The sequence below is a fragment of the Micromonospora solifontis genome (assembly GCF_003725545.1).
In the GTDB taxonomy this organism is placed as follows: Bacteria; Actinomycetota; Actinomycetes; order Mycobacteriales; family Micromonosporaceae; genus Micromonospora; species Micromonospora solifontis.
In genome coordinates, this window is the sequence record NZ_RJLN01000037.1 from 1 (window position 1) to 52572 (window position 52572).

Genomic DNA, 52572 nt, shown 5'->3' on the forward strand with positions numbered 1-52572 from the left:
AACACCCGGCGCCGGCTCCCGGGTCTGGCGGCCCCGCCGCCCGGGCCCTCCGGCCCTGTGCGCCGCCGCGCCCGGCGGGCAGGGTCGGAAGGGGACGAGCAACGAGGAGGCGGCACCATGACCCAGCCATCAACCCGGACGGAGCAGACCGCCACGGTACGGGTGCTGGAGGCGGCGGCCCGGCAGTCGCTGCACGCGCCGTCGGTGTTCAACACCCAGCCCTGGCGCTGGCGGGTCACCACCGACGCGCTGGAGCTGCGCGTCGACCCGCAGCGGCGGCTCGCCACCACCGACCCGGACGGGCGGCTGCTGACCCTGAGCTGCGGGGCGGCCCTGCACCACGCCCGGCTGTCGCTGGTGGCCGCCGGCTGGGGCGTGACCGTCGACCGGTTCCCCGACCCGGACGACCCCGAGTTGCTGGCCCGGCTGCGTACCACCGGCCCGGCCGACCTGGATGTCGCCGCCGGCCGGCTGGTCGACGCCATCCCCCGCCGCCGCACCGACCGGCGTGCGTACGGCGACCGGCCGGTACCGGCGTCGCTGCTGAGCCGGCTGCGCACCGCCGTCGAGGCGGAGGGGGCGTACCTGCACGTGGTCCGGATCGACCAGATGCCGATGCTGGCCGTCTCCACCGCCCGCGCCGCCGACGCCGAGCTGGCCGACCCGGCGTACCGCGAAGAGCTGCGCCGGTGGACCAACCGGCCGGCGGACAGCGGCGACGGCGTGCCCACCGCCACCACCGTGCGGCCCGCGCCGCGCCGGGTGCCGGTGCGCGACCACGCGCTGGGTGGCGCGGCCGGGCTCAGCGCCGGGACGAACTTCGACCGGGGCGCCGCGTACGTGATCCTCTTCGGTGAGCGGGACGACCCGGCGGCCTGGCTGCGCGGCGGCGAGGCGCTGTCCGCGCTGCTGCTCACCGCGACGGCCGAGGGGCTGGCCACCGCGCCGCTGAGCGACGCCATCGAGCTGGCCTGGCCGCGCCGGATGATGCGCGAGCTGCTCGCCGGGGTGGGCGAGCCCTACCTGGTGATCCGGGTGGGCTGGGGGCCGGACGAGGAGCTGCCACCCGCGCCGCGCCGGGCGCCGGCCGACGTGATCGAGGTCGATGCCTGACCGCCGGGGCGGGGCGGCGCCGGTTCGCGTCCGGCGGTTACCCCGGCCGGGTGACCGTCACGCGGTGACCGCCCCGCGCCCGCCCCTCCCGTCTACCGTCCGATCGAGGGCAGGTGACGTGGGGAGGCTGGCGTGGACGGGTACCCCGCCATCGAGGACCACGGGCTCATCGGCGATCTGCAGACCGCGGCCCTGGTGACGTGCGACGGCTCCATCGACTGGTTCTGCGCCCCACGCTTCGACTCACCCAGCGTCTTCGCCGCCCTGCTGGACAGAGAGAAGGGTGGCTTCTTCCGGATCGCCCCGGACGACGTCCGGTACGTCACCAAGCAGCTCTACCAGCCGGACACCCCGATCCTGATCACCCGTTTCATCAGCGCCGACGGGGTCGCGGAGATCATCGACTACATGCCCGTCGCCGGTGAGCGGCCCACCGATCAGCACCGCCTGGTGCGGATGGTCCGTATGATCCGCGGCAGCATGCGCTTCAAGCTGGAGTGCCGGCCCCGGTTCAACTACGGCCGGGACCAGCATGAGCTGGAGGTGCACCCCGAGGGGTACGTCTTCCGCAGCCCGGCACTGAGCCTGACGCTCAATCCGGTCCACCCGGTCCCGAAACTGATCCGCGAGCGGGACGTCGACAACGACGGGCACGACCTGGTCGGCCGGGTCACCCTGCAGGAGGGCGAGACCGGCGGCATCGTCCTGGAGACCGGCTCCCTCCGGCCGCCGCGCTTCATCCCCGGCGAGGAGATCGCCGCGATGTTCGAGCGGAACATCGAGTTCTGGCGCCGCTGGCTCGACCGCTCGACGTACGGGGGGCGCTGGCGGGAGATGGTGGAACGGTCCGCGATCACCCTGAAGTTGATGACGTACGCCCCGACCGGCGCGATGATCGCCGCGCCGACCGCCGCCCTGCCGGAGCAGATCGGCGGCACCCGCAACTGGGACTACCGCTACACCTGGATCCGGGACACGTCCTTCTCGGTGCACGCCCTGCTGGGCCTCGGCTTCACCGACGAGGCCAGCCGGTACGTGAACTGGCTCGACGAGCGGGTCCGCGAGGCCGGCGACAACGCCGCCCCGCTGAAGATCATGTACCGGGTCGACGGCTCGTCCGACCTGCACGAGGAGATCCTCGACCACTTCGAGGGCTACCGCGGCTCCGGGCCGGTGCGGATCGGCAACGGCGCGGCCGACCAGTTGCAACTCGACATCCACGGCGAGGCCCTGTACGCCATGCACCTCGCCGACGAGCAGGGCATCCGGCCGTCGCACCAGGTCTGGCGCAGCACCGTCCGGCTCGTCGACTGGCTCTGCCACAACTGGGACCAACCCGACGCGGGCATCTGGGAGAGCCGCCACCACCCCCGCAACTACACCTACGGCCGGCTGATGTCCTGGGTCGCCTTCGATCGGGCGATCCGCCTGGCCAACCGGCACGGCCGGCCGGGCGACATCAACCGCTGGATCCAGCAACGCGACACGATCTACAACCAGATCATGGAGCGCGGCTACCACCTGGGCCGCCGCTCCTTTGTGCAGAGCTACGGCGAGCCGGTGCTCGACGCCTCGCTGCTCATCATGCCGGCCGTCGGCTTTGTCACGCCCACCGATCCGCTGTGGCGCTCCACCCTGGAGGCCATCGAGGACGACCTGGTCTCCGACAGCCTGGTCCACCGCTACGACCCGGCCGCCGCGCCCGACGGCCTGCCCGGCGACGAGGGCACCTTCAACATGTGCACGTTCTGGTACGTCTCGGCCCTGGCCGGCGCCGGCCGGCTCGACGACGCCCGCCTCACCTTCGAGAAGATGTTCACCTTCAGCAGCAACCTGCGCCTCTACGCCGAGGAGATCGCCCTCACCGGCGAACAGATCGGCAACTTCCCCCAGGCGTTCAGCCACCTGGCCCTGATCACCACCGCCCTGCACCTCAACGAACTCCTGGACGCCCGCAAGCGGTGAACCGTCGCCGCCCGTACCCGGCGGGCAGCGCCGGACGGGGGTGCCGGTTGCGGCACGCTGTCGAGCTGATGTCGCGAACGACTCACCCGACCGGCCACCCTGCCCGCCTGCCGGGACGTGCCGGCCCTACCTCTCCCCCGTCCGAGGCAGCGCCTCCCCGACGCGGGGGATCCCGGCGACCCCCGCCTCGCCGCATCCTGGAGGCGGCTGAGGGGGCGATCGCATGACCATGCCATACCGCGACGCGCTGCCGTTCGTCGACGAACACCGGGTCCTCGTCCCGGCTCCCGCACCCGCCGTGTGGCAGGCGCTCACCGGGCTGGTGCCCGGTGCCGGCACCGGCGGCGCCGCCCTGGCCCACCTGCTCGGCACCGAGCCGCGGCGCGCCCGCGGCACCCTCTTCGAGCCGGGCGCCACCCTGCCCGGCTTCGCGGTCGCCGAGGCGGTGCCCGGACGGCGGCTCCGCCTCACCGGCCGGCACCGGTTCTCCCGCTACTCGCTGATCTTCACCCTGACGCCGCAGGCCGGCGGCACGCTGCTCAGCGCCCGCACGGACGCCGCCTTCCCGGGCCTGCCCGGCCGGCTCTACCGCCTGCTGGTGATCGGCTCCGGCGGCCACCGTGTGCTGGTCGGCCGCATGCTGCGCGCCGTGCGCCGCCGCCCGGCCGTCAGGTCCGGTTAGGACCGGGGTGCGTCGAGACCGAAGACGGCCACGGTACGCACACCGCCGTCCCCGGCCGGCTCGGTGCGGGAGCCGATCCGCCGGAAGCCCGACTTCTCGGCGACCCGGATCGAGGCGAGGTTCTCCTCGTCCGCTTCGAGGAGCACCTGCCGTACCCGCAGCTCGGTCCGCGCCCAGCCGACCAGCAGCCGGACCGCGCGCGGCGCCACGCCCCGGCCGCGCTGCGCCGGGAACACGCCGTAGGCGACGGTGGCCACCGCGTCGTCGCGGAACTGGAGGTTGATCATCCCGACCGGCTCGTCGGTCACCGCGTCCGCGATCACCAGCGGCGCGGCCCGTCCGCTGCGCCACGCCTCCGCGGCCCGGGCCAGGCTGGTGCGGCGGGCCTCGGCGTCCATCGGCTCGTCGTCCAGCCAGCGGCGGGCCTCCGGGTCGTGGCTGGCCGCGCCGATCGCGTCGAGGTCGGACGCCCGGCGCCGACGCAGGCTGACCGCGCCGTCGGTGAGCGGTGCGGCGGGCGGCGGAATCGGACCGGAGCGGGTCATGGCCGGCATGGTACGACCCTTGCGACGCGACGTCCGTCCCGCGCGTCCCGGCCGGGGCCACCACCGGTCGGCGGCCGCGTCGGCGGCGGGTTCCCGGCAGCGCCACGGCCGTCAGCGGGTACCGGCCATCGCCTCGAGGCGGCGGGCGAGCCGGGCGGCGGCCTCCCGCAGCTCCGGCGGCTCCAGCACCTGCGCCTCGAAGCCCAGCCGGGCCACCTGCACGACGAGCCAGTCCAGGTTGTCCCCGCCGACGACGAGCACGCACCACCCGTCGCGGTCGTCCTCGACGCGCCCCACCTGGAGCGGCACCAGCTCCCGCACCCGGTCGGGCCGGGCGTGCACCCGCACCCGGGCGAGATACCGGTACGACGCCTCGGTCACGGACCGCTGCACGTAGGCGACCGGGTCGGGATGCTCCCGCGCCCGGAAGCGCCAGGTCGTCGCCGCCACCGCACGCATCCGGTCCAGCCGGAAGGTGCGCCAGTCGCCGCGGTCGACGTCCCAGGCCATCAGGTACCACCGGCGGCCGGTGGTGACCATCCGCACCGGCTCGACCGTGCGCTCGCCCTGCCCGCCGTCGCGGCCGCCGTACCGGAAGCGCACCCGTACGGCGTCGCGGCACGCCCGCGCGAGAGTCACCAGCAGCTCCGGGTCGATCTCGACCCCGGGGCCGATGAGGGTGTCGGTCGCGCCGTGCACCGCGCGCACCTCGGCGCGCAGCCGGGACGGCATCACCTGGTCGAGCTTCGCCAGCGCCCGCAGCGCCGCCTCGCCCGCCCCCGCGACCGTGCCTCCGGAGGCCAGGCGCAGGGAAATCGCCGTCGCGATCGCCTCCTCGTCGTCGAGGAGCAACGGCGGTAGCCGGGTGCCCGCGCCGAGCTGGTAGCCACCGCCGACCCCCGCCGTCGCGTGCACCGGGTAGCCGAGGGCGCGCAGCCGCTCCACGTCGCGACGCACCGAGCGGTCGGTGACCCTCAGCTCGGCGGCGAGCTCGGCGGCGGTCCAGGACGCCCGCCGCTGCAGCAGGGCCAGCAGGCGCAGCACCCGCTCGGTCGTCGCCTCGACGCTCACGCGCTCATCGTTCCACAGATCACGGAACGATCCTGTCCGCGATTTCCGGGAGACTGGGAGCCATGACCGACCCGACCAACAGGAGGCGCGCTGAGATGGCCCGCGACATCCAGATCACCTTCGACTGCGCCGACCCCGCGGGGCTGGCGACGTTCTGGGCCGAGGCCCTCGGCTACCGGCTGCAGGACCCGCCCGCCGGCTTCGAGTCGTGGGAGCAGGCACTGGCGGCGATGGGCGTGCCGCCCGAGCGCCGCAACGACGCCTCGGCCGTGGTCGACCCGGACGGCGCCGGGCCCCGACTGTTCTTCCAGCGGGTGCCGGAGGGCAAGCAGGCCAAGAACCGGGTGCACCTCGATGTGCGGGCCGCTCCCGGGCTCAGCGGCGACGCGCGGATGGCGGCCCTGGAGGCGGAGGCCGCCCGGCTCGTCGCCCACGGCGCCACCCGCCTCGAGCGCCACGAGCCCGCACCGCCGCTCGGCGCCGGTCACATCGTCCTGGCCGACCCCGAGGGCAACGAGTTCTGCCTCGACTGATCAGCCGTCGCCGGCGGCGTAGGAGTGCCTCCTACCCGCGTTGAGGGGGTGTGCCGTGGCCGCATCCGCCGCCGAGGCCGTCCGCGACGAGTACGACGCGCTCTACCGCGACACCGCCGGCTCGGGCGGGCCGCCCTGGGTCATCGGCGGCCCGCAACCGGCACCGCGACCGGCGGATCGGCCGCCGGCAGCAGCACCGACAGCACCCGGGCGTACGGGCGGAACCCGGCCGCGTCGTACATCCGGCGGGCCGGATTGCCGTCGGCCACCGACAGGCCGACCGCCGGCAGACCGGCGGCGCGGGCGCCGTGCAGCGCGTGGACGAGCAGCGCCCGGCCGAAGCCGCGGCCCTGGGCGGGCGGCGCCACCGCCAGGTTCAGCACCCAGGCGCAGACGTCCTCGGTCCACGGCACCGGCCCGGCGCACAGCACGTGGCCGGCGCTGCGCCCGTCCGGATCGACCAGGCGGGCCGAGGCGGGCAGCAGCGGCGGCACCGGCTCACCGGTGTCGAACATCCCGCGTACCTCCGCGGTGTCGCCGGCCGTCCACGGCCCGTCGGGGTGCCCCGGCCCGTACGCCGCCGCCAGCCCTTCGGCCAGCTCGTCGTCCCAACCGGGGCTGCCCAGCGACCAACCGGAGGGCAGTGCCACCGGCGCCGGCAGCCCGGCCAGATTGTGACGCAGGTCGGTCGCGGCCCGGCGCCGGGTGAGACCGCCGGCCACCAGCGCGCCCACCACCGCGTCGTCGGGCGTCTCCAGCCGGCACCCGGCGAGGTCACGGCGGGCCTGCTCGGCGACGTGGGCCGGGGCCGCTCCGGGCAGCGGCCGCAGGTCGGCCGCCACGCGCGTCCCGGCGTCGTCGCGCAGCCGCAGGCGGGCCAACGCCGTGCCGTCGTCGGCGACGAGCAGCGAGTCGGCGGGGTCCTCAGGATGGGGGCGTACCGGCATTCGGGCGAGGCTAGTGACTCGCTCGGTTGGGTGCCACCGAGAATGCGCGACCCCTCACGGCCTGGCCGCCGCGTCGGGGGCGCCGACCGGAGCCTCCCCCAGGTCGAGGGTCCAGTGCTGGCCGACCAGGTCGTGGCCGAAGCTGTGGTGCGGCTCCTCGTCGACGAGGACGAACCCGAAGGCCTGGTAGATCCGGCGGGCCGACACCAGCACGTCGTTGGTCCACAACGTGACCTGCCGGTAGCCGACGTCGCGGGCGAAGCCGAGGCAGGTCCCGACCAGCCGGGTGCCCACGCCGAGGCCGCGCGCGGCCGGCGTGACCAGCAGGATCCGCAGCTTGGCCAGCCCGGGTACGTCGCCGGCGACGCAGAACACGCAGCCTGCCCGTTCGCCGTCGACCTCAGCGATCCAGGCCGCCTCCGTGGCCGGGTCGTGGTCGGCGGCGTAGTCGGCCACGATCCGGGCCACCAACGCCTCGAGTTCAATATCCCAGCCGAACTGCCGGTCGTAGACCTCACCGTGGGCCATCACCACCCAGCCCAGGTCACCGGGACGGTCGGCCCGGCGCACCACGACCCGCGGCTGGGGATCCTGCTGTGTCATGGGTTGCCCCCTCATGCGACTGACACGACTGTTTCAGTAGCGGTACGCTACCGCCATGTCCCCGGACCGCACCACCCCGTCGGCGCGGCAGGTCGAGCTGCTGGAGGCCGCCTACCAGTACGTGCTCGACCACGGCCTCGCCGACCTGTCACTGCGCCCGCTGGCCACCGCCATCGGCTCCAGTCCCCGGGTGCTGATGTTCCTGTTCGGCAACAAGGACGGCCTGGTACGCGCACTGCTGGCCCGGGCGCGCACCGACGAGCTGGCCATCCTGGACCGCCTCGGTCAGGCCGGCCAGGAGCCCATCGGCCTGGTCCCGGCCGCCGACCGGGTCTGGGCGTGGCTGGCCGTCGACGAGCACCGGCCGCTGCTGCGACTCTGGGTCGAGGCGTACGGCCGGTCCCTGGTCGAGCCCGACGGCGCGTGGGCCGGCTTCGCCCGGGCGACCGTGCACGACTGGCTCGCCGTCCTGGCCGCGTGCCAGCCGCAGCCCGAGCGGGACAGCCAGGAGGGCGCCACCCGCCGTACCCTGGCGCTGGCGGTGCTCCGGGGCGCGCTGCTCGACCTGCTCGCCACCGGCGAGCACCGCCGGATCACCACCGCCGTCCGGCACCAACTCGCCCTGCTGGGACCCTGACCGTCAGCCCACCGAGGGCCCCTCCGCGCGCACCCGGCATGGCATGCTCTCGCGATGGCCACCTATGAAGTCGCACTCGTGCTGCTCGTCGATCCCTCGGGCGCGCTGCTCATGCAGCACCGGGACGGGAACGCGGCCGTCTCGCCGAACCAGTGGAGCCTGCCCGGCGGCCACCTCGAGCCCGGCGAGACGCCCGAGGAGGCCGCCCGCCGCGAGCTGCTGGAGGAGACCGGCCTGACCGCCGGTGAGCTGCATCCGGTGTGGAGTGGCCCGCGCCCGTACGAGGAGGGCTTCCCGCACACCGTGACGGTCCACGTCTTCCGCGGCACCACCACCGCGCGGCAAAAGGACGTGGTGCTGGGCGAGGGACGCGCGATGGTCTTCGTCCCTCGGGACGAGCTCCTCGATCACGACCTGGCGGTCACCACGGCGCTGGTCCTGTCCCACCATTTCGAGGCCGTTTGACCCGATGGGCCACCCCCTCGGACCGCTGCGAGCTGTCGTACCGCCACAGCTGCGGCACCCGGTGGACGATGCCGGCCACGGCGAGAACGGTCAGCACCCCACCCTCACAACGCCGACACCACCAGCGCGACCAGCGACACCGCCGCCGAGACCCCGACGGTCGCGGACGAGCCGGTCAACGAGAACAGCTGCGTAGGGACCGCGACCGCGCTGAACGAACCACCCACCCCGGCGATCACCGACGCCACCCACAGCCGCCGGTACGCGGCGATCGCCAGTGGACGCCGATCCACCAGATACGCGCCCAGCCTGCGTCCCCCGCCGCCGGCGCCGCCAGTTCCGGCCGCCGTCGTCGGCGCTGCCATACCCGTCACCCCCGGTCGGCTGATGCCGGCCGTGGCCGACACCGAGGATGCTCAGCCCTACCCCAGGGGAAAGGTCCAGCACTGATCCCGGCTGGCCCCCGCCGACCTGGCCGTCGACGCGTCCCATGGGCCCGTCCCCGCCTGGCCGTCAGGTCGGTAGGGCGTCGCCGATCGAATCGCGCAGCGAGGTCGGGGAGAGCAACGGCTGGAGTGGGCCGTCGTCGACGCTCCCCGGCAGCCGCCGGGCCACCCCGGCGAGCAGGTCGGCCACCTGGACCCGCGGATCGTCCCGGGAGTCGACCATCACCAGGCCGGCCAGCGGCGACGGCCCGGCGCGGCCGGCCAGCACCCGCTGGAGGCGGCGCAGCCGCCCGGCCGTGAGGGCGCTCTGCTCGTCGTGGGTCACCAGCACCCGCCGGCTCCCGCCGCTCCAGAACAGGACGGTCTCGGCCAACGCCGGCAGCATCGGCTCCAGCGGCGGCGGAATGGACCGGTCGTCGTCGCTCAACCTGGCCAGGAGGCTGCCCACCCGGTCCCGGCTGAGCCCGTGCAGGACGTCCTCGGCCGGCGCGCCCAGCCCGTGGCGTACCAGCGCATCCCTTGCCTGGAAGAACCCTTCCACGGTCCGCTGATCCGGCCGGTGTCGCCGCTTGAGCCGGCACATCTCGACGAAGGCCGCGAGGAAGGCCGTCCAGTCGGCGCCGGCGGAACCCCGAGCCCGATACAGGGCGAGGGCGGCCGGACGGTTCTCCTGGGTCAGCCGGGTGCCGGCCGCGTACGACGGCTCGGCCAGCAGCAGGTCGACGACGCGGGTGACGACGAAGTATTGCTTGTCGACCAGGTGAACGTGCGCCCGGCCGCGCAGCGCCGCCAGGAACCACTCCAGCACCTCGCCCGCTTCGGGCCGGCGGAGGAACTGCCGGGACTTGAACTCGTTCGGCGAGAACCGGAAACCGGACCGCAGCGTCGCGACCAGCGCGGCCGCCTCCTCACCGCGCAGGTCGACACTCGCGTGGGTGATCACCGGCGTGGCGGGGTCAAGCAGATTGGTGCCGGAGAACCCCGATTCGTCACAGGCGATCTCCACGACGGTGCCGGCCACCGTATCCACCGGCGGCAGCCCGCCCTGAAGCGGCAACCTCATGCCCGGTCCCTCGCCATGTCGACCATGGTCGCCGACCCGACCCGATCGGACCACCCAGTTAGGCTCCGCCGGCCGCCGCCCGCACCACCTGATACATGACGTGGTCCTGCCATCGGCCGGCGATGTGGAGATACTCCGGCGCGATGCCGAACGGCACGAACCCGTTGCGTCTGAGGACCCACTGCGATCCGCCGTTGTGCAGCAGGGTCTCGGCCTGCACCCGGTGCAGGCCCAACTCCTCGAACGCCACCCGCACGATCTCGCCAACGGCCCGCGTGGCGAAGCCCCGGCCGTTGTGGCCCGCGCTCACCCAGTAGCCCAGCGCACAGGACTGGAACGGGCCGCGCACGATGCCGCTGAGCGTGATGCGCCCGATCACCCGGCCGACGTCGTCGAGGATGACGTGGGGCAGCTTCGACCCCAGCTCGTACTGCTGGAGATCGCCCCGGATGACGGCGTGTTGGCCGCCCGCCGTGAAGTAGTCCTCGCTCCGGACCGGCTCCCACGGCGCGAGGAACTCACGGTTCACGCGGAGCAGCTCGGCCAGGGCCGGCGCATCCTCGGGGGTGATGAGCCGAGTGATCTTCACTCGCCCATCATGCCCCTCGCCCCGCGGCAACCGGGCACCTGCCCAGGCGCGCCATCAAGGCCGTCATCGCGACCCGCTACGACGAGGCCCGGGAAAGCCCACCTCGCGCGGGGTCAGACAAGGGCGGCGACCAGCAGGGCGAAGGCGGCGATGATGACCGCGACGCGGACGTAGTGGAGGCGGTCCCAGCGGTTCATCTGCTGCTTCCAGTCGGCGGGCCGGTTGTCCGGGGTCCACGTCTTGCCCCGGTTGTTGATCGGGACGAGCAGCAGGATCGACATGATCACGCTGACGATCAGCAGCGCACCGGCGGTGACGGTGAGGCCGTTGCCGTGGTGGCCCCATCGGGCGACGGCCCAGACCGCGACGAGGACGAGCGACGTGATGTACCAGACCGGCATCACCGCGCCGAGCATCCGGCCCCCGTGGGCGCGGCCGAGTTGGCCACTGTCATCGGGAAGTGCGGTGAGGATCGGGTTGATGACGAAGACGACGGAGAACTCCACCCCCACCATCACGCCGACGACCACGATGGTGAACACCTCGAGTGCGTTGAACATGACGCCCCTCCCTGAGGTTTAGCATTGATAGAAGATGTTGCGACACTAACTCTGCCCCCGCTCGGTTGTCTAGCGGTGCTAGGATCACGTCATGTCGGTACAGGAACGCAAGGAGCGCGAACGGGCGCACCGCGAACGCCTCATCCTGGCGACGGCCCGCGAACTCGCCGAGCAGCAGGGCTGGGACGCGGTCACCACCCGCCGCCTCGCCGAGCGCATCGAATACAGCCAGCCCGTCCTCTACAGCCACTTCCGCGGCAAGCGCGAGATCATCGGCGCCGTCGCCCTCGAAGGCGCCGCCGAGATGGCCGCGGCGGTGCGGACCGCGGCCTCCGCCGCGGACGGCCCCCGTGCCCGAGTCACCGCCCTCGCCCGCGCCTACCTCGACTACGCCGCACGCAACCCGGCGGTCTACGACGCCATGTTCCAGCTCGACGGCGGCCTGGCGTTCGCGAAGGCGGACACCCCAGAACCCCTGAAGGACGCCTTCGCCGCCCTGCTCGAAAGCCTCGGAGAGGTCGCCGGCGACGGCGTCCACCCGGCGCTGTTCACCGAGGTGTTCTGGGCCGCCCTGCACGGGCTGGCGACCCTGACCCGGGTGGGACGGCTGCCGCCGGAGGACACCGAAGCAAGGGTGGAACTGCTGGTTGACCGGCTCGCCGTGCTCTGACACACCACCCCCTGGCTGGCCCACAGGTCCGTCCCGATCGGTCGTCCTGGATCGGCCGGTAGGAAACCCACGTAGCCCTCTCGGAGGACTGGTCCGCGGTCGCGGCGGCAGGATAGTTTGGCAACGACGAACAGAGCCGGATCAATTCGGCAATCGCCAATGTCGCATGCCTTTCTTTCCTGAGTGCGGTCGCTGCCGGGCGAAGGAGGTGTTCGGCGCGCGTCATGTCGGCGCCTGACAAGACCGGTGCTCAGCCCTGTCCGTTGGTCGGCGGGTCGTGGCCACGCTGCGGGTGAGCCCGACAGGAATCATCCGTTGCCCTGTCGACGGCAGGGCCGGAACAGACCGAAGTGTGGCGAGGCGAGGTTCATGAGGCGCTCAGGGAGACGCCGCATTCTGGACTCGGCCATGGTCAGCTAGCTGAAAGGGCGGGCGCTGAACCGGCTCGCGCGGGCACTTCGGATCGCCGCCGCAGGGCTGGCCGGCGCCTATCTGGGTGTCGCGCTCGCCGGCTACGAGGAAACTCAGATCGGCCCGGTGCGATTCGAACTGACCGCGGACGTCGGGCTGAGCGGCTCCTCCACGCTCGAATTTCCACCATTCGGCTCGGCCGAGATGGACACCCACAAGGGCCCGTTGAGGCTGCGGGCACGCGTCGTGAGCACCAACGCTCAACAGCTGTACGACCTGATCGAGCAGGGCCGGTTCGAACAGTCGTTCACCGACGGTAAGGCCGAATTCTGGCAGGCTCTGGCCCGGCTGGGGATACGAACCAGTGCTGCCGCTGTCCTCGGCGCGGGGATCGTTACCGTCCTCGTCTTCCGCAGGCCCAACCGGGTCGCCACCGCTCTGGCCCTCACGTTGACATCCGTGCTGCTGGTATCAGGGTCCGTGATGGCAACCTTGCGGCCGCAGGCCCTCCAGGAGCCGCGGCTCACGGGTTTCGCGGCGAACCTTCCGTCGGTCATCGGAGACACGCGGACCCTCACGGAAGAGGGTGCGCTGGACGACGACGACCTGCACACGCTGCTCCGGGCCGTCCTCGAGCTCAACAGTCACGCCGACACGATGCTCCCGTACCAGGACAGCCATCCACTGACCAGGGTCCTGTTCGTCAACGGATCGATGTCGGACCCCTACGCCGACGCCCTCAGCGCCTTGGTGGCCGACATCTACGGCGCAGACTTCGTGGTGGACGCGTCGGGCGCCGTCTTGCAGGGGGACAAACCCGATGCCGCCCAGCTGACCGATTACCGTCCGATCCGTTGGGAATCGGTGAACGGTGTGACGGACGGCGACGGGCCGGCGATTGCCGCCCACAGTGCGGCTCTGACCGTGCACGGCCTTGGCATCGGCCGGTGCGGCACGTCACCGAGACAGGACCCGGCACTGACGGTATCGGCGTACCAGCACCAGTCCGGTCGCGCCGTCGCCATCGCCCTCGTACCCGACGACGCCACCGCCGAACGGCTCGCCGGACACGTGCCGTTGATCCTGCGAGGCGCTGCCGCCACGCAGTCCGCGCGGGAGCTGGGACACGGCAGCACCTACCTGACTCTCGGGTCGACAGGCCTACCCGCCGGAGAATCGGACACCCACCCGGGCCCATTCCAACTCACCGTTCTCTACCTCCGCGGCACGGCCCTCCGGGCGTACGACGCCATCGACCTCACGGGCTCCGGCGCGGAGATCGTGCACCGCGTGGTGCTGTAGATGCCCCGTTCCCCCAGAGCGTGGACACCGACCACTGCGCGGATCGTAACGGCGGCGCTCCTCCTCGCCCTCCTGTCCTTCACCTGGTGGATGCTCGCCACGGGAACACGCGGCGCCGAGATCGCCAATGTGCTCGCTCTTCCGTTGGCGGCAGTCAGCCTCCTCACGGCGGTCGTCGGGTCGGTCGCCAGGCCCGCCGTCGGAGACCCCGCCGTGCTCGCCGCGGCCCAGCGCCGGTTGAGCGCATGGTCCGCCAGGCAGGAGACCGAACTACTGCGGCGCGCGCTGCTGGAAAGCGGCGAGCTGCAGCCGGCGAACCTCCGCTCCGGCCAATGGAAGACCGTGCCGGCCCGCACGGACGGTGGGCAGCGCCGCGGCTCGGTCCGCGACATCGCCTCGTACTACCAGCACCTCGACCGTGGACGCCTGGTGGTGCTCGGAGAACCGGGGTCCGGCAAGAGCGTGGCGCTCGCCGTACTGGTACTTGGACTGTTGAAGGCACGTGCAGCGGGGGGAGACGCGTCGGCGTCGACGTACCAGCGCGTCCCGGTTCGGCTGAGCCTGCCCACCTTCGACCCCGGGCCGGGAGCCGACCAGCAGAGCGACCTGGCGTCACACGACCGCCTGCGGCGATGGCTGGTCAACCAGGTCGCGGCCGCCGCCGACGAGCCCCCAGCCCTGATCGCGGCCATGGTGGAAGCCGGCATGATCCTGCCGGTTCTCGACGGCCTGGACGAGATGGACGCCGACAGGGAGCCGGCCACGCGAGCGGCGCTCGTGGTGCGAGCCCTGAACTGCCAGGTAGACCATGGAATCGAACCGGTCGTGGTCGCCTGCCGACGCGCTCGGTACGAAGAGCTGCGATCGGTGGTCACCCCGCTCGGCGAGCGGGTCACCATGCAGGACGCCTCCGTGGTGCTTCTCGAACCGCTGACGATCGCCGAAGTGGCGGCGTATCTGACGCGACGCTTCCCGGCGCACGGCAACTCGAAGGTATTGGAGAGCCGCTGGGCCGAACTCATCGGCAGCATGCGTGCCGATCCGGACGGACGCCTCGCCACCGCCCTCCGATCGCCGCTTCGCCTCTTCCTCGCTATTCGCGCCTACCAGGACCCCACCTCGCGGCCTGCGGATCTGCGGCAGATCGACGGCTCGCTGGATCACCATCTCTTCGCTCGGCTCATCCCTGCCACGCTGAGCGCTACCAAGCCACCGGCCGCTATGGATGCCTCACACGTTCAACACTGGCTATCCACACTGTCGCGCCGCCTGCGGCAGCAGCGCGTGAGCGGGCAGTCTGGAACGGACCTGCCCCTGCACACGCTGTCCTCTGGCATCGTGCCGGGGTGGCCGATGCTTGCGGTCACCGTTGCGAACATGGCGGTCGTCGCCACCTGCATGCTCGGTGCAGTGCACCTGTACGCCGATGCGGCCCCGCAGAAGTTCGCCGGGGGCACGTTGCGAACGCTGACCGTGTGCGCGGTGATCCTGACCGGCTGGCGCAGTTCGCACCCCGAGACCGCGCTGCGCCGCTTCAGCTTCGGCCGGCTGCGCACGCCGTCGGAACGGCGCGCCCTCATCACCCGCGGTCTACTGGGCCTGCTCGTCGGCACCACTGCATGGGCCGTCAGCGGGCTGCGCGTCCGTCCGGCCTTCGGCGTCCTCGTCGGTTTGACGATCGGCGCCGCGTTCGCGGTCGGACTAGGGTCCGAGCGGGGCAGCCCACGCGGGGCGCCCGAGCGTCCGAGCCAGGTTCTATCGCAGATACGCAACTTCTATCTGGTGACCGGCACGGCGGTAGGGCTCGTTGTCGGAATGGGACTCGGCGCGGTCCTGGTCGTCGGGGTCGGCGGCGGGACGGCCGCCGCGTGCGGCGCCCTCCTGGGGGCAGCCGCAGCCGTTCTCTTCACCGCCGACTCGCCTTGGCCGCCGCAGGTGGCGGGCAGCTGGGCGGCCGCTGCCAAGGGAGACCTACCCCATGGGCTGAACAAGTTCCTGGACTGGGCGCACGAAGCCGGGTTGCTCCGGCTGGTGAACCTCGCCGTACAGTTCCGTCACCACGAGCTACAGACATGGCTCAACGAGCAGGCGTCGCCAACCACGCGGCGGGGTGCGGATCCGACAACTCTCCCTTGATGACCGTTTCAGGCCTGATCCAGCACGGCCGGCTGCGCCTGGTTCAACCCGGGCCGCTGAGACCGTCTAGCATCGCCCGCATGGCAACGCGGCTCGTTCAAATCAACATGAAGGCCCGGGACGACGCCGCGCTGGGCGGTTTCTGGGCGGAGGTGCTCGGCTGGGGAATCTCCAGCGAGGAACCCGGCGTGACCAACCTCGAACCCGAGGGCTTCGTCTACCCCGACCCCGTCGCTGTCTGCATCGATCTCGTCATCTCCCCGGAACCCAAGACGGTGAAGAACCGCGTGCACGTCGACCTCGCCACCACCTCGGCGGCCCATCAGGCGGAGGTGGTCACGCGCCTGAAGGAGCTCGGCGCGACACCCGCCGACGTAGGCCAGGGTGACGTCCCATGGACGGTCATGGCCGACCCGGAGGGCAACGAGTTCTGCGTGCTGGACCCCCGACCGCTCTACCGGGACACCGGACCGATCGCCGCGGTGGTGGTCGACTGCGCGGATCCGCGAGCCATGGCCCGCTTCTGGGGCGAGGCCATGGACTGGACCGTGCACGAGGTGAGCGACGACCAGGCCGTGCTGCGCTCCGCCAAGGGCGCCGGCCCATATCTCCGGTTCGTTCGCACACCCGACGCGAAGACCGTGTGGAACCGCGTCCACCTCGACGTCCGCCCCTACCCGGGTGACGATCCGGAGGCCGAGGCGGCCAGACTGCGGACTCTCGGCGCCACCGCCATTGATCTGGCCGACAGCCATGTCACCTGGAGGGTCCTCGCCGACCCGGAAGGCAACGAGTTCTGCCTCCTCACCCCAGCCTGACCCGAACCCTCGGCGAGGCGCGGGCGTTTCGGCGGCGCGGCTTGCGGAAAGAGTGGCGGGCATGAAGTGGGCCAGCCGCGCCGTACCCGTCATCTCCGCCGCCGTCGCCGCCCTCGCCGCCCGCGACCTGCTGCAGCGCGACCACGCGCTGCTGCGCAACTTCCCGGTCATCGGACGGGCCCGCTACCTGCTCGAGGCGATCGGGCCGGAGCTGCGGCAGTACATCGTGGCCGGCAACAACGAGGAGCGGCCGTTCACCCGGGACCAGCGGCGCTGGATCTACGCCTCGGCCAAGAAGGAGAACAACTACTTCGGCTTCGGCACCGACAACGACATCGAGTACACGCCGGGGTATCCGATCATCAAGCACCGCACGTTCGGACGTGCCGTGCCGCCGTCGTCGCCGACCGCCGGCCACGAGGTGGAACTGCCCTGCGCCAAGGTGCTCGGCGCGGCCCGGGGACGACCGCTGGCGTTCCGGCCCGGCTCCGTGGTCAACATCTCCGGGATGAGCTTCGGCTCGCTCTCCGGCCGGGCGGTGGAGGCGCTCAACCGGGGCGCCGCGCTGGCCGGCTGCCTGCAGAACACCGGCGAGGGTGGGCTGTCGCCGTACCACCGCAACGGCGGGGAGCTGGTGTTCCAGATCGGCACCGCGTACTTCGGGTGCCGCGACGAGCGCGGGCGATTCAGCCTGGCACGGCTGAAGGACCTCATCGCCGGGGCGCCGGTACGGGCGCTGGAGATCAAGCTGAGCCAGGGCGCGAAACCGAGCCTCGGCGGTCTGCTGCCGGCGGCGAAGGTGTCGGCGGAGATCGCGGCGACCCGAGGCATCGCACCCGGTCAGGACTGCGTCAGCCCGTCCCGGCACGCCGAGTTCTCCGACTGCGACAGCCTGCTCGACTGGGTGGAACTGCTCGCCGCCGAGACCGGACTGCCGGTCGGCATCAAGTCCGCCGTCGGCGACCTCGGGTTCTGGGACGAGCTGACCACGCTGATGCGCGACACCGGACGGGGCGTGGACTTCGTGAACATCGACGGTGGCGAGGGCGGCACCGGCGCCGCGCCGCTGATCTTCACCGACTCGGTGTCGCTGCCGTTCCAACAGGGCTTCACCCGGGTCTACCGGACCTTCGCGGAGAAGGACCTGCACGAGCAGACGGTCTTCATCGGCGCCGGCAAGCTCGGCCTGCCGGACAACGCGGTCGTCGCGTTCGCGCTCGGCTGCGACATGGTCAACGTCGGACGGGAGGCGATGCTGTCGATCGGCTGCATCCAGGCGCAGAAGTGCCACACCGACACCTGCCCCACCGGCGTCGCCACCCAGAACCCGTGGCTCACTCGCGGCCTCGACCCGACCCTCAAGGCCGCGCGGGCCGCCAACTACATTCGTACGCTCCGGCGTGACCTGCTCAAGGTCGCCGAGGCGTGCGGGATGGAACACCCCGGGCTGATCGACACCGACACGGTGGAGATCCTCGACGGCCGGACCGCCTCCACCCCATTGCGCGAGGTGTACGGATACCGGCCGGGATGGGGCCTGCCGTCGGCGACGGACCGGACCGAGATCGTCCGGCTGATGACGGCCGAGGCGCCGCAGGGCGGCAGCGCGACACCCTCGCCCACCGCGGCCGGCTGATCCTTCCCCCGATCGCTCGCGGCACACGGCGGCTGCTGGCCAGTCGTCTGAAGGACCGCAACGCGGTGACGACGAACAGCAAGAAGGCCTCGACTCACCGAAGTGAATCAAGGCCCTAGCCTGCTGCTTTGCTGTCGGGACGGCCGGATTTGAACCGACGACCCCTTGACCCCCAGTCAAGTGCGCTACCAAACTGCGCCACGTCCCGATGCCCCCGCGCGGTGTTCCCCGCGGCAGCCGGTACAGCTTAGCGCAGGATCTTCGCGCCGTGCGCACAGGCCCCTCCCGTGCCGCACGCCACTCCCCCTAAAGCGTCCTAGGAAAGTGGGGGCGGCGGAACACGGGGGTCGGGTCAGCCGTGGGCCTTGCCGCGGCCGCCGGGGCCGAGCTTCTTGCGGGCGCGTACCGAAATGTCGATCGGGGTGCCCTCGAAGCCGAACTCCTCGCGGAGCTTGCGCTCGACGAAGCGCTGGTAGCCGGCGTCCAGCGGCCCGGTGGTGAAGAGCACGAAGCGCGGCGGCGCCACCCCGGCCTGGGTGGCGAAGAGGATGCGCGGCGCCCGGCCACCGCGGACCGGGTGCGGGGTGGCCTGGACCAGGGCGGTGAGCCACTGGTTGAGCTGCGCGGTCGGGATCCGGGTTTCCCAGCTGGCCAGGGCCTTGCGCAGCGCCGCGGCGAGCTTGTCGACCGCCCGACCGGTCTTGGCCGAGAGGTTGAGCCGGATCGCCCACGGGATGCGGCGCAGCTCCCGGTCGATCTCCTTGTCCAGGTAGTAGCGGCGGTCGCCGTCGACCAGGTCCCACTTGTTGAAGGCGATGACCAGGGCGCGGCCCGCCTCCACCACCATGCTGAGGATGCGCTGGTCCTGCTCGCTGATCACCTCGCTGGCGTCGAGCAGCACCACGGCCACCTCGGCCGCCTCGATCGCCGACGCGGTCCGCAGGCTGGCGTAGTACTCGGTGCCGCTGGCCTTGCCGACCCGCTTGCGCAGGCCGGCGGTGTCCACCAGCTGCCAGGTCTCGCCGCCGATCTCGACCAGGCTGTCGACCGGGTCGACGGTGGTGCCGGCGACCGAGTCGACCACCGCGCGCTCCTCGCCCGAGAAGCGGTTGAGCAGGCTGGACTTGCCGACGTTGGGCCGGCCGACCAGGGCCACCCGGCGCGGGCCGCGCGGGCGGTTCTCCACGATCTTCGGCGCCTCGGGCAGCGCGTCCATGATGGCGTCGAGCAGGTCGCCGGAGCCGCGGCCGTGCAGCGCCGAGACCGGGAACGGCTCACCGAGGCCCAGCGACCAGAGCGCGGTCGCCTCCATCTCGATGGTGGCGTTGTCGGCCTTGTTCGCCACCAGGATGACCGGCTTGGCGCTGCGCCGCAGCATCTTCACCGCGGCCTCGTCCACATCGGTCGAACCGACCATCGCGTCGACCACGAAGAGCACCACGTCGGCCGTGGCGACGGCCGCCTCGGCCTGCGCGGCGATCGCCGCGGCCCGGTCCTTGGCGTCCGGCTCCCAGCCGCCGGTGTCCACCACGGTGAACGCCCGGCCGTTCCACTGCGCGTCGTACGGGACCCGGTCGCGGGTCACGCCCGGGATGTCCTCGACGACCGCCTGGCGGCGGCCGATGATCCGGTTGACCAGGGTCGACTTGCCCACGTTGGGGCGGCCGACCACGGCCACCACGGGCTGCGGGCCGGCCGGCTCACCGGACTCGGCCTCCGGCTCGCGCAGCTCGACCCAACCACCGATGTCCTCGGTCATGCCACGCCCCGCTCGGTGAGCAGTTCGCGCAGCCGAGCCACGACCTCGTCGATGCCGAGCTCGGTGGTGTCCAGCACCACCGCGTCGGGGGCCTGCTGCAGCGGGTTGACCTTGCGGGTGGAGTCGAGCTTGTCCCGCCGCGCCAGGTCGGCGGCGGTGGCGGCCACGTCGGCCGCGTCCTCGGCGCTGCGCCGTTGGGCGCGGGCGGTCTCGGAGGCGGTCAGGTAGACCTTCAGGTCGGCGTCGGGGGCGACCACCGAGCCGATGTCGCGGCCCTCGACCACGATCCGGCCGGCCGCCTCGATCAGCTGCCGCTGCCGGGCGACGAGCAGCTCGCGCACGGCCGGCACGGCGGCCACCGCGGAGACCGCGCCGGTCACCTCGGGGCCCCGGATCTCCTTCTCCACGTGCACGCCGTCGGCGGTCACCGCGTACCCCTGCGGGTCGGTGCCGATGCGCAGGTCGACCTCGCCGGCGACCTTGGCCACCGACCCGGCGTCGGTCAGGTCGACGCCGGAGCGCAGCACCGCCCAGGTCAGCGCCCGGTACATGGCCCCGGTGTCCAGGTAGCGGGCCCCGAGTCCGGCGGCGAGCCGCCGCGAGACGGTGGACTTACCCGAACCGGACGGCCCGTCCACAGCGACCACGCAGCGCCCGGCCGGCACGTTTTCCTCCACCGTTGTCCTCCTCAGCCCGTACCTCGCGGGTCGCCGGTTTCTCCGGCGCCGTTGAGCGGTTTCCATCGTCGTCAATCATGCCCGCACCGCGCGGGTCGGCCACACGCGACGCCGCCGGGGGCGATGCGCGCCACCCGCCGGCCCGCGGGCCGCGTCGAAGCCTACCGGGAGCCGTACCCCGGACGACTCCGGTCAGTCACCCACCGCCTTGAACAGGGCGGCGACCTCCGCGTTGGTCAGCCGGCGCAGCCGCCCGGTGCGCAGGTCGCCGAGCTTGATCGGGCCGATCGAGGTACGGATCAGCCGGGACACGGGGTGTCCCACCTCGGCCATCAGGCGCCGGACGATGTGCTTGCGCCCTTCGTGCAGGGTCAGCTCCACCTGGGCGGTTTTGCCCAGGGTGCCCACCACCTTGAAGGAGTCGACCTTGACCGGCCCGTCCTCCAGCTCGACGCCGGCCGTGAGCCGCTTGCCCAGGTTGCGCGGGATCGGCCCGGCCACCTCGGCGAGGTAGGTCTTGAGCACCTCGTACGACGGGTGCATGAGCTTGTGGGCGAGGTTGCCGTCGTTGGTGAGCAGGAGCAGGCCCTCGCTGTCGGCGTCGAGCCGCCCGACGTGGTAGACCCGCTGCTCCAGCCGCGCGCCGATGAAGTCGGCCAGCTCGGTGCGGCCCTTCTCGTCGGCCATGGTGGTGACCACCCCGCGCGGCTTGTTCATCGCCACGTAGACCAGGCGGACGTCGGCCGGCAACCGCTCACCGTCGACGTGGATCACGTCGCGGGTCGGGTCGGCCTTGTCGCCGAGCTGCGCGACGCGCCCGTTGACGGTGACCCGGCGCCGGAAGATCAGGTCCTCGCAGGCGCGCCGCGATCCCACCCCGGCGGCGGCGAGCACCTTCTGCAGGCGCTCGGCGCCCTCGTACACGGGGGCGTCGGGCTTCGGGGCACGGTCATCGCGTCGCATCGGCAAGCTCTTCTACGTCGTCGGGCAGGAAGGGGGCCAGGGGCGGCAGGTCGTCCACCGAGTTCAGCCCCAGCTTTTCCAGGAACATCGTGGTGGTCCGGTAGAGGAACGCCCCGCTGTCCGCTTCGGTGCCGCACTCCTCGACCAGGCCGCGACCGACCAGGGTACGGATCACCCCGTCGCAGTTGACACCCCGGATGGCGGAGATCCTCGACCGGGTCACCGGCTGCTTGTAGGCGATCACGGCCAGGGTCTCCAGTGCGGCCTGGGTCAGCCGTACCGACTGCCCGTCCAGCACGAACCGCTCGACGTAGGTGGCGTATTCCGGCCGGGTGTAGAGACGCCAGCCACCCGCGGCCCGGCGCAGCTCGAAACCGTGCCCGGCGGCGGTGTAGCCGGCGGCGATCTCGTCAAGCATCGGGCCGATCCGCTCCGGGGACTGTTCGAGGACCTCGGCCAGGGTCAGCTCGCTGACCGGCTGGTCCACCACCAGCAGGATCGCCTCCAGCGCACCGCGCAGCTCGGCGTCATCCAGCTCGGGCGCGGACTCCGGCGCGGGCGCCGCCCGCCGCCGCCCCCGCTTCCCGGGTACGCCCCCGGCCTCCCCCTCCCCCGCCGGCAGGCCGGTGGGCGGCGCGTCGAGGTCGCTCACCGGCTCCGCCGCGCTCTCCCCCGTCGGATCTTGGACCGTTTCCGTTCCGGCCGCACGGTGACTGTCCACGGTCGCCGTCTGCTCTCCGGTGGCGACGGCGACCTCCGGCACGGCGGCGGCGGGCTCGGCGGCGACCTCCGGCACGGCAGCGACCTCCGGCGCGGCGGGCTCGGAAGCGGCGGCGACGCCGGCCGCGCTGGGTGGCTCGGTGGGGGCGGCGGGCTTCGGCGGGGCGGGACGCTCCCACGGCGGGACCCAGGCGGCGGCCTGGTCGGCCAGGGAGTCGGTGCGCTCCTCGTCGCTCATCGGGTCACTCCTGCGTCGGTGCGGACTCGTCCGCCGCCACGGCGGGCGGAACATCCGCCGGGGCGGGCGGTGGATCAGCCGGGGCAGCCGGGGCGGGCGGGGTGGCCGGCTCCGGGGAGCCGGCGTACTCGTCGATGGTCAGCTCGGTGTCGCCCTCGGCCGGGCCGGTCCACCGGACGGTCAGCTCCTCCAGCGCCTGCTCCTGGACGAAGGCGACCAGCCCTTGCCGGTAGAGCTCCAGCAGGGCGAGGAAGCGGGCCACCACCTCCAGGGTGATCTCGCAGTCGGCGCAGAGCAGCGAGAAGGTGGCGGTGCCGGCGCCGCGCAGCCGCTCGGTGATGATCCCGGCGTGCTCCCGGACGCTGACCCGGACCATGTGCACGTGGGCGATCGACACCTCGGGCACCGGCTTCGGGGTCATCGCCTTCAGGGCGAGCTTGAGCAGGCGCTGCGGGCCGATCCCCAGCACCAGGTCGGGCAGGGCCTCGGCGTACCGGGGCTCCAGGGTGACCGCGCGGGGGTAGCGGCGGCCGCCGACCGACTCCAGCTCGGCCAGGTGCGCCGCCGCCTCCTTGTACGCCTTGTACTGCAGCAGCCGGGCGAAGAGCAGGTCCCGCGCCTCCAGCAGGGCCAGGTCCTCCTCGTCCTCGACCTCGGCCGAGGGCAGCAGCCGGGCCGCCTTGAGGTCGAGCAGGGTGGCGGCGATCAGCAGGAACTCGCTGGTCTCGTCGAGGTCCCACTGGTCGCCCATGGCCCGGATGTACGCGATGAACTCGTCGGTGACCTTGTGCAGGGCCACCTCGGTCACGTCGAGCTTGTGCTTGCTGATCAGCTGGAGCAGCAGGTCGAACGGGCCGGTGAAGTTGTCCAGCCGGACGGTGAAGCCGCTGGCCTCCTCGAGGGTGGCCGGGTCGGCGGGCACCACGGCGTCGACCTCCGCGGCCAGTTCGGCGGCGGCCACGGGGTCGCCGGCGCCGTGCGGCGCGGGCGGGTCGAGGGGCGGTGCGGTCACCGGCAAACCGTAGTCCACGGTCCGGGCCCCCGGCGTCGGGCCTACCGGTCGGCCTGGGCGGCGATGACCTCGCGGGCCAGCTGCCGGTAGTTGCGCGCGCCGGAGGAGGCCGGGTCGAGGGTGGTGATCGGGGAGCCGGCCACGGTCGACTCGGGGAACTTGACGGTCTTGGTGATCACGGTCTGGTAGACCTTGTCGCCGAACGCCTCCACCACCCGCTGCAGCACCTGCCGGCAGTGCGTGGTGCGGGAGTCGTACATGGTGGCGAGGATGCCCTCGAGCTCCAGGTCGAAGTTGAGCCGCTCGCGCACCTTGTCGATGGTGTCCAGCAGCAGCGCGACGCCGCGCAGGCTGAAGAACTCGCACTCCAGCGGGATGAGCACGCCGTGCGCGACGGTGAGCGCGTTGATCGCCAGCAGCCCGAGCGAGGGCTGGCAGTCGATCAGGATGAAGTCGTACTCCTTGCGGATGGTCCGGAGCACCCGGGCCAGGGCCATCTCCCGGGCGACCTCGTTGACCAGCTGTATCTCGGCGGCGGAGAGGTCGATGTTGGCCGGCAGCAGGTGCAGGCCGGCCACGTCGGTCTTGATCAGGACGTCCTCGGCGGTGACGTCGTCCTGCATGAGCAGGTTGTAGACCGACAGGTCGAGGTTGTGCGGGTTGACCCCGAGGCCGACGGAGAGCGCGCCCTGCGGGTCGAAGTCGACGAGCAGCACCTTGCGGCCGTACTCGGCGAGCGCGGCGCCGAGGTTGATGGTGGTCGTGGTCTTGCCCACGCCGCCCTTCTGGTTGGCCATCGCGATGATCCGGGCCGGACCGTGCCGGTCGGTCGGCATGGGCTCGGGGATCGGCTTGCGCATGGTGTAGGCGGCCGGGTCCGCCGGGCCGAGGTCGGCGCCGAGCGAGGCCTGCTGCTCCCGGAGCTCCGACGTCCAGGTCTCGGCACGGTCCTCGTTGCCTGCCATGTCCTCGTTGCCCCCTCCCGACGACCACCCGGCGTCGGAGCCGTCCGACGTCCCTCGCGGCGCCGTTGCGCACCCCCGGTCCGTCGCCCCTGGAGATCCGCGCCGATGCCGACTGTACGCCACCTGCCAGCAGCGCGTTCGGTACCGGGTCGGCGTGTCGGCGGCCCTCCGGTGGCCGCCGGGTCCGACGAGGTCAGTCGCGGGCCCGCGGGTGGGCCGTCGCGTACACCTCACGCAGCCGTTCCACAGTGACCAACGTGTACACCTGGGTGGTGGTGACCGAGGCGTGGCCGAGCAGTTCCTGCACCACCCGGACGTCGGCCCCGCCGTCGAGCAGGTGGGTGGCGTACGAGTGGCGCAGGGTGTGCGGGGAGACCGCGCCGGGGCCGGTCACCGGCAGGCCGGCCCGCTCGGCCGCGCCGCGCAGCACGGCCCACGCGCCCTGCCGGGTCAGCGGGCCACCCCGGGCGTTGACGAAGACCGCCGGGGTGCCCCGGCCGGCGGCGAGCAGCGCCGGGCGGCCGCGGACCAGCCAGGCGCGCACCGCCGCCACGGCGTACCCGCCGATCGGGACCAGGCGGGTGCGGCCGCCCTTGCCGCGCAGCAGCGCCGCGCCCTCGTCGAGGTCCAGGTCGTCCACGGCGGCGCCGACCGCCTCGGAGATGCGCGCGCCGGTGCCGTACAGGAACTCCAGCAGCGCCCGGTCGCGCAGCGCGCGGGGCGCGGTGTCGCCGGTGGCGGTGACCGGGCCGGCGGCCTCCAGCAGCCGGAGCACGTCGTCGACGGGGAGCGCCCGGGGCAGCCGACGCGCCGGGGTGGGCGGGCGGACGTCGCGGGCGGGGTCGCCGCCGGCCAGCCCCTCGCGCACCGCGAACCGGTGCAGGCCGCGCACGGCGCTGGCGGCCCGGGCGGCGGAGGAGACCGCGAGCGGCGGGTGCTCGGCGTCGCCGGCGCGCAGCCGGGCCAGGTGTCCCTCGATCTCCGCGGTGCCGACGGCGGCCAGGTCGGTCACCCCGGCGGCGGCCAGGGTGGCGAGGTAGCGGTCCAGGTCCCGGCGGTACGACGCGAGGGTGTTCGCGGCGAGTCCACGCTCGACGGTGAGGTGGTCCAGATAGCCCCGGACGGCACGGCGCAGGGCCGGCGCGGGCTCCACGCCCGCGCCGGCCCGTTCCGTGGATGTGGTCAGCCCAGCACCTCGGCCAGCGGCAGCACGTCCATGCCGTGCGCCTCGGCGACCGGGCCGTAGACGACCTGGCCGGCGTGGGTGTTCAGGCCCAGGGCGAGGGCGGCGTCGTTGCGCAGCGCCTGCCGCCAGCCCTGGTTGGCCAGCTCCAGGGCGTACGGGAGGGTGACGTTGGTCAGCGCGTGGGTGCTGGTGTTCGGCACCGCGCCGGGCATGTTCGCCACGCAGTAGAAGATCGACTCGTGCACCTTGTAGACCGGGTCGGCGTGCGTGGTGGGGCGCGAGTCCTCGAAGCAGCCGCCCTGGTCGATGGCGATGTCGACGAGCACGCTGCCCGGCTTCATCCGGGAGACCAGCTCGTTGGAGATGAGCTTCGGGGCCTTCGCGCCCGGGACCAGCACCGCGCCGATGACCAGGTCGGCGTCGAGCACGGCCCGCTCGATCTCGTACGCGTTGGAGGCCACGGTCTGCAGGTGGCCGCGGTAGATGGCGTCGGCCTGGCGCAGCCGGGCCACGTTCTTGTCCAGCAGCAGCACCTCGGACTGCAGGCCCAGGGCGATGGCGGCGGCGTTCATGCCGGAGACGCCGGCGCCGATGACCACGGTCTTGGCCGCGTACACGCCGGAGACGCCGCCGGGCAGCACGCCCCGGCCGCCGCCGGTACGCATCATGTAGAAGGCGCCCACCTGCGGGGCGAGCCGGCCGGCCACCTCGGACATCGGGGCGAGCAGCGGCAGCGAACGGTCGGGCAGTTCGACGGTCTCGTACGCGATGCCGGTGACCTTGCGGTCGATCAGCGCGTCGGTGCACTCCTTGGAGGCGGCCAGGTGCAGGTAGGTGAAGAGCACCTGCCCCTCGCGCATGCGATGGTACTCCTCGGCGATCGGCTCCTTGACCTTGAGCACCAGCTCGGCGGCGTCCCAGACCTCGTCGGCGGTGCCGAGGATCTTCGCGCCGGCGGCGGCGAACTCGTCGTCGGTGATGCTGGACCCGACGCCCGCGCCGGACTCGACGAACACCTCGTGGCCGTGGCGGGTGAACTCGTTGACGCCCGCGGGGGTGATCGCCACGCGATACTCGTGGTTCTTGACCTCGCGGGGGATTCCGACCTTCACGATGCAGACACCTTCCTTCGGGGTAGCTCACCCCCGAACGCTCGGCGCCGCGGCGGCCCCTTTGCCGACGCGGTCCACCGGTCCCGCCGGCGGCAGTCTAGGCGCGTGGGAACTGCCCGGAGGCCAGCACAGTGACATCCGGTGCCCGGTCGTCCTGACGATGTGTCAGGCGTGAACCGGGCTGGGCGGTGGAGACCACCTCAGCCGTCAGGACAATGTTCGGTAAATATCGTCCCACCGTCGGAGCGGCGGTGCGGACAGGACGGCAGTGGATCACTAAGGTGTCCGCTCATGACCACTCCTCCTTACCAGCAGTATCCCCAGGGCGTCTCCGACAAGAGCAAGGTCGTCGCGGGCATCCTGCAGATCCTCCTTGGCGGGTTCGGTGTCGGCCGGTTCTACATGGGCGACACCAAGACCGGCGTGATCCAGCTCGTGGTGACCATCGTGACCTGCGGTCTCGGCGGCATCTGGGGCCTGATCGACGGCATCCTGATCCTGGTCAACGGCGGTGTCGACGGCCAGGGCCGCCCGCTGCGCGACTGAGCGCGGGCAGACGGGGAGGGGCCGCGCGGTGCTCAGCACCGCGCGGCCCCTCCGTGGTCCGGTCCCGCTCAGCGGGGCAGCGGCGCCTCCGGGCGGCGCAGCTCCGTGAATCCGGTCTCCCGGGCGCGGGCGGCGGCGAGCAGCCCGGCCACGCAGGAGGCGTTGGTGATCTCGCCGGCCAGCACCATCCGCACCGCCTCGTCCAGGTCGACCCGGACGACCTGGAGGTCGGCCTCCTCGTCGCGGCGGTCGTGCCGCTGGTCGGCGGGGACGTCGGCGAGGTCCCGGGCCAGGAAGACCCGGACCACCTCGTTGGTGAAGCCCGGCGAGCTGTGCAGGTCGACCAGGACGTCCACGGCGCCGGCGGTGAGGTCGGCCTCTTCGGCCAGCTCCCGCCGCGCGGCCTCGGCGAGGTCCTCGCCGCGCACGTCCATCAGCCCGGCGGGCAGCTCCCACAGGTGCCGGCCGACCGGGTGCCGGTACTGCCGGATCAGCACCACCTGACCGGCGTCGTCCAGCGCCACCACGGCCACCGCGCCGACGTGCGTCACGTAGTCCCGGGTGGCGGTGCCGCCGCCCGGCATGGTGACGTCGTCGCTGACCACGGAGAAGATCCGGCCGGACCAGATCTCCCGGTGGCCGGTCACCTCGTAGCGGTGCTCGACACCGCTCACGACGCCGACGCCGCCTTCGCCGCGGCGGCGGTGCCGTTGCGGCTCGCCTTCTTCGCCGCCGGGACCCCGGCCGTGTCAGGCAGGTCGACCGGGAGCTGGTCGGCCTCCGAGTACGCGACGGCGGCCTTGACGAACGCGGCGAACAGCGGGTGCGGCCGGGTCGGCCGGCTCTTCAGCTCCGGGTGCGCCTGGGTGGCCACGAAGAACGGATGCAGGTCGCGGTCCAGCTCGACGAACTCGACCAGCCGGCCGTCCGGCGAGGTGCCGGAGATGTGCAGGCCCGCCTTGGTGAGCTGGTCCCGGTAGGCGTTGTTCACCTCGTACCGGTGCCGGTGCCGCTCGCTGACCTCGGTGCTGCCGTACGCCTCGGCGACCAGCGACCCCTCGGCCAGCTTCGCCGGGTACGCCCCGAGCCGCATGGTGCCGCCCAGGTCGCCCTTGCCGGCGACGATGTCCTCCTGGTCGGCCATGGTCGCGATGACCGGGTGCGTGGCCTCCTCGTCGAACTCCAGCGAGTTCGCCCCGTCCAGGCCGGCCAGGTGGCGGGCCACCTCGATGGTCATGCACTGCAGGCCGAGGCAGAGGCCGAGCAGCGGGATGCCGTTCTCCCGGGCGTACCGGGCGGTGCCGATCTTGCCCTCGATGCCGCGCACGCCGAAGCCGCCGGGGATGACGATGCCGTCCACGCCGGCCAGGGCGGCCGCCGCGCCGGCCGGGGTGACGCAGTCGTCGCTGGGCACCCAACGCAGCTGGACCCGGGCCCGGTGGCCGAAGCCGGCCGCCCGGATCGCCTCGCTCACCGACAGGTACGCGTCGGGCAGGTCGACGTACTTGCCGACCAGCGCCACGGTCACCGTGTGGCGGGGCTGGTGCACCCGGTCCAGCAGGTCGTCCCAGCTGGTCCAGTCCACGTCCCGGAAGGAGACGCCGAGCCGGCGCACCACGTACGCGTCCAGGCCCTCCCGGTGCAGCACCTTCGGGATGTCGTAGATGCTCGGCGCGTCCGGGGCGGCGGTGACCGCCTCCCGGTCCACGTCGCAGTAGAGGGAGAGCTTCTCCTTGACCTTGTCCGGGATCTCCCGGTCGCAGCGCAGCACCAGGGCGTCCGGCTGGATGCCGATGCTGCGCAGCTGCGCCACCGAGTGCTGGGTCGGCTTGGTCTTCAGCTCGCCCGACGGCGCCAGGTACGGCACCAGCGAGACGTGCAGGTAGAAGCAGTTGTCCCGGCCCAGGTCGTGGCGGACCTGGCGGATCGCCTCCAGGAACGGCAGCGACTCGATGTCGCCGACCGTGCCGCCGACCTCGGTGATCACGATGTCGGGCACCTGGCCCTCGGCGTCCGGCTCCCCCATGCCGAGGATCCGGGCCTTGATCTCGTTGGTGATGTGCGGGATGACCTGGACGGTGTCGCCGAGGTACTCGCCGCGCCGCTCCTTGGCGATCACGGCCGAGTAGATCTGCCCGGTGGTGACGTTCGCCTTGCCGGACAGGTCCCGGTCGAGGAAGCGCTCGTAGTGGCCGACGTCCAGGTCGGTTTCGGCGCCGTCCTCGGTGACGAAGACCTCGCCGTGCTGGAACGGGTTCATCGTCCCGGGGTCGACGTTGAGGTACGGGTCGAGCTTCTGCATCACCACGCGCAGCCCGCGCGCGGTCAGCAGATTGCCGAGGCTGGAGGCGGTGAGGCCCTTACCCAGCGAGGAGGCGACGCCCCCGGTGACGAAAATGTGCCTGGTCGTCCGTGCTGAAGGGGCCAAGGCCTGCTCCCGTGTCGTCCGTAGCGGTCGTGCGAACCGCCGTGCCGATCAGCCAAGTGATCACGCGATCCACGGGATTCCACGGTAACACCTCTTCCGGCCCTGGCCGGTGTCGCACCCGCCGTCGCCGCACGTGAATCCGGTTTTGGCTCAGCCGGCACGCATCCGCGTCGATGCCGGGCGGGCCTGGGTGGGCACCTGCGCCCCGGCGGTCCCGCCCGCCGTCCCGGCCTCCCCGTCATCCTCGGCGGCGCGCCCCGGCACCGGATCGGACGGGTCGTCGTCGCCGTCCGGCCGGGCGGCGCCCTCCGGATCGGCGGGGCGCCCGGCGCGGCCGCCGTCCGGGTGGTCCCCGCCGCCGCTGGGTCCGCCGGCCGGGCCCTCCTCCCCCGGCCGCCCGCCGCCCGGCAGGGTGCGGTCGGTGGAGTGGTCCAGCACCCGCAGCGCGGCGAGCGCCGCCATCGGCACCACCAGGGCGCCCGCCGCGCCGGCCACGTCCAGCGCCGAGCCGCCCAGCAGGCCGCCGAGGGCGGCCGCCACGGCGGTGCCGGCCATCGCGGCCCGGATCGCCGGGTAGATGCCGAACAGCCGCATCAGCCCGCCCCAGGGCTGGTAGAGCGCGAGCCAGACCAGCGCCGCCCCGGCCAGGGCCAGCACGGTGAGCGGGCTGTTCACCAGGGTCTCCACGTTCGCGCTGCTGGCCCGGTGGACGGTGAGGCCGCCCGTGCCGTCGCCCACGGCGGCGAGGAACCGGCCGACGCTGCCCCGCTCGGCCGCCGGACGGCGCAGGTCCACCACCGCGAAGCCGATCATCACCGCCAGGCCGGCCATGGTGGCCCAGGCCAGCCGGCTGATCGTCAACCAGCCCCCGGAGCAGATCGCGGCCGCGACACTGACCCCGGCGGTGAGCGCGATCGCGCCGACCGAGTCCGCGCCGAGGTACGGGCTGCCGACGATCACCACGGCGGCCCCGCCGACCAGCACCATCACCATCGGCCGCCAGGGCCGGCGGACCCGCTGGGCGAGCCAGCCGCCGCAGAGCAGCGACCCGGCGATGAACACGCCCAGCCCGATGGTGCCCAGGCCCGAGTAGCGGCCGCCCTCCAGCGCCGAGTAGCCGACCACCCCGTTGAGCTGCAGTCGGGAGCCGGTGAGCACGTCCACGCCGACCACCAGGGTGGCCAGGCCGGCGACCGCGCCGAGCGGGCCGAGGGTGCTGCCGTGCCCGGGACTGAACCGGACCGCGGCCGTGCCGCCGACGATCAGCAGCGCGGTGACCACCCCGAACCACCAGCCGGCCTGCGATCCCCGCCACCAGGGCACCGCGTCGGCGAGCAGGGCCGCCGGCACCGCCAACGCGGCGGCGACCAGCAGCAGCTCGACCACCGCCACCACCCGCCGGGACACCGGCTCGGGGCCGTACGGGCCGGCGTGCCGGCGGGCCCGGCGCAGCAGCGGCAGCACCGCGACGGCGAGGGCCACCTGGGCGGCGGCGAGGAGGGTGAAGAACCAGCCGGCCACCCGACGCTGGGCGCCGGCCTCCCGGTCGGCGTCGGCCGGCTGGTCGATCGCCGTGCGCAGGTCGGCCGGGCGGCCGCCGACGGAGACCGCGGGACGGCCGAGGAAGAGCCGCTCGGGCATCGGCCGGCCCAGCGCCTCCAGGGCGGTGGGGGCCAGGTCGACCAGTTGCAGATAGCCCTCCCGCGCGGTGCTCGGCGAGGTCAGCCAGCCGCGCTCCCAGCCGGGACCGTCGGCGACCGCCACGTGCAGCCGGGACGGCGTCTCGGTGTCGGAGACCCCGGCGACCAGCACCAGCGAGCGGGGCGGCCGGGCGGCGAGCACCCGGGCGAGCTGCGCGTCGGCCTGCCGCGCCTGCGCCGCCCGTACCGTCGGGTCGTCGGCGTCGACGGTGCCCAGGTCGACGATGCTGAGCACGCACGAGCCGAGCAGTGCGGCCGGGTCGGCGGGCAGGACCGGCGCGTACCGGTCGACCCGGCCGAAGGGCCGGGCGGCGGCCACCGCCGCGCCCGGGCCGACCGCGACCGAGCAGCGCACGGATTCCGACAGCGCGCCGGGCGTGGCGCCCCAGGCCAGCTTGTCCTGGTTGTAGGCGACGACGCTCTGCTGGTCGGGCAGGTTCGCGCCGATCCCGTCGGGCTGCTCCACGGTCACCCCGGTGGCCGGGCAGCCACCCACCCGGTTGCTGCCCTGCCAGGCGGCGAAGTTGCCCGCGCCGAGGGTGAGCCAGCCGTCGACCGGGCAGGTGGGCCGGTGCGCCGAACGCACCGAGAGCGAGCCGATCGACCCCTGCTCGGCCATCCGCCACAGCGTCGGGGTGTGCTGCGGGTCCACGTCCTCCCAGCGCAGCCCGGCGACGCCGGCCAGCACCACGAAGTCGGCGCTGCGCTTCGGGCCGCCGTTGTCCGGGCGGGCGGCCAGCGCGGTGACGCCGAGCGCCACCACGACGAGGGTCAGCAGGACCGGCGTGAGTCTGCGCAGCATCAGCGGGTCCTCGATGACGGCTCGGGCGCCAGCTCGGCGTAGACGTCGACCAGGGCGGCCACGGTGTCCGCCTCGGTCGGCCAGGTCGCGGCCCGGGCGGCGCCCCGGCGGGCCAGCTCGGCCCGGCGGGCGTCGTCGTCCAGCAGGTCGCGGACGGCCACGTCGACCGCGTCGACGTCGCCCGGTGGGATCAGCAGCGCATCGTCGCCGATCAGCTCCGGCAGGCCGCCCACGGCGGTCGCCACCAGGGGTACGCCGGCGCGCAGCGCCTCCTGGGCGAAGAGCTGCCGGGCCTCCCAGTCGCTGGTGACCACGGCCAGGTCGGCCCCGGCGAGCAGGTCGGCCACGTCGGTGCGGTGCCCGAGCAGGGTCACCGGGGCCCGGGCCGCCGAGATCCGCGCGGCGAGCTGAAGGTACGCGGGCCCGCTGCCGGCGATCACCACGGCCGGCGCCGGATTCCGGGTACGCCAGCGGGCGGCAGCGTCGACCAGGATGTCGTACCGCTTCTGCGGGTGCAGCCGGCCCACCGAGAGGATCAGCGGCCGGTCCGGGCCGACCCCGAACTCGGCGCGGACGGCGGCCCGGCGGCGGCGCGGTGCGGGCAGCGCCGGCGCGGCGACCGGGGCGAGTCGGGCGTCGGCGGCGCCCAGCGCGGCGGTCCGCTCCACCAGGTCGGCGGAGGCGCCCAGGGCGATCCGGACGTTGCGGGCGACGATCCGTTCGACGAGCCGGGACAGCCCGCCGCGCACCCCTCGGGCGAGGACGGCGTTGTGCCAGGTCACCACGACCGGCGCGGCCGGCCGGGCGAGGACGGCGACCAGGCCGGCCCGCAGCCCGTGCGCGTGCACCACGTCCACCGGGGTGTCGGCCAGGGCCTTGCGCAGCGCGGCGACCGCCCGGGCGTCGGCCGGGGTGGGGCTGGCCGGGATCTCCACCGGGGTGAACCGCGCGCCGGTCGCGGTGAAATCGAACTGGTCCTGGGTGGCGGCCGGGCCGCAGACCAGCACCGACGCGCCGCCCTCGGTGAGCCCCCGGGCCAGCGAGCGGACGTGCTGCCCCACGCCACCGGTGCTGGAGGCGAGTACCAGGGCGACCGAGCCGGGCCAGCGCGGCGTCGACGAGGCGTCCGTCATGAGGACATGCTCTCCTTCCCGTCGCCCCGTCCCGAAGCGTGGTCGGTCGGCGTGTCGTCCGATCCGCCCGTCGGGCGGTGCCGCCGGAGCCGGCGGGCCACGGCGGCGAGCAGCGGCCGGACGTCGCGTGCGTCGGTCAGCCAGGCTACGGCGAGGAACAGGGCGCCGACCACGGCCCCGGACAGCATGCCCTGCACCAGGGCCTGCGCCGTCGTCGGGGTCCCGCTGGCGAGCCAGCGGGAGGTGGCCGCGCCACCGAGCCCGGCGACGGCGGCGGCGAGCAGGCCGCCGGCCCCGGCCCGGCCCACGCCGGCCAGCGCGGCCCGCCCCGCGGAGCGCAGCACGGCGGCCACCAGCAGGGCGCCGAGCACCAGCATGCCGGCGGAGGTGGCGAGGGTCACCGCGAGCAACCGGTCGGCCAGCGGCAGGGCGTGCCCGAGCAGGACCGCCAGGGCCGGCACGGTCAGCCAGCCGACCGCGGTGGCGAAGGTCGCCGCCCGGGTCTCGCCGCGGGCGTAGAGCGCCCGGGTGAGCACCGCGAACAGGCCGTAGCCGAGCAGGCCGGGGGCGAAGCCGGCGATGCCGGCCGCCGCCGTGCGGGCCGCTTCCCCGGTGAAGAAGAAGTGCCCGACCGGGACCGCCGTGCCGACCAGGGCGGCGGCGCCGAGCAGGCTGAACAGCACCACGCCGCGGACCGCCGGGGCGAGAGTGCGCCGGTAGGTGGCCTCGTCGCCGGCCGAGCGCGCCGCCGCCAGGGTCGGGTAGGCGGCCACCGCGAGCGGCACCGCGAGCACCGACCAGGGCAGGAAGTAGATGGTCTGCGCGAGGTTGTAGCTGCCCAGGTTGGCCTTCGCCCCGTAGGAGACCTGGTTGAGGGTCACGATCAGGGCGACCTGCTGGGCGGCGACGGTCACCAGCCCGGCGACGGCCAACCCGCCCACCCGGGCCCGGGCCTCGGCGGGAAACCGGAAACCCGGCCGCAGCGGCAGCCGCAGCCGGCGCAGCGGGATCAGCAGGGAGAGCGAGAGCACCACCACCCCGAGCGTGGTGCCGCCGGAGAGCAGCAGCTCGCCACCCGGGCTCACCTCCCCCACCGTGGCCAGGCGCCCCTCGACGGCGGTGAAGCCGAGGTAGACGGCGATGACGGTGACGCTGGACAGCAGCGGGGCGAGCACCGGCCAGGCGAACCGGCGGTGCGCCTGCAGCACCCCGGTGAGCACGATGCCGACCCCGTAGAGCGGCAGCTGGGGGGCGAACACCCGGAGCATCCGCGCCCCGACCTGCTGCTGGACCTCGCTGAGGCCGGACCCCTGCAGCGCGATCAGCGGGTCGGCGAGGAGCGCGACCAGCACGGCGAGCGGCACCAGCAGGGCGAGCACCCAGGTGAGCAGGGCGCCCGTGGTGGCGGCCACGGCCCGCCGGTCGCCCCGCTCGGCAGCCGCCGCGAGCAGCGGGACGACGAGGCTGGCCAGCGCGCCGCCGGCCACGATCTCGAAGATGAAGTTGGGGACGTTGTTCGCGATCAGGTACGCGCCGCCCAGATCGGTGGGGGCGAGCGTCCAGGTGAAGGCGGCGGTCCGGCCGAAGCCGGCGAGCCGGCTGACCACGGTGAGGACGGCGATGAGGGCGGCTGCTCCGGCCACACGGCCGGTGCCGGCGAGGGGTGCCGGTTTTGTCACGTCAGTCCGCGAGCCGGCCCAGCGCGTCGAGTTCCCGCAGCCCCGGGGTTTGCTGGATCACCTGGGTGAAGCTGACCTTCTCGCTGGCGGCGGTGAGCGCGGCGACCACGGCCAGCACGCCGGCCCGGCCGAGCGGGCCGGTGCGCGCGGCCAGGCTGACGCCGAGCAGCGCGCCGAGGGCGTTGGCGCCGCTGTCGCCGAGCATCACCCGCTCGTCGAGGTCCTCGCCGACCAGCGCCGCGGCGGCCCCGACCGCGCCCGCGGCGATGCCGCCGTACGGGCCGCCGGTCAGCGGCGCGCCGAGCAGCAGGCCGGACTTGAGCGCCCGGCCGGGACGCAGGTCGAGCAGGTTGAGCAGGTTGGCGGTGCCGGCCACCACGCCGGCGCCGAGCAGCACGTCGATCCCGCGGCCGAGCACGCCGGCGCGCTGCCGGCGCGGGTGGGCGGCGACCCGCCGGTCGGCGGCGAGCAGCGCGGCCGCGCCGAGGCCGGCCGCACCCACCCCGGCGATCTTGACGAGGCCGGCGGTGACCCGCCCCTCGCGCAGCGCGGCGAGGTGCCCGGCGAAGCCCTTGGCGGCCTTCTGCTCGGGACGCGCTCCGACGATGTCGTCGTAGAGCCCGACGGTGCCGGCGCCCACCCCGGCGAGCAGCGCGGCGGCGCCGGCCGGGGCGCTACCCGCGCCGAGCGCGCCGGCGGTGGCGGCCCCGACGGCCAGGGCCGGCCCGGCGGCCAGGGTGACCGTGCGGCCCCGGAAGTTGGTCCGCTCCAGGGCCGGCGCGGCCGGGGAGGTCCGCACCTCCCGTAGCACGTAGCGGGCGGCGACCGCCCCGGCGCCGACGGCCAGCAGCCGACCCAGTCTCACGCGAACCCTCCGATCCGGAATCCCAGCGCGACGCGGTACGGACCGGACACCGGCCCCGCGGTCACTGGGGCAGTTTAGGCAGCAGCGACGCGGCGTTGTCACCGACGCCGTACTGGCCGGCCTTCTTCTCGGTCAGCTGCTGCACCAGCGCGAGGCTGGTGACGAGCTGGCCCTGCACGGTGTTGGCGTTGTCGACGGTCGAGATGGTCTGGGAGAGCACCGGGTCGCCGCGGACCACGGAGACGACGTTGCCGCCGGCCGAGCCCATCCCGCCGACCACGATCGCGCCGGTCCGGTCGAACTGCTCGGCGATCTTCACCACCGACTCGTCCTTCTTCGCCGAGTCCTTGTCGACGTACGGCTGGCCGCTGACCAGCACCACCGCCTCGGCGGCCCCGTTGATCTTGTCCTCCGGGGTGAGGTAGCCGGCGGTCGCGTAGGACTGCAGCACCGACCGGCGTTCGGCGTCGGGGGTCGCCGGGCTGCCCTGCGGCCGGTCCAGCAGCACGCTGGCGAGCAGGGCGCTGGAGGTCTCCACGCCGTGCCCGTTGCCGGGCAGGCCGGACACCTGGACGCCGTTGGCCAGCTCCAGCAGGTTGTTGTTGCTGTCCGGGTTGATGAACTTGTCCTGGATGTCGATCCGGCCGGTGATGTTGGCCCCGGCGAGCTGGAGCATCTTCACCACGCCCTCGGTGTGGTCGCGCCCGCTGGGCAGGCTGAGCACCAGCACCCGGTGGCCGGCCAGCTTGCCGGGGAGGACGACCTGCGCCATCTCGGCGGCGAAGTCCTCCTCCATGTCCAGTTCCTTCTGCAGGCTGTTGACCGACTGGCGCATCTGCGAGTTGTCCTTGCGCAGCGCGTTGACGTTCTCCTTCAGCGAGTCGGCGACCGGCCCGTTGAGGGCGGCCGTGCCGACCACCAGGCCGATCGCCAACGCCAGGAAGACCGCGGTCAGGGACACCACGTGGTAGCGGAAGTTGATCACGCTTGCAGCCTCTTGATCGTCGGGGAGCTTAGAAGAGCTGGCCGAGCTGGAACACGAAATTGTCCCACCATTCGGAGACCACGCCCAAATACGCCTTCCCCACGGTGGAGACCGCCACTGCCGAGGCCATCGCGGCCACCGCCGACAGGACCAGCAGCAGCAGCGACGACCCCGAGATGCTCTGCCGGTAGAGCCGGCTCACCCCCTTGGCGTCGACCAGCTTGCCGCCCACCTTCAACCGGGTCAGGAAGGTCGAGGCCATCCCGCCGCGGCCCTTGTCCAGGAACTCCACCAGGGTGGCGTGGGTGCCGACGGCGACGAGCAGCGAGGCGCCCTTCTCGTCGGCCAGCAGCATGGCCAGGTCCTCGCTGGTCGCGGCGGCCGGGAAGGTGACCGCCGGCACGCCCAGCCCGTTGACCCGGGCCAGGCCCGGCGCCCGGCCGTCCGGGTACGCGTGCACGATCACCTCGGCGCCGCAGCGCAGCACGTCGTCGGTGACCGAGTCCATGTCACCGATGATCATGTCAGGCGTGTACCCCGCCTCGACCAGCGCGTCCGCGCCGCCGTCCACCCCGATCAGCACCGGCTTGAACTCCCGGATGTACGGGCGCAGCACGTCCAGGTCGGCCTTGTAGTCGTAGCCCCGGACCACGATCAGGCAGTGCCGGCCCTGGATCTGGGTCTGGATCTCCGGCACGCCGACCCCGTCGAGCAGCAGATCGCGCTCCTGCTTGAGGTAGTCCATGGTGTTGGCGGCGAACGCCTCCAACTGGACCGACAGCCCCTCGCGGGCGTCCGCCATCGACTTGGCCACGGTCTCGGCGTCCTGCAGCGCGCCGTGCGCGACCGGCTCCTCGCCGACGAAGACCGTGTTGCCCTCGATCCGCACCACGTCGCCCTCGCGGATCTGCTCGAAGACGCTCTCGCCCAGGTCGTCCAGGAGCGGGATGCCGGCGGAGATCAGCACCTCGGGGCCGAGGTTCGGGTACCGCCCCGAAACCGAGGGCTTGGCGTTGAGCACGGCGCCGACACCGACGGCGACCAGCGAGTCGGCGGCCACCCGGTCCAGGTCGACGTGGTCGATGACCGCGATGTCGCCGGGCCGGAGCCGGCCGACCAGCCGTTTCGTCCGGCGGTCGAGGCGCGCGGTGCCGAGGATCGAGCCCGGTTCCGCGTTCCGGTTCCGGCGCAACGTGGGTAGACGCATCGTGACCATCCTGGCATGTGAGGCAGGTTTTGCTGTCGCGACATGCCTGAGCAGGGCCGCCTACCCAGGGAAGCACACCGGAGCGCATGCCGGTGTGCTTGCGCTCACAATCCCGGGGTCACGGACGCCTTTCCTTGGCCGCCACGGCCAGGAGTTCCTCGGCGTGCGCGATACCCAGATCCGAATCCGGCAAACCCGCCAGCATCCGGGCCAGCTCCCGGGCCCGTTCCGTGTCCTCCACCACCCGCACCCCGCTGGTGGTCACCGCTCCCCCGGTGTCCTTCGCCACCACCAGATGGCGGTCGGCGAACGCGGCCACCTGCGGCAGGTGGGTGACCACCAGGACCTGGTGGCTGCGGGCCAGCCGGGCCAGCCGCCGGCCGATCTCCACCGCGGCCTGCCCGCCGACGCCCGCGTCGACCTCGTCGAAGACCAGGGTGGGCGGCCCGCCGGAACCGGCGAAGACCACCTCGATGGCGAGCATCACCCGGGACAGCTCGCCGCCGGAGGCGCCCCGCTGCAACGGCAGCGCCGGCGCGCCCGGGTGGGCCAGCAGCCGCAGCTCCACCTCGTCGGCGCCGTCCGGGCCGACGCCCGCCTCGACGCCGTTGACGGTCAGGCTGGGCTCCGCCCGGCCTGCGGGCCGGGGCAGCACCGCCACCTCGATCCGGGCGTGCGGCATGGCGAGCCCGGCCAGCTCGACGGTGACCTGCTCGGCGAAGCGGACCGCCGCCTCCTGCCGGGAGGTGGAGACCCGCCCGGCCAGCTCGGCCACCTCGCCCGCCAGCCGGGCCGCCTCCTTGTCCAGCTCGTCCAGGAGATCGTCGGAGGTGTCCAGGTCGGACAGTCGGGTCCGGGCCCGCTCCGCCCAGGCGATCACCCCGTCGACGTCGTCGGCGTACTTGCGGGTCAACGCGCGCAGCGCGGCCCGCCGCTCGTAGACCGCCTGCAGGCGGGCCGGGTCGGCGTCCAGCCCGGCCAGGTAGGCCGACAGCTCCGCGGCCACGTCGCTGACCAGGGTGGCCGCCTCCTCCAGCCGCAGGGCCAGCTCGCCCAGCGCCGGGTCGGTGCCGGCCTGCGCCTCCAGCGTGCGCCGGGCGGTGCCGAGCAGCGCGCCGGCGTCGGGCGTCTCGTCGGTCGCCTCCACCCCGCCGGCCACGCACTGCTGGGCGAGCTGGGCCGCGGTGCGCAGCCCCTCGGCGTGCTCCAGGCGCTGCGCCTCCGCCTTCAGCTCGTCGTCCTCGCCGGGCTGCGGGTCGACCCGGGTGATCTCGTCGAGGCCGAGCCGGAGCAGGTCGGCCTCCTGATTGCGGGCGCGGGCGTTGCGCCGCCGGTCGGCCAGGTCGTCGACCACCGCCCGCCACCGGGTGTACGTCTCGCGCAGGGCGTCGAGCAGCTTCTCGTGCTCCGGCCCGGCGAACCGGTCCAGCGACGCCCGCTGCTCCGCCGGGCGCAGCAGCCGGAGCTGGTCGGACTGGCCGTGCACGGCCACCACCTGCTCGCCGACCTCGCCCAGCATCGACACCGGCATGCTGCGGCCGCCCAGGTGCGCCCGGGACCGGCCCTCCACGGTGACCGTGCGGCTCAGCAGCAGCGACCCGTCCTCGTCGGGCTCACCACCGGCGTCGGTGATCCGGGCGTGCACCGTCTCGGCCACCCGGTCGTGCAGGCGCAGCCGCCCCTCCACCACCGCGCGGCCCGGTTGCGCCCGGACCCGGCCGGCGTCGGCCCGGCCGCCGAAGAGCAGCCCGAGGCCGGTCACCACCATGGTCTTGCCGGCGCCGGTCTCGCCGGTGATGACGTTCATCCCGCCCGTCAACGGGAGCGTGGTGTCCTCGATGACGCCCAGTCCGGTGATGCGCAGCTCTTCCAGCACAGCACCCGACAGTAGACGCGCCCTGCGACAGTTGGCCAGCCGGCGCGGGCTTGGCTGTGGCCCGCGTACGGCCGCGTCGTACAGTTCTGCCCCGTGCTGGACGTGATCGGGCTGACCCCGGACGAGGAGCAGCTCTACCGCTGCCTGGTACGGCTCACCACCGCCCGGGCGGCGGAACTGGCCGAACGGCTGGGCCGCCCGACGGCGGTCGTCCGCGCGCAGCTCGACGCCCTGCGCGGGCAGGGACTGGTGCTGGCCACCGGGCCGGAGCCGGACGCGCCGCTGCGGCCGCTGCCGCCCGACGTCCCGCTCGGCGCGGCGCTGCTGCGCCGCCAGGAGGCCCTTGAAGCGGCCCGCGCGTCGGTCACCCAGCTCACCGAGGAGTACCGGGCCGGGATGCGCCGGCACGACGCCGACCACCTGGTCGAGGTGATCACCGGCGCGCGGGCGCTACGCGAGCGCCTGCGGGACATGCAGAACGGCGCCCGCGACGAGGTGCTCTGGTTCTGCCGGGCCAACCCGCTGGCCATGCCCGGCCAGGAGAACGTCGAGGAGTTCGACGCGCTGGCCCGCGGCGTCCGCTACCGGGCCATCTACGAACGGGAGATGCTCCTGGAACCGGGCGCGCTGGCGGACGTCGAGCAGGGCGTACGCGCCGGGGAGCAGGCCCGGGTCCTGGACCGGCTGCCGGTCCGGCTGGCCATCGTCGACGGCCGGACGGCGATCTGCCCGCTCGTCGGCGAGCGGGACAGCGGTGAACCGACGGCCGCGGTGATCGGCCGCAGTCAACTGCTGGACGCGTTGCTCGCGCTCTTCGAGAGCCACTGGCTGATGGCGACCCCGCTGCGCTCGGCCGACCCGCCCACCGACCGGGGCCGGGACGGCTACCTGCCCGACGCCGAGGAGTCCCGGCTGCTGTCGCTCTTCGTGGCCGGCGTGCCGGACAAGTCCATCGCCTCACAGCTCGGGGTGAGCCGGCGTACCGTCCAACGCCGGCTGGCCGACCTGATGGCGATCGCCGGGGTGGACACCCGGCCCGGGCTGGCCTTCCAGGTCGCCCGCCGGGGCTGGATCTGACCCGACCGGCACCGCCGCCGGCCCCGCTTCCCGAGTGCGGTGCCGGCGGCGGCGACGGCCGCGGCCGTCCGGGGTGCCCACACCCCCTGGCGGTCACCCCGGACGGCCGAGGAGGACGTCCGCGCGGGTGAGGGGGGTTCGCCCCGCGCGGACGTCGGCTCAGCGCAGCCCGTACGCGTCGAGCACGGTCTGCTCGACGGTGTTGCCGGCCCCGTCGCGGGCGTGCACCCGCAGCGACACCGTGCCGTGCCCGGCCGGCACCTGCGCGGTGAACCGGGTGCCGGAGCCGCGCACCGGCACCGCCCGCCAGCTCGAGCCGCCGTCGAAGGACACCTCGACCCGGACGGCCGCACCGGTCGGCGCCGGCACGCCGGCCGGCTGGCGCAGCGTCAGCCCCACCGGGTGCGGGTGGCCGCCGGCCACCTCGCCGCGCAGGTCGGCCGGGACCCGGTAGTCCACCTGCAGCAGCGGCAGCGGCTGGGCGGCGTCCCCGGTCGGACGGGCCGAGCTGAACTCCCACGCCGTCTCGGTCCGGGTGGCCCAACGCCACTCGTCCGACGAGCGCCGGGTGGTCAGGTCCAGCCGGTAACGGGCCGCCCCGGGCACCGTCGGCACCGGTGCCCAGCCGCCGGAGAGGTCGGCGATCTGCTGCCCGTCCCGGCTGAGCCGGGCCTGCACCGTGTCCTGTTCCTCACCGAACCCGGCCGGGGCGTAGTGGCCGTCGGCGTCGACGAACTCGGCGACCCGCAGGTCCAGGATGTCCCCGGTACGGGTGGGCAGCGGCGCCCCGCCGCCGACCGGCACGGCCGGCCGGACCACCGGCGCGTGCCACGTCTCGGTGACCCGGTCGTCGGCCGCGTACCGGCGGGGCCGCCCGGCCAGCCCGCCGATCAGCGGACCCCAGTCCGACCAGGACAGTCGGTGCAGCACCCGCTGCTGCCACCAGGAGTCCCCGGCGCTGACGAACTCCTGCCGCACCGTGCCGGTACGCACCATCCGCTGGTCGTCGTTCCAGGAGTACTCCTGCCAGGGCCGCCACCCGAACCGCTGCTCGGCGGCCCAGTCGAAGCCGCCGGTGTCGGCGTAGCGGGCGGTCACCTCGGCGGTGTTGTCCGCGGTGACCCGGTGCAGGATCCGCTCGGGCACCCGCCCCTTCGACACCTGCCACACGTCGTACAGGTAGGGGCTGTCCACGGTCAGCGTCAGGTCCAGGGTGGCGCGGCCGCGCTTCGCCGCCGCGATCATCGGCTGTCCGTCGTCGTACGCGACCACGAGCGACGGGATCGGCAACCGGTCCCCGTCCGGGCGCCAGACCGTCCACGCGCTCCGGTCCGCCGGGCGGACGATGAGCACGGTCGCGGCACCGGCCGCCGTGGCGTCGGCGATCTGGTCCTCCTCGGCGCGGTCGTAGCTGCCGGCGACCAGCGCGGCCGCCCCTCGGACGCCGGCCCGGGCCAGCTCGGCGGGAGTGCCGTCGCCGGCCCAGACCAGCGGCAGCTTCCGCCGGCCGGCCGGTGCCGGCGACTGGCCCAGCAGGTTGATGTCCAGCGGGCCGGTGACGTTGCTGACCTGGGCGGTCACCATGGGCGCGACGAGCTGCCAGCGGGAGGCGAACTCGAACTCGCCCCGGCGCACCGGCCGGGTCGGCGTGACGTTCACCTGCTGGACCGTGCTGAACGCCATCACGCCGTGGTCGACCTGCCGGCCGTTGCCGAAGACCCGGTGCTCGTAGAAGCTGATCGTGTCCCGCTGCTCGGTGGGCTTCGGCGTCTCGATCCGCACCGGGGTGCCCTGCCGCGGGTCGAGCACCACGGTCAGGTCCCGGTCGACGGTCAGCTCCGGATCGGTGACCAGGGTGAGCTGCTCGTCCAGCGGGGCGCCGTGCTCGATCAACCCTTCGAGCAGGTACGGGCCCTCCTCCACCGACACCTGCCACTCCATGCCGGGGAGGAGGAAGCCGAGCCGGTCGGACTCCGCGTGCTCGCCGAACAGGGTCACCACCGACGCCGTACCCGACTGCCCCCGCAGGTCCAGCGCGCTGAGGGTGACGGTGTGCAGGGGGCCGCTGAGGGTGAGCCCGACGGCGGTCCGCACCGCGACACCGTCCGCCCCGGTGGCCACCAGCCAGCCGCCGTGCACCCCCCGATCCAGCTTCGCCGGGTCGGCGTGCAGCGGGACGGCCACGCTGCCGCCGGCCGGCACGGTCACCTCGGTGGCGTCGAGCGACACCCCGTCCGGCTCGACCGTGCCGCTGTCCAGGTTGCGCAGGTCGAGCGCCAGGCGCAGGGTCTGCGCCGCGGCGGTGCCGTTGGTGTAGGTCACGGTCCGCGTCACCGGCACGCCGCCGGTGGCCACCCGGCCGAAGTCGGCGGTGGCCGAGCCGTACACCCGCTGGGTCAGCGCCCGGGCCACGTCGACGCGGCCGCCGCCCTGCTCGAAGACCGTCAGCGCGGGATTCGCCTTCGCCGTGCTGACCAGCGCGTCCTTCAGCTTCCCGGCGGTCCAGTCGGGGTGTTCCTGGGCGAGGATGGCGGCCGCGCCGGCGACGTGCGGGGTGGCCATCGACGTCCCGGACGCCCGCGTGTACAGGTCGTCCACCGGCGTACCCATGGTGGTGCCGGCGGCCCGGGCGGCGACGATGCCGACGCCCGGGGCGGTGATCTCCGGCTTCAGGCCGTTGTCCCCGGCGCGCGGGCCCCGGCTGGAGAACGGCGCCAGCTCGTCGTCGCGGTCGACGGCGCCGACGGTCAGCGCCGCGGTGGCCGCGCCCGGGGTGCCGACGCTGCTCGCCGCGCCCTCGTTGCCGGCGGCGATCACGAACAGGGTGCCGGTCTCCGCGGTCAGGTCGTCGACCGCCTCGCTCATCGGGTCGGTGCCGTCGGTCGGCGGGCCGCCGAGGCTCATGCTGACCACCCTCGCGCCGGAGTGGGCGGCCCACTCCATGCCGGCGATGATCGACGAGTCGTACCCGGCGCCCGAGTCGTCGAGCACCTTGCCGACCAGCAGCCGCGCGCCCGGCGCGACGCCCTTACGCAGCCCGTCAGCGGCCGCGCCGCTGCCGGCGATGGTGGCGGCCACGTGCGTGCCGTGACCGTGCCCGTCCCGGGCGCTGCCGCCGCCGGTGAAGTCCCGCGCCTCGGCGATCCGGCCGGCCAGGTCCGGGTGGCCCGCGTCGACGCCGGTGTCGAGCACCGCGACCTCGACGCCCGCGCCGTCCCGGCCGGCCGCCCAGGCCGCCGGCGCGCCGATCTGCGGCACGCTGCGCTCCAACGCCACGTGCACCCGCCCGTCCAGCCAGACCCGGGCCACGCCGGCGCCGAAGCGGGCCGGCGAGCCGGCCGCGGTACGCGCCACGGAGGTGCCGCGCAGCGCCGTCCACAACCCACCGAGGTCGTCCCGGCCGACCCGCAGGGCGGCGCCGTTGATGCTCTCCAGCGGGCGGACGGCGGTGGCCCCGGCCAGCGTCCGCACCCGGCCCGCGGCCGGCTCCTGGTAGCGCACGATCAGCGGCAGCGCGTCCCGCTCGACGTCGCCGTACCCGTCGGCGACCAGCTCCTGCACGTCGAACAGGTCCGGGTCGAGCACCCCGGCCGCCAGGTACGGGACGGCGTCGCTGGGCAGCACCCGTAGCCCGCCGTCGGCCTGCACGGTCTGGAAGGTGATCCGCTCCCGGCCGGGGCCGGGGTGGACCGTGGCGGCGACCCGGCCGGGGGCGGCCCGGACGAGCTCGACCCGGTCGCCGGTGATCAGGGTGACCCGGGCGGGTGCCGGGTCCGGGCCGGCGGTGGCCGGGCTCGGGGCGGCGGGCGGGGCGGGCGGGTCGGCGGACGCCGGTGCGGCGAGCCCGACCAGCAACGCGCCGACCGCGCCGGCGGCGAGCCAGCGTGGGGACCGGTGCATGCGATGCGCTCCTCTACTCCAGAGCCGCCTCGGTGGAGGTCGGCCGTCCGGAGTCTGCGCCGAAGATCATCGGTCGGTCACCGGTTACGGCCCGCCCTACCGGCGACATGTCGCCAGGTGGACACGGGACGACCGCGGTCGGACCACCGGAGGCCCGGGAAGCGGCCGCCGAACGACGGCGTACGGAGTCGGGTGGGTGATGGTCGGGGTGCCGGACCGAGTCGCGCCGCTCAGCTGGCGGGCCGCCGTTTCCTCCGACGACGGCCCACCGACCTGACCAGCGGCCGGGGTCGAAACCCGGCCGGGTCCGGCTGGCCGGACCGCCCGCCGCGGCCGGCCACGACTCCTCCGGCACCCCGACCGTCGTGGTCCCGACCACCCCCTGGTCGGAAGCCACGACCGCCGGACCGCGCGCCCGGGCGGACACGGGCCTCACCGCCCCGCCCGGACTCCACCTCAGCGCAGCCCGCACGCTCCTGACCGTCCGCTGGACGGTTCCACCGGCCTCGACGCCGGCCCGCGCCCGGGGAGCCGGGCCCGCGACGGGCGGGACGGCTCACCCCGTGCCGGTCCGCGAATGGTCGCCGTGACCCGGCGCCCGCGCGCCGCCGTCGAGGGAGGCTCCTACCGTATCCGCCCGAACCGCCGATCGGGTACGCCGATCCGGTGGCGCCGCATCGGCCGTGCGGCGGCCACGCCGCGCCGATCGCGCGGCGGGCGGCGGTACGGCAGGTCAGCGGCGGTTGCCCCGCCAGCCCTGTACCGGCAGGTCGAACTTGGCGACCAGCCGGTCGGTGAACGGGCGGTCCTTGAGCCGGACGATGCGGACCGGCAGCGCGCCCCGACGGACGGTGACCCGGGCGCCCGGCGGGAGGTCGTAGACCCGGCGCCCGTCGCAGCAGAGCACGGCGAGGGTGGTGAACGGGTCCACGGTGATCGCGAAGGTGGACGTCGGCGCGGTCACCAGCGGCCGGCTGAACAGCGCGTGCGCGCTGATCGGCACCAGCAGCAGCGCCTCCACCTCCGGCCACACCACCGGTCCGCCACCGGAGAAGGCGTACGCGGTGGAGCCGGTCGGGGTCGCGCAGACCACCCCGTCGCAGCCGTACCGGGACAGCGGCCGGCCGTCGACGTCGACGAGCAGCTCCAGCATCTGGGCCCGCTCGCCCTTCTCCACGCTGATCTCGTTGAGCGCCCACGACTCGATGGTCGGGCCGCCGTCGAACTCGGCGGTCACGTCGAGGGTGAGCCGTTCGTCCACCGTGTAGTTGCGCCCGACCACGTCGCGTACCGCGCTGTCCAGGTCGTCGATCTCCGCCTCGGCGAGGAAGCCGACCTTGCCGAGGTTGATGCCGAGCAGCGGGGCCTTCGCCGGGCGGGCCAGCTCGGCGGCGCGCAGGAAGGTGCCGTCCCCGCCCAACGCGAAGACGATCTCGGCGCCCTCGGCGGCCTCCGGCCCGGTCACCGGCACCACCCCGGGCAGGTCCAGGTCGTCGGCCTCCTCGGCCACCACCCGCACCTCGAAGCCGGCCGCGATGAGGTCCGCCGCCACCGCCCGCGCGTGCTCGGTGCTGCGTCGACGGCCGGTGTGCGTCACCAGCAGAGCGGTCCGGCTCACCCGGACACCTCCTCGTTCGTGGGCTCCGTCGGGAATCCCTGCGGGCCGGCCGCCACCACCGCGCGGACCCGCTCCGGGTCCGCGGCGGGCGCGTCCCGGCGTAACCATACGAAGAACTCGACGTTGCCGCTCGGCCCCGGCAGCGGGCTCGCCGCCACGTCCGCCAACCCCAGGCCGAGCCGCCCGGCCGCGGCGGCCACGTCGAGCACCGCCTCCGCGCGCAGCTGCGGGTCACGGACCACGCCGCCCGCGCCGACCCGCTCCCTGCCGACCTCGAACTGCGGCTTCACCATCAGCGCCAGGTCGCCGTCCGGGCCGGTGCAGCCGGCGAGGGCCGGCAGCACCAGGCGCAGCGAGATGAACGACAGGTCGGCCACCGTGAGGTCGACTTCGCCGCCGATGGCCTCCGGCGTGAGGGTACGCACGTTGGTGCGCTCGAAGACCCGTACCCGGGGGTCGTTCCGCAGGGTCCAGGCGAGCTGCCCGTACCCGACGTCGACGGCCACCACCTCGGCGGCGTCGGCGCGCAGCAGCACGTCGGTGAACCCGCCGGTGGAGGCGCCCGCGTCCAGGCAGCGCCGGCCGGCGACGGCCAGCCCACCGCGGGCGAACGCGGCCAGGGCGCCGGCCAGCTTGTGCCCGCCCCGGGAGACGTACTCCGTGCCCGGATCCTCGCCGGTGACCAGCAGCGGGTCGGCGGGGTCGACCATCGCGGCGGGCTTGCGGGCCGGCACCCCGCGCAGCTGGACGCGGCCGGCCGCCACCAGCGCGGCGGCCTGCTCGCGGGAGCGGGCCAGGCCGCGGCGGACGAGTTCGGCATCCAGCCGGGTACGACGTGCCATGGGTGGTTCTTCTCCGGTGGGTCAGGCCTGGTCGATGCTGGCCAGGGTCTCGCGCAGCGTTTCGTACGCCGCCTCGTACTGGGCGATCTGGTCGGCCGGGGAGAGCGCCTCGGCGTTGATCATGGCCTGCACGGCGGCGTCCACCGCCGGGTGCCGGGCCTCGCCGACCTCCTCCACCGGCGCGGGCCGCACCCCGGGCGGCGGCCCCGGACGGGCGCCGCCGGGCGGCGGACCGGGACGCGGACCTGGCGGCGGGCCGGGGCGGTACGGGGCGGTCACGACGCGGCACCTCCCGGCTGCCGGCGGCCGGTGGCCTTCTTCGCCGGCCGGACCGGCGTGGCGGGTGACTCCGCCGCCGGGGTACGCGCCACCGTGGCCGCCGGCTTCTTCGCGATGGCCTTCTTCGCCACGGCCTTCTTCGCGATCGCCTTCTTCGCCACCGCCTCGGCGGGGGCGGCGGCCGGGGTGGCCGCGGCGGGGGCCGCCGGCTCGGTCTGGGCCGGCTCGGCGCCGGTCGGCTCGGCGCCGGCCGGCCCGGTCGGCGCGGGTCGGGGCTCGGGGGCGGGCCCGGCCGGGACGGCCTTCGCCTCACGCAGCTGCCGCTCCAGCTCGCGGACCCGGCGGGTCAGCTCAGCCACCTCGTCGGCGGTGGCCAGTCCGACCGCACCCAACGCGCGGTCCACCTCGAAGCGGATCAGCTTGGTCAGCGCCTCGCGGTTGGCCATCCCGGTGGAGACGAGTTCCTCGGCGAGCGACTGGAGCTGGGCGGCGCTCGCACCGCCCTGCCCGACCACCCGCCGCACCGCGTCCTGGGCCTTCTTCCGGGGCGCCTCGGTCAGGCCCATGGCCAGCTCGAGGTAGGCGCGCCACGCGTCCTGCATGCCTGAGTCCTTCCACGGGGCGGGGTGTGCAGGTGTCACGCTACCGGGCGCCTGGGACGCCCCATTGCGGTACGGTGCCGGGGAACGGCGTGGCGTGTGGTGAGGAGACGATGTGGCCAGCGTGGACGAGTGCCGGCAGGCGTTGCAGGACCTGGCCGCCCGGCTGGACCGGCACACCACGACGCAGGGCCGGATCGACCTGGACCGCACCCTGGCCTGCCGGATCACCGACCTGGACACCGCCTTCCACGGCCGCCTCGAGGGCGGCCGGCTGGTCGACCTGAGCGACGGCGACGACCCGAAGGCGAAGATCGCGCTCAGCGCCAACAGCGACGACCTGGTCGCGCTGGTGCACGGTCAGCTCGACATCATGCAGGCGGTCGGTTCCCGCCGGGTGTCCATCAAGGCCAACCCGTTCGACCTGATGAAGCTCCGCAAGCTGCTCTGACGGTCAGTCCGCGAGGCCCAGCGCGGAGCAGGCCCGCTCCGCGGCCGGGGACGCCGCCCGCACCCGCGCGCCGGCCCCGGCCGACCAGGCGACCGCGCAGAGCGCGGCGAGGGCGTCGAGCGGGCGTCCCGCGCCGTCGAGGAGCAGCCCGTCGTCGGCCACCGTCGCCGACCAGCCACCGGCGTCGGGCGCGCCGGGCACCCGCACCACCGCCGCCGGGTCGAAGAGCCCCGCCAGGTCCAACGAGACGTACGTCGGCCGGCGCTCCTCTGGTGCGGCCAGCAGCTCCGGTACGTCGCTGACCCCGGTGAGCACCAACAGGCAGTCCAGCCCGGCCCGGCGGGCGCCCTCGATGTCGGTGTCCAGCCGGTCGCCGACCACCAGGGTCCGCCCCGCGCCGGCCCGACGGGCCGCGGTGGCGAAGAGCGCCGGCTCCGGCTTGCCCACCACCACGTCCGGATCCCGGCCCAGCGCGGTACGCAGCACGGCCACCAGGGAACCGTTGCCCGGCAGCGGGCCGCGCGGGCTGGGCAGGGTGCGGTCGGTGTTCGTCGCGTACCAGGGGGCACCCGCGCGGACCGCCAGCGACGCCTCGGCCAGGTCGGCCCAGCCGACGTCCGGGCCGTACCCCTGGGCGACCGCGGCCGGGTTCTCGTCGGCCGTCACCACCGGCCGCAGGCCGACCGCGCGCAGCTCGGCCCGGAGCGCCTCCGCACCGACCACCAGCACCGGCGCGCCGGCGGGCAGCCGGTCCCGCAGCAGCTCGGCGGTGGCGGCCGCGGAGGTCAGCACCTCCTCCGGCCGGGCCGCCACGCCCATGCCGGTGAGCAGGTCGGCCACCTCGCTGGAGCGCCGGGAGGCGTTGTTGGTGGCGTACGCCACCGACCTGCCCTCGGCGCGCAGCCGGCCCACCGCCTCGACGGCGCCGGGGATCGGCCGGTCGATCAGGTAGATCACCCCGTCCAGGTCGAAGACGACCAGGGAGTACCCGTCGACCAGCCGCGTTCCGGACGTCCCGGCCCGCGCGTCCCCGGCGCTACCGGTCACCGCCGGTCCGCCTCCGCCGCCCGGTCCCCGCCGTCGGTCACCGCGTCACCGGTGGCCGGGGCGGAGCGGGTGTCGTCGGCGAGGGACCCCGCCGCGGCGTCGGTCAGCTCGTCGTCGCCGAGGTCCGCGCCGTCGCGGTCCCGGTACCCGGCCGCCTCGCCGCCCCGGTCCTCGTCGTCGCCCAGCCGCGCGTCGGCGTCCAGGTCGTCGTCGGCGTCCAGGTCGTCGTCGTCCTCGTCCTCGTCGTCCTCATCCTCGTCGGTGTCGAGGTCGTCATCGTCCTCGTCATCGTCGTAGCGGGCGTCGAGGTCGTCCGCGTCCGGGTTGTCGTCCGCGTCAGTGTCGAGGTCGTCGTCCGCGTCGGAGTCGGGGCCGCCGGCCAGCTCGGCGCCCGGTCGGGCCGGCACGGCCCCCGGCGCGCCCGGTCCGGCCACGAACTCCTCGTCCTCCTCGTCGTCGCCCTCGATGACGACGCCGTCGAGCTCCAGCAGCCGCTCGGCGGCGTCGGTCTCCCCCTCGGCGTCGACGTCGGCGGCCCGGGAGAACCACTCCCTGGCCTCCTCGCGCCGACCCACCGCGAGCAGCGCGTCCGCGTACGCGTACCGCAGCCGCGCCGCCCACGGCTCGGACGAGTCGGCGGTCAGCTCGGGGACCTGCAGCATCGCCACGGCCGCGTCCTTCTGCCCGAGGTCACCGCGGGCGCCGGCGGCCACGATGAGCAGCTCGGTCGCCACGGACTGGTCGAGCTTCTCCCGGTCCGCGCCCCGGAACAGGTCGATCGCCCGCTCCGGCCGGCCCAGCGCCCGCTCGCAGTCGGCCAGCACGGCCAGGTGGCTCTGCAGCCCGGTCATCCGGTGGTACGTCCGCAGCTCGGCGATCGCCGTCTGCCACTCCCCCGCGTGGTACGCGGCCAGCCCGACGGCCTCCCGCACCGCGGCGATCCGCGAGGCGAGCCGGCGCGCCGCCATGGCGTGCGCCAGCGCCTCCGCCGGGTCGTCGTCGATCAGCAGGCCGGTCGCCACCAGGTGCCGGGCGACGGTCTCCGCCACCGGCTTGGCCAGCGACAGCAACTCGGCCCGGACGCTGGAGTCGAGGTCGCTCGCCACCACGTCGTCCGGCAGCGCCGGCGCAGCGGCCCGCTCACCCTCCCGGCCTCCGGCGTGCTCCCGCCGGTCGTCCCGCCGCTCGCGGTCCGGCCCGTAGCCGCCCGTCCGGCCGTCCTCCCGGCGGGGGCGGTCACCGTATCCACGGCGCTCACCGTCCCGCTCGGCACGCTCCCGGCCACCCCGGTAGCCGCCTTCGCGCTCCTCACGGCGGAAGCCACCCTCACGGCGGTCGCCACCGCGGAAGCCACCCTCACGCCGTTCGCCGCCACGGAAACCGCCCTCACGGCGCTCACCGCCACGGAAACCGCCCTCACGGCGCTCACCGCCACGGAAGCCACCCTCGCGGCGCTCACCGCCACGGAAACCGCCCTCACGGCGCTCACCGCCACGGAAACCGCCCTCACGGCGCTCACCGCCACGGAAACCGCCCTCACGGCGGTCACCGCCACGGAAGCCGCCCTCGCGGTCACCACCACGGAAGCCGCCCTCGCGGTCATCCCGGCGGAAGCCACCCTCGCGGCGCTCACCGCCGCGGAAACCGCCCTCGCGGTCACCGCTACGGAAGCCACCTTCGCGGCGCTCGCCGGTTACACCTTCACGGCGGAAGCCACCTTCGCGGTCACCGCCACGGAAACCGCCCTCACGGCGCTCACCGCCACGGAAGCCACCCTCGCGGTCACCACCACGGAAGCCACCCTCACGGCGCTCACCGCCACGGAAGCCACCCTCGCGGTCACCACCACGGAAGCCACCCTCACGGCGCTCACCGCCACGGAAGCCACCCTCGCGGTCACCACCACGGAAACCGCCCTCACGACGCTCGCCGCCACGGAAACCGCCCTCGCGGTCACCACCACGGAAACCACCCTCGCGGTCACCACCACGGAAACCGCCCTCACGACGCTCGCCGCCACGGAAACCGCCCTCACGGCGGTCACCGCCGCCGAAGCCGCCCTCACGACGGTCACCCCGGAAGCCGCCCTGTCGGTCGTCGCGGCGGAAGCCACCCTCACGGCGCTCACCGCCGACGCCGCCCTCACGGGCACCACCTTCCCGGGGCGCGGAGCGGAAGCCCTCGCGGCGGTCGCCGCCACGGAAGCCACCCTCGCGGCGGTCGCCACCGCGGAAGCTGTCCCTGCGCTCGCCGGCGCCGGCGCCATCCTGCCGGTCACCCCGGCGGAAGCCACCCTCACGGCTGTCGTCGCGACGGAAGCCGCCCTCGCGGCGCTCGCCGCCGCGGAAGCCGCCCTCGCGGTCGCCGCCGCGGAAGCCGCCCTCGCGCGAACCGGAGCGGAAGCCACCCTCACGACGGTCCCCACCACGGAAACCGCCGTCGCGCGGACCGGATCGGGAACCGCCCTCTCGGCGGTCACCGCCGAAGCCGCCCCGCGAGCCGCCCGAGCGGTCGTCGCGGTCCCCCCGGTACGACGGACGGTCGTCGCGGCGGGCGTCGTCGCGCCCCGGCCGGCGGTCGGCGCGGTCCTCGTAACGGCGGGGGCGATCCCCGCCCTGCGGTCCTGAACTCACAGGTACATCCTTCCTGAATGCGTCCCCAAGAACGCTAACGCAGTCGAGGGCCGACCCTACTGGGGCGGCCCTCGACTGGAA

At 74.1% G+C, this 52572-nt stretch carries 46 protein-coding genes, 1 tRNA gene and 1 pseudogene; 15 read left to right on the top strand and 33 right to left on the bottom strand.

What is annotated here, in order from left to right; genetic code table 11:
* Positions 1 to 117: 117 nt before the first annotated feature.
* From EFE23_RS14810 to EFE23_RS14820, 3 genes are all read left to right on the top strand, one after another.
* The gene (locus EFE23_RS14810; protein WP_123241513.1) at positions 118 to 1113 is read left to right on the top strand and encodes an Acg family FMN-binding oxidoreductase; all 996 of its coding nucleotides are present in this window, start codon (positions 118 to 120) and stop codon (positions 1111 to 1113) included.
* A gap of 132 nt (positions 1114 to 1245) precedes the next feature.
* Positions 1246 to 3078, top strand: coding sequence for a glycoside hydrolase family 15 protein (locus EFE23_RS14815; RefSeq protein ID WP_123241514.1), 1833 nt, complete (start codon positions 1246 to 1248; stop codon positions 3076 to 3078).
* Between the two features lie 223 nt (positions 3079 to 3301).
* Complete coding sequence (locus tag EFE23_RS14820) at positions 3302 to 3760, top strand: hypothetical protein (RefSeq protein WP_123241515.1); 459 nt, start codon at positions 3302 to 3304, stop codon at positions 3758 to 3760.
* Here EFE23_RS14820 and EFE23_RS14825 read toward each other — a convergent pair.
* Entirely contained in the window at positions 3757 to 4305 is a 549-nt protein-coding gene (locus EFE23_RS14825) for a GNAT family N-acetyltransferase (protein WP_158675863.1), read from the bottom strand. The genes EFE23_RS14820 and EFE23_RS14825 overlap by 4 nt on opposite strands.
* A 111-nt stretch (positions 4306 to 4416) precedes the next feature.
* Complete coding sequence (locus EFE23_RS14830; protein ID WP_123241517.1) at positions 4417 to 5376, bottom strand: helix-turn-helix transcriptional regulator; 960 nt, start codon at positions 5374 to 5376, stop codon at positions 4417 to 4419.
* Between the two features lie 95 nt (positions 5377 to 5471).
* Here EFE23_RS14830 and EFE23_RS14835 point away from each other — a divergent pair, with 95 nt between their 5' ends.
* On the top strand, positions 5472 to 5909 hold the full coding sequence (locus EFE23_RS14835; RefSeq protein WP_123241518.1) for a VOC family protein: 438 nt from the start codon (positions 5472 to 5474) through the stop codon (positions 5907 to 5909).
* 140 nt (positions 5910 to 6049) lie between these two features.
* Here the strand turns inward: EFE23_RS14835 and EFE23_RS14840 are convergent, their stop codons facing one another.
* Positions 6050 to 6856 carry a GNAT family N-acetyltransferase gene (locus EFE23_RS14840; protein ID WP_123241519.1) on the bottom strand — a complete coding sequence of 269 codons (807 nt, stop codon included), beginning with the start codon at positions 6854 to 6856 and terminating at the stop codon, positions 6050 to 6052.
* A 54-nt stretch (positions 6857 to 6910) separates the two neighbouring features.
* Positions 6911 to 7459, bottom strand: a complete 549-nt coding sequence (locus EFE23_RS14845; RefSeq protein ID WP_123241520.1) for a GNAT family N-acetyltransferase — start codon at positions 7457 to 7459, stop codon at positions 6911 to 6913.
* 55 nt (positions 7460 to 7514) lie between these two features.
* On the opposite strand from EFE23_RS14845, the gene EFE23_RS14850 reads away from it, so the two are divergent.
* Complete coding sequence (locus EFE23_RS14850; protein WP_123241521.1) at positions 7515 to 8096, top strand: TetR/AcrR family transcriptional regulator; 582 nt, start codon at positions 7515 to 7517, stop codon at positions 8094 to 8096.
* A 54-nt stretch (positions 8097 to 8150) separates the two neighbouring features.
* Positions 8151 to 8561: an NUDIX hydrolase gene (locus EFE23_RS14855; protein WP_123241522.1), complete on the top strand. Its 411-nt coding sequence runs from the start codon at positions 8151 to 8153 to the stop codon at positions 8559 to 8561.
* A 104-nt stretch (positions 8562 to 8665) separates the two neighbouring features.
* On the opposite strand, the gene EFE23_RS14860 is transcribed toward EFE23_RS14855, so the two are convergent.
* The 4 genes from EFE23_RS14860 to EFE23_RS14875 all read right to left on the bottom strand — a co-directional run bounded on the left by EFE23_RS14860 (position 8666) and on the right by EFE23_RS14875 (position 11219).
* The gene (locus tag EFE23_RS14860; protein ID WP_123241523.1) at positions 8666 to 8854 is read right to left on the bottom strand and encodes a hypothetical protein; all 189 of its coding nucleotides are present in this window, start codon (positions 8852 to 8854) and stop codon (positions 8666 to 8668) included.
* 220 nt (positions 8855 to 9074) lie between these two features.
* Positions 9075 to 10070, bottom strand: coding sequence for a hypothetical protein (locus EFE23_RS14865; RefSeq protein ID WP_123241524.1), 996 nt, complete (start codon positions 10068 to 10070; stop codon positions 9075 to 9077).
* A 58-nt stretch (positions 10071 to 10128) separates the two neighbouring features.
* Complete coding sequence (locus EFE23_RS14870; protein ID WP_123241525.1) at positions 10129 to 10659, bottom strand: GNAT family N-acetyltransferase; 531 nt, start codon at positions 10657 to 10659, stop codon at positions 10129 to 10131.
* A gap of 113 nt (positions 10660 to 10772) precedes the next feature.
* Complete coding sequence (locus tag EFE23_RS14875; protein ID WP_123241526.1) at positions 10773 to 11219, bottom strand: anthrone oxygenase family protein; 447 nt, start codon at positions 11217 to 11219, stop codon at positions 10773 to 10775.
* Positions 11220 to 11310: 91 nt separating this feature from the next.
* On the opposite strand from EFE23_RS14875, the gene EFE23_RS14880 reads away from it, so the two are divergent.
* The 5 genes from EFE23_RS14880 (at position 11311) to EFE23_RS14900 (ending at position 18192) form a co-directional block, all read left to right on the top strand.
* Positions 11311 to 11889, top strand: a complete 579-nt coding sequence (locus tag EFE23_RS14880) for a TetR/AcrR family transcriptional regulator (protein ID WP_123241527.1) — start codon at positions 11311 to 11313, stop codon at positions 11887 to 11889.
* A 537-nt stretch (positions 11890 to 12426) separates the two neighbouring features.
* Positions 12427 to 13602 (top strand): hypothetical protein, encoded by a 1176-nt coding sequence (locus EFE23_RS14885; protein WP_123241528.1) that lies wholly within the window; start codon positions 12427 to 12429, stop codon positions 13600 to 13602.
* On the top strand, positions 13603 to 15738 hold the full coding sequence (locus EFE23_RS14890; protein ID WP_123241529.1) for an NACHT domain-containing protein: 2136 nt from the start codon (positions 13603 to 13605) through the stop codon (positions 15736 to 15738).
* An 80-nt stretch (positions 15739 to 15818) separates the two neighbouring features.
* A complete protein-coding gene (locus tag EFE23_RS14895) occupies positions 15819 to 16556 on the top strand; it encodes a VOC family protein (protein ID WP_123241530.1) in 738 nt (245 codons plus the stop codon).
* A 61-nt stretch (positions 16557 to 16617) separates the two neighbouring features.
* Entirely contained in the window at positions 16618 to 18192 is a 1575-nt protein-coding gene (locus EFE23_RS14900) for an FMN-binding glutamate synthase family protein (protein WP_123241531.1), read from the top strand.
* Positions 18193 to 18326: 134 nt separating this feature from the next.
* On the opposite strand, the gene EFE23_RS14905 is transcribed toward EFE23_RS14900, so the two are convergent.
* The 9 genes from EFE23_RS14905 to ald form a co-directional block, all read right to left on the bottom strand.
* A tRNA-Pro gene (locus tag EFE23_RS14905) sits at positions 18327 to 18400 on the bottom strand.
* A gap of 144 nt (positions 18401 to 18544) precedes the next feature.
* Positions 18545 to 19951, bottom strand: a complete 1407-nt coding sequence (gene der / locus EFE23_RS14910; RefSeq protein WP_123241532.1) for a ribosome biogenesis GTPase Der — start codon at positions 19949 to 19951, stop codon at positions 18545 to 18547.
* Entirely contained in the window at positions 19948 to 20628 is a 681-nt protein-coding gene (gene cmk / locus EFE23_RS14915; protein WP_123241533.1) for a (d)CMP kinase, read from the bottom strand. The genes der and cmk overlap by 4 nt, the downstream gene beginning before the upstream one ends.
* 192 nt (positions 20629 to 20820) lie before the next feature.
* On the bottom strand, positions 20821 to 21591 hold the full coding sequence (locus tag EFE23_RS14920) for a pseudouridine synthase (RefSeq protein WP_123241534.1): 771 nt from the start codon (positions 21589 to 21591) through the stop codon (positions 20821 to 20823).
* Positions 21578 to 22549, bottom strand: coding sequence for an SMC-Scp complex subunit ScpB (gene scpB, locus EFE23_RS14925; RefSeq protein ID WP_123241535.1), 972 nt, complete (start codon positions 22547 to 22549; stop codon positions 21578 to 21580). The genes EFE23_RS14920 and scpB overlap by 14 nt, the downstream gene beginning before the upstream one ends.
* A gap of 4 nt (positions 22550 to 22553) precedes the next feature.
* Positions 22554 to 23561 (bottom strand): segregation and condensation protein A, encoded by a 1008-nt coding sequence (locus EFE23_RS14930; protein WP_373684018.1) that lies wholly within the window; start codon positions 23559 to 23561, stop codon positions 22554 to 22556.
* Between the two features lie 41 nt (positions 23562 to 23602).
* A complete protein-coding gene (locus tag EFE23_RS14935; RefSeq protein WP_123241536.1) occupies positions 23603 to 24526 on the bottom strand; it encodes a ParA family protein in 924 nt (307 codons plus the stop codon).
* Positions 24527 to 24719: 193 nt separating this feature from the next.
* A complete protein-coding gene (locus EFE23_RS14940) occupies positions 24720 to 25712 on the bottom strand; it encodes a site-specific tyrosine recombinase XerD (RefSeq protein WP_123241556.1) in 993 nt (330 codons plus the stop codon).
* Positions 25709 to 26824, bottom strand: a complete 1116-nt coding sequence (gene ald, locus EFE23_RS14945) for an alanine dehydrogenase (RefSeq protein ID WP_123241537.1) — start codon at positions 26822 to 26824, stop codon at positions 25709 to 25711. The genes EFE23_RS14940 and ald overlap by 4 nt, the downstream gene beginning before the upstream one ends.
* Before the next feature lie 228 nt (positions 26825 to 27052).
* Here ald and EFE23_RS14950 point away from each other — a divergent pair, with 228 nt between their 5' ends.
* Entirely contained in the window at positions 27053 to 27370 is a 318-nt protein-coding gene (locus EFE23_RS14950) for a TM2 domain-containing protein (protein ID WP_309226205.1), read from the top strand.
* Between the two features lie 68 nt (positions 27371 to 27438).
* Here EFE23_RS14950 and EFE23_RS14955 read toward each other — a convergent pair whose 3' ends face one another.
* The 9 genes from EFE23_RS14955 to recN all read right to left on the bottom strand — a co-directional run bounded on the left by EFE23_RS14955 (position 27439) and on the right by recN (position 40045).
* The gene (locus EFE23_RS14955; protein ID WP_123241539.1) at positions 27439 to 28044 is read right to left on the bottom strand and encodes an NUDIX domain-containing protein; all 606 of its coding nucleotides are present in this window, start codon (positions 28042 to 28044) and stop codon (positions 27439 to 27441) included.
* The gene (pyrG, locus tag EFE23_RS14960; protein WP_123241540.1) at positions 28041 to 29798 is read right to left on the bottom strand and encodes a CTP synthase; all 1758 of its coding nucleotides are present in this window, start codon (positions 29796 to 29798) and stop codon (positions 28041 to 28043) included. The genes EFE23_RS14955 and pyrG overlap by 4 nt, the downstream gene beginning before the upstream one ends.
* A gap of 150 nt (positions 29799 to 29948) precedes the next feature.
* Positions 29949 to 32300 (bottom strand): hypothetical protein, encoded by a 2352-nt coding sequence (locus EFE23_RS14965; RefSeq protein WP_123241541.1) that lies wholly within the window; start codon positions 32298 to 32300, stop codon positions 29949 to 29951.
* Positions 32300 to 33433 (bottom strand): glycosyltransferase family 4 protein, encoded by a 1134-nt coding sequence (locus EFE23_RS14970; RefSeq protein WP_123241542.1) that lies wholly within the window; start codon positions 33431 to 33433, stop codon positions 32300 to 32302. The genes EFE23_RS14965 and EFE23_RS14970 overlap by 1 nt, the downstream gene beginning before the upstream one ends.
* Positions 33430 to 35112, bottom strand: coding sequence for a murein biosynthesis integral membrane protein MurJ (murJ, locus tag EFE23_RS14975; protein WP_123241543.1), 1683 nt, complete (start codon positions 35110 to 35112; stop codon positions 33430 to 33432). The genes EFE23_RS14970 and murJ overlap by 4 nt, the downstream gene beginning before the upstream one ends.
* Position 35113: 1 nt before the next feature.
* Positions 35114 to 35977 carry a hypothetical protein gene (locus EFE23_RS14980; RefSeq protein ID WP_123241544.1) on the bottom strand — a complete coding sequence of 288 codons (864 nt, stop codon included), beginning with the start codon at positions 35975 to 35977 and terminating at the stop codon, positions 35114 to 35116.
* 61 nt (positions 35978 to 36038) lie between these two features.
* A complete protein-coding gene (locus EFE23_RS14985) occupies positions 36039 to 36962 on the bottom strand; it encodes a copper transporter (protein ID WP_123241545.1) in 924 nt (307 codons plus the stop codon).
* 28 nt (positions 36963 to 36990) lie between these two features.
* Complete coding sequence (gene steA / locus EFE23_RS14990; RefSeq protein ID WP_123241546.1) at positions 36991 to 38169, bottom strand: putative cytokinetic ring protein SteA; 1179 nt, start codon at positions 38167 to 38169, stop codon at positions 36991 to 36993.
* A gap of 118 nt (positions 38170 to 38287) precedes the next feature.
* Positions 38288 to 40045 carry a DNA repair protein RecN gene (recN, locus tag EFE23_RS14995; RefSeq protein WP_123241547.1) on the bottom strand — a complete coding sequence of 586 codons (1758 nt, stop codon included), beginning with the start codon at positions 40043 to 40045 and terminating at the stop codon, positions 38288 to 38290.
* A 93-nt stretch (positions 40046 to 40138) separates the two neighbouring features.
* Between recN and EFE23_RS15000 the strand changes: the two genes are divergently transcribed.
* Positions 40139 to 41122, top strand: a complete 984-nt coding sequence (locus tag EFE23_RS15000) for a helix-turn-helix domain-containing protein (RefSeq protein ID WP_123241548.1) — start codon at positions 40139 to 40141, stop codon at positions 41120 to 41122.
* Positions 41123 to 41281: 159 nt separating this feature from the next.
* Here EFE23_RS15000 and EFE23_RS15005 read toward each other — a convergent pair whose 3' ends face one another.
* From EFE23_RS15005 to EFE23_RS15025, 5 genes are all read right to left on the bottom strand, one after another.
* Positions 41282 to 45022, bottom strand: coding sequence for a S8 family serine peptidase (locus EFE23_RS15005; protein WP_123241549.1), 3741 nt, complete (start codon positions 45020 to 45022; stop codon positions 41282 to 41284).
* Positions 45023 to 45755: 733 nt separating this feature from the next.
* Complete coding sequence (locus EFE23_RS15010; RefSeq protein ID WP_123241550.1) at positions 45756 to 46640, bottom strand: NAD kinase; 885 nt, start codon at positions 46638 to 46640, stop codon at positions 45756 to 45758.
* A complete protein-coding gene (locus EFE23_RS15015; RefSeq protein WP_123241551.1) occupies positions 46637 to 47482 on the bottom strand; it encodes a TlyA family RNA methyltransferase in 846 nt (281 codons plus the stop codon). The genes EFE23_RS15010 and EFE23_RS15015 overlap by 4 nt, the downstream gene beginning before the upstream one ends.
* A gap of 21 nt (positions 47483 to 47503) precedes the next feature.
* Positions 47504 to 47761, bottom strand: coding sequence for a hypothetical protein (locus EFE23_RS15020; protein WP_123241552.1), 258 nt, complete (start codon positions 47759 to 47761; stop codon positions 47504 to 47506).
* A complete protein-coding gene (locus EFE23_RS15025) occupies positions 47758 to 48363 on the bottom strand; it encodes a phasin family protein (RefSeq protein ID WP_123241553.1) in 606 nt (201 codons plus the stop codon). The genes EFE23_RS15020 and EFE23_RS15025 overlap by 4 nt, the downstream gene beginning before the upstream one ends.
* A 112-nt stretch (positions 48364 to 48475) precedes the next feature.
* Between EFE23_RS15025 and EFE23_RS15030 the strand changes: the two genes are divergently transcribed.
* Positions 48476 to 48811, top strand: a complete 336-nt coding sequence (locus tag EFE23_RS15030; protein WP_123241554.1) for an SCP2 sterol-binding domain-containing protein — start codon at positions 48476 to 48478, stop codon at positions 48809 to 48811.
* 3 nt (positions 48812 to 48814) lie between these two features.
* Here EFE23_RS15030 and EFE23_RS15035 read toward each other — a convergent pair whose 3' ends face one another.
* The gene (locus EFE23_RS15035) at positions 48815 to 49858 is read right to left on the bottom strand and encodes an HAD-IIA family hydrolase (protein WP_123241555.1); all 1044 of its coding nucleotides are present in this window, start codon (positions 49856 to 49858) and stop codon (positions 48815 to 48817) included.
* A 379-nt stretch (positions 49859 to 50237) separates the two neighbouring features.
* A pseudogene (locus EFE23_RS29755) lies at positions 50238 to 50883 on the bottom strand (tetratricopeptide repeat protein); the annotation flags it as partial.
* Between the two features lie 135 nt (positions 50884 to 51018).
* Between EFE23_RS29755 and EFE23_RS28175 the strand changes: the two are divergent.
* Complete coding sequence (locus EFE23_RS28175; RefSeq protein WP_158675864.1) at positions 51019 to 52485, top strand: hypothetical protein; 1467 nt, start codon at positions 51019 to 51021, stop codon at positions 52483 to 52485.
* The last annotated feature ends 87 nt before the right edge of the window (positions 52486 to 52572 follow it).

Bases quoted from the DNA above. Each gene is read 5' to 3' on its own strand.
- EFE23_RS14810 (WP_123241513.1), top strand. From the start codon at position 118: ATGACCCAGCCATCAACCCGGACGGAGCAGACCGCCACGGTACGGGTG.
- EFE23_RS14820 (WP_123241515.1), top strand. From the start codon at position 3,302: ATGACCATGCCATACCGCGACGCGCTGCCGTTCGTCGACGAACACCGG.
- EFE23_RS14825 (WP_158675863.1), bottom strand. From the start codon at position 4,305: ATGACCCGCTCCGGTCCGATTCCGCCGCCCGCCGCACCGCTCACCGAC.
- EFE23_RS14835 (WP_123241518.1), top strand. From the start codon at position 5,472: ATGGCCCGCGACATCCAGATCACCTTCGACTGCGCCGACCCCGCGGGG.
- EFE23_RS14840 (WP_123241519.1), bottom strand. From the start codon at position 6,856: ATGCCGGTACGCCCCCATCCTGAGGACCCCGCCGACTCGCTGCTCGTC.
- EFE23_RS14845 (WP_123241520.1), bottom strand. From the start codon at position 7,459: ATGACACAGCAGGATCCCCAGCCGCGGGTCGTGGTGCGCCGGGCCGAC.
- EFE23_RS14850 (WP_123241521.1), top strand. From the start codon at position 7,515: ATGTCCCCGGACCGCACCACCCCGTCGGCGCGGCAGGTCGAGCTGCTG.
- EFE23_RS14855 (WP_123241522.1), top strand. From the start codon at position 8,151: ATGGCCACCTATGAAGTCGCACTCGTGCTGCTCGTCGATCCCTCGGGC.
- EFE23_RS14865 (WP_123241524.1), bottom strand. From the start codon at position 10,070: ATGAGGTTGCCGCTTCAGGGCGGGCTGCCGCCGGTGGATACGGTGGCC.
- EFE23_RS14875 (WP_123241526.1), bottom strand. From the start codon at position 11,219: ATGTTCAACGCACTCGAGGTGTTCACCATCGTGGTCGTCGGCGTGATG.
- EFE23_RS14880 (WP_123241527.1), top strand. From the start codon at position 11,311: ATGTCGGTACAGGAACGCAAGGAGCGCGAACGGGCGCACCGCGAACGC.
- EFE23_RS14890 (WP_123241529.1), top strand. From the start codon at position 13,603: ATGCCCCGTTCCCCCAGAGCGTGGACACCGACCACTGCGCGGATCGTA.
- EFE23_RS14895 (WP_123241530.1), top strand. From the start codon at position 15,819: ATGGCAACGCGGCTCGTTCAAATCAACATGAAGGCCCGGGACGACGCC.
- EFE23_RS14900 (WP_123241531.1), top strand. From the start codon at position 16,618: ATGAAGTGGGCCAGCCGCGCCGTACCCGTCATCTCCGCCGCCGTCGCC.
- der (WP_123241532.1), bottom strand. From the start codon at position 19,951: ATGACCGAGGACATCGGTGGTTGGGTCGAGCTGCGCGAGCCGGAGGCC.
- EFE23_RS14920 (WP_123241534.1), bottom strand. From the start codon at position 21,591: ATGCGACGCGATGACCGTGCCCCGAAGCCCGACGCCCCCGTGTACGAG.
- scpB (WP_123241535.1), bottom strand. From the start codon at position 22,549: ATGAGCGACGAGGAGCGCACCGACTCCCTGGCCGACCAGGCCGCCGCC.
- EFE23_RS14935 (WP_123241536.1), bottom strand. From the start codon at position 24,526: ATGGCAGGCAACGAGGACCGTGCCGAGACCTGGACGTCGGAGCTCCGG.
- EFE23_RS14965 (WP_123241541.1), bottom strand. From the start codon at position 32,300: ATGCTGCGCAGACTCACGCCGGTCCTGCTGACCCTCGTCGTGGTGGCG.
- EFE23_RS14970 (WP_123241542.1), bottom strand. From the start codon at position 33,433: ATGACGGACGCCTCGTCGACGCCGCGCTGGCCCGGCTCGGTCGCCCTG.
- steA (WP_123241546.1), bottom strand. From the start codon at position 38,169: ATGCGTCTACCCACGTTGCGCCGGAACCGGAACGCGGAACCGGGCTCG.
- EFE23_RS15005 (WP_123241549.1), bottom strand. From the start codon at position 45,022: ATGCACCGGTCCCCACGCTGGCTCGCCGCCGGCGCGGTCGGCGCGTTG.
- EFE23_RS15015 (WP_123241551.1), bottom strand. From the start codon at position 47,482: ATGGCACGTCGTACCCGGCTGGATGCCGAACTCGTCCGCCGCGGCCTG.
- EFE23_RS15025 (WP_123241553.1), bottom strand. From the start codon at position 48,363: ATGCAGGACGCGTGGCGCGCCTACCTCGAGCTGGCCATGGGCCTGACC.